Raw genomic sequence first — 57,671 nt, 5'->3', positions numbered from 1 at the left:
GGTGTCGTCCCCGCCGACCTGCGTGACCGGCTCGACGTCGAGCCCGAACGCCTCGAGCGTCGCGGGGGTCGTCGACACGAGGACGACGTGGTCCGCCTGCCGAGCGATCCGCCGCGCGACGCCTCGGTCGAGGACGCCCTGCTCGTCGTCGACGAACACGGTGCCGTCCCCGATCCGGTCGGCGCGGTCGACGATCCGGACGTCGGTGCCCTGCTGCTCGAGGACACGCACGAGTGCCTTCGCGCCGCTCGCCGTCGCGGAGGTCGGGTCGAGCGGCGCCTGCCCGGGACCGGTCCGCCCGACGACGGCCGTGAGCACGGCGAGCACGGTGCCGACCAGGACGATGGCGACCCAGAAGCCGACGCGGAGCCCACGGCCCGCACGGCGCGGCGACGTCGAGGTCGGGGCTGCTCCCGACGGTGCGGACGGGGTGGCGGTCGCGGTCACGCGGGGACCGCCGGGGTCGTCGTCCGTGCGGGGCGCGCCATTCGGACGGCGTGCTCGGTGTCCAGGACGTCGCGGGCGGTCCGCTCGGTCGCGTCGGCGCCGAGGTACCGCACCTCGTCGAAGGTGGCCGCGGCGCGCTCGAGCCGCGCGGCCTCGGCCGGGAAGACCACGGCCGCCCGGCCGGCGATGGCACGCGCGGTGGCACCGGGGACGTCGGGGACGAGGTCGCGCTCCCCGAGCCCACGGGCGAGGGCACGGTACCCGTCGAGCACGGCGCGGGACCAGTCACCCGCGCGCAGGGCCGCCCGGGCGTCCTCGGCGATGGCACCGGCGGGACGCAGGTCGTCGTCGTCGAACACCCCGCCGACCTGCCCGTCCGCGAGCCGAGCGCGACGCCGGGGGAGTCCGCGGGCGACGACCACGAGGACGACCACCGCGACGAGCACGACGACGGCCGTCCAGAGCAGGGTGTGCGCGACCGCGGGGGAGCCGAGGCCGTCCGCGCGGAGCGAGCCGAGCCAGTCGAGGACCGCGCGCGAGGCACGGTCCCACCACGTCACGTGGGCACCGTCGTACTCCGACCGCTCGAGCTCGCGTTCGAGGAGCCGTCGTGCGTCGTCGGGGTCGATCGTCATGCGCGGCCGTCCGGCGGGTACCGTCCGGGTTCGCCGCCCCACTGCGGCGGCGTCGGGCCGCCCGGCTGCTGGCCGCCCGCGCCCGGCTGCCCCGGCCACTGCTGGCCAGGCCACGGCTGCTGCGGACCCGGACCGGCCCCGGGCCAGGGCTGCCCCGGCCACGGCTGCTGCGGTCCCGGACCGGCCCCCGGCCACCCCTGCCCCGGCCACGCTGGCCGGTCCACCCGCGGCGACGGCGCGAACGGGTCACCCGGCTGCCCTGTCTCGAGGTGCGACGCGATCCGCTGGTCGAGCGCCTCGGTCCGGATGCGGCGGTCGATCGCCAGGAAGGTCACGACGGACGCGGACAGCACGTCGGTGATGCACTGCACCGCGATCCCGAGCAGGCTCCCCACGACGATCGCCACGAGCCCGCCGACCCCGGCTCCCGACCCCGCATCGGTCTGCCCGAGCGGGTCGAACGTGCCGCCGACGAGCGTCGCACCGATCGTGAGCGGGACCGAGGCGATCGACACCGCGAAGGCGAACATGACCTGCACGAGCAGGATGATGCCGAAGGTGCGCCAGAAGGCTCCGCGGGTGAGCCGCCACGACTGCGCCGCGGCCTGGAAGACGGGGCGTCCCTCGAGCGCGATGGTCGGGACGGTGAACGCGAACTTCGTCCCGAGCCAGACGAGCACGACCGTGAAACCGAGGCCGAGCACGAAGAAGGTGAGCAGGAAGCCGCCGATGCCCGACCCGTTGCCGGAGAGCCCGGCGGCGGCGCCGACCAGCACGAGCACGAAGACGATCCCGATGACGGCACCGGCTGCGAGCTGCAGGAGGATCCAGGCGACCACCGACCAGCGTCGTCCGGCGAGGAGCGCCCAGAGCCCGCGGAAGGTGGCGCGCCGTCCGAGGATGCGTTGTCCGGTGTCCGCGGCGACCGGGGCGACGAGGAAGCCGCGCCCGAGGTAGGCGAGGAACGGGAGCCCGATCGACAGCACCAGCCAGAGCGTCACCGATCCGGCGAGGATCGACGTCTGGCCGTCCACGTCGCCGTCGACCGCCGAGAGCATGCGGGACTGGATCGCACGCTGGCCGAACGCACTCGCGATGGTGGAGAGCAGCCCGAGGACCCCGCTGAGGAGCACGCTCCAGAGCAGGAGCACCCGCGCGTTGCGGCGGAACACGGTGAAGGCCCCGCTCAGGACGTCACCGAGCCCGAGCGGTCGCAGCGGGATGACCGGCCGCGACCCGGCCGGCGGCGGCCCCGGCGGCCGACCCGGCCCACCGGCCAAAGGCCCGCTGCCGTACGGTCCACCGGCGGACGGACCACCGGACCGGCCCGGCCACGGGGCGGACGGCTGCTGCCCCGGGGGCCGCGCCGCGCCTCCTGGGCCGTTCCCCCGACCGTCCTGCGGACCGCCGGGCGCCCCCGGTACCTGCCAATCGGACATCGCCGCCCCCTCGTGGTCCCGACCGAGCACGCGGAAGGCGCGGTCGACACCCATCCTGTCGGAAAACGCCGTCGCACGGGGCCTCGGCTATCGTGAGTGGTCAGGTGCCGACCGGGTACCGCTGCACGTCACACGGAGTCCCCATCACATGACACCGCGCATCCTCGTCGTCGACGACGACCAGGCCCTCGCCGAGATGATCGGCATCGTCCTCCGCTCCGAGGGCTACGAACCCGAGTTCAGCGCCGACGGCAACGACGCCATCGACGCGTTCCACGGGACGAAGCCCGACCTGGTGCTGCTCGACGTGATGCTCCCGGGCATCGACGGCATCGAGGTCTGCAAGCGCATCCGCGCCGAGAGCGGCACGCCGATCATCATGCTCACGGCCAAGGGCGACACGTCCGACGTCGTCGCCGGGCTCGAGAACGGCGCCGACGACTACGTCGTGAAGCCCTTCAACCCGAAGGAGCTCGTCGCCCGCATCCGCACCCGGCTCCGTCCGACGGCCGCCGACGCGACGGTGCTGCACGTCGGCGACCTCACCGTCGACGTCGCCGGGCACGAGGTCCGTCGGGGCGACGCCGTCATCGCGCTGACCCCGCTCGAGTTCGACCTGCTGCGGGCGCTGTCCGAGAAGCCGAACCAGGTGTTCACCCGCGAGATGCTGCTCGAACAGGTCTGGGGCTACCACTACAAGGCGGACACCCGCCTGGTGAACGTCCACGTGCAGCGCCTCCGCGCGAAGATCGAGCACGACCCCGACAACCCGAAGATCGTCACCACGGTGCGCGGCGTCGGGTACCGGGCCGGAGGAGCCTGAGCACCGTGCCGTCCGCAGCGTCGACCGGCGGCGTCGCCGTGCAGGGCAGGCTCGCCCGTGCCGGCCGTCGCCTTCGACGGTGGGTCCGGCGTGGCTGGCGGGCCGCGGCGTACCTGTGGCGTCGGTCCCTGATGTTCCGGTCGGTGGCGATCACGGTGATGACCACCGGCCTCGCGGTCGCGATCATCGGCACGGCCGTCATGATCAGCATCTCGAACAACGTCTACTCGCAGCGCCGCGACCAGATCGAGGCCGAGTCGGCACGCGCGACGATCGTCGCGCAGGGCATCTTCGACGCGGCCACCGCGGGCGAGGACAACAACCAGAGCGAGCTCGAGACCCTGCAGAGCGAGGCGCAGCAGGCGATCCTGTCGAACACCACGAGCCCCGGCGGCACGAGCATCGCCATCGAGCGGAGTCCCGACCAGCCCGGGCCGCAGACGGTGCAGAACGTCGCGAGTCAGGGCTTCCCGGACGCCGTGATCACCGACGCCCTCCGGAAGCAGGTCGGCAAGAACACCGGCACGCTCAGCCTGCAGCCCGTGCGCCTCGACGACGACGGCCGCCACCAGCCCGGCCTCGCCGTCGGGTCGACGCTGCAGATCCCGAGTGCCGGTCAGTACGAGCTGTACCTCGTCTACGACCTGTCGGACGCCCAGCAGACCCTCGACTTCGTCTCGCAGACGCTCTCGATCGGCGGTGTCGCGCTCATGGTGCTCATCGCCCTCGTGACCTCGCTCGTCGTCCGGCTCGTGGTCGTGCCGATCCGGGGCGCGGCCGAGACGAGCCGGAAGATCGCCGCCGGCCGGCTCGACGAACGCATCCCGGTACGGGGCAACGACGACATCGCCACCCTCGCCCGCAGCTTCAACGGCATGGCCGACGCGGTGAGCCGGCAGATCACCCAGCTCGCCGAGCTCTCCCGCGTGCAGCAGCGGTTCGTCTCCGACGTCTCTCACGAGCTCCGGACCCCGCTGACGACCATCCGGCTCGCCGGAGACATGCTGTTCGACTCCCGTCACGCCTTCGAGCCGTCGGTCGGTCGGTCCGCCGAGCTCCTGCACGCCCAGGTGGAGCGGTTCGAGCTCCTGCTCGCCGACCTCCTCGAGATCTCGCGGTTCGACGCGCAGGCGGTGCACCTCGATCCCGAGCCCGTCATCCCCGCGGCCCTGGCGACCGACATCGTCGACGAGTTCCGGCCGCTCGCCGAACGCGCCGGCATCGACCTGCAGCTCGCCACACCCGGCGGGCACACCACCATGCAGCTCGACGCGAAGCGCATCCGCCGCGTGCTCCGCAACCTCGTCGGCAACGCGATCGAGCACGGCGACGCGAAGCCCGTGCAGGTCGTCGTCGACAGCGATGCCCGCTCGGTCGCGATCGCCGTGCGCGACCAGGGCGTCGGCATGCCGCCGGAGGACGCCGCCCGCGTGTTCGACCGGTTCTGGCGCGCCGACCCGAGCCGCAAGCGGACGATCGGCGGGACCGGCCTCGGACTCGCGATCTCGCTCGGCGACGCGAACCTGCACGGCGGCCGCATCGACGTGTGGTCCCGCCCCGGCGAGGGCTCCACCTTCGTGCTCACGCTGCCGCGCAACGACCGCGTCACCGTGACGACCTCGGCCATCCCGCTGCCGGACCTCGACGAGTCGTACGACGGCCCCCGCGCCGTCAGGGAGGACGACTGATGCGCACCCGCTTCCGCACCCTGGTCGCCACGGCGCTCGCCGCGGTGACGATCGTCGCCGTGTCCGCCTGCGCCGCGATCCCCACCGACGGCGCGGTGCGCTCCGGCGGCGTGATCAAGGACCAGTCGGTGTCCGGCGTCGACTACCGGCCCGGCAAGCCCGTGCCCGGCGCCGACCAGACGACGATCCTCCGCGGCTTCATCGCGGCCGGCACCGGTGCGGCGGACGACTACGCCGTCGCCCGGGAGTTCCTCGCCTCGAACTTCTCGACGAAGTGGAACCCCCGGCGCTCGGTGACGATCCAGCCCGGCAACCCGGCGATCGAGCGGGTCGGCGAACGCGAGCTGACCTACACCCTCACCGCCAGCGCCTCGGTGGACGCCGACGGCGAGTACACGCAGGCGGTCCGACCGACCTCGTCCACGCTGACGTTCCAGTTCACCCGCGAGGACGGCGAGTGGCGCATCGCCTACGCCCCCGACGGCATCATCCTGTCGCCGGTGAACTTCGAGTCGGTGTTCCAGCAGCACGCGCTCTACTTCTACGACCCGACGTACAAGTTCCTCGTGCCCGACGAGCGCTGGTTCCTCGCCCGGTCGTCGACGAGCACCCGCATCGCGAGCGCGCTGCTCGCCGGACCCGCGAGCTGGCTCAAGGGGGCCGTGGTCACCGCCTTCCCCGAGGGCACGCAGCTCTCCCTGAACGCGGTCACGATCCAGAGCGGGACCGCCCTCGTCGACCTGTCGAGCGACGCCCTGCGCGCCAGCAGTCAGGACCGGATCCGGATGCGCGAGCAGCTGAGCAAGTCGCTCGCCTCGGTCGCCACGGTGTCCTCCGTCGACATCACGGCCGAGGGCACGACCTTCGCCGTCCCCGACGGCAGCGGGTCCGACGCGCAGCAGAACCCGGACGTCGATGCTCGCCCGCTCGTCGACCAGGACGGCACCGTGGGCTACTCGGCCCTCGGCGGCGGGAAGATCGCACCGCTCGGCAACGGCATGGGCGCGGAGATCGGCGACCTCGGGCCGTCCTCGTTCGCGTTGTCCGCGTCCGGTACCGCTGCGGTGGTCGGGAACGGCGACGGCGTGACGGTCGTGCGCGGACGCTCCCACCTGCGCATCGACGCGACCGACGGCCTGGTCCCGCCGTCCATCGACGACCTCGGCTTCGTCTGGGTCGCGTCCGAGAAGAACACCCGCCGGGTCACGGCCTACGGTCTCGGCGGCGATCCGCACGCGGTGAACACGACGCTCCCGGCCGGCGACCTCGTGTCGTTCCAGGTCTCGCGCGACTCGACCAGGGCCCTCGCGCTCATCCAGACGAACGACGGACCGAGCCTGTACGTGATGGCCATCGTCCGCGGCGCCGACCGCACACCGACCGCGCTCGGCTCCCCGGTGCGCGTGCAGGCCGCCACGGGCAACGCCGTCGGGGCCGCGTGGATCAGCGACTCCGACGTCGCTTCGGTCGGGCAGACGTCCTCCGGCCCGGACGTCGTCCGCTCCACGATCGGTGGGCAGTCGAGCACCCTGCCGAAGCCCGACGGGCGGGCGACCGAGATCGTCGGCGGGAGCGGCGGTTCGATGCTCCTGCGGATGTCCGACGGGTCGGTCCTGCAGTCGACCGGCGGTGGCTGGGTCACGACCGGGATCAGCGCGGACGTGCTCGGCGTCCAGCGCTGAGGCCGCTCCTCCACAGGGCGGCGGTCCAGGAGGCGCGTCCCCAGCCCCACGGATCGGCGCGCGCCCGGCGGTGGGTGGCGGTCAGGATCGTCGGCATGACGACACGGGACAGGCTGCGGCCGTGGCTCGACGCGGCCGTCGCGGTGCTCGGGCTCTTCCTGCCGGTGGACTGCGTCGGGTGCGGCCGGCCCGACCGGGCACTCTGCGCCGCGTGCCGACACGCGCTCGACGCGATGCCCCGCCGGGTGCGTCTCGTCGCCGGGGTCCGGCTGGACGCGGCGTTCGAGTACACGGGACTCGTGCGGACGATGCTCCTCGAGCTCAAGCTGCGCGGGCGCGTGGACCTCGCTCGGCCCCTCGGCGCCCGGTTCGGTGGGCTCGTGCGGGCGGCGCTCGCCGACGCCGGTCCCGGGGCCGTGCTGCTGCGGGTGCCGCCCTCGCGGCAGGGTGCTCGGCGGCGGGGGTTCGACCCGGTCGTGCTGCTGGCGGCGCGCGGGGGAGTGCGGCGGTCGCGGGCGATGTCGCGGGTGCGGGCAGGAGGGCTGGCGCGGGCGCGGGAGCGTCGCCGCGGTGCCGGTGCCGGTGCCGGTGCCGGTGACGGCGTCGGCGTCGGTGCCGGTGCCGGTGCGGGTGCAGGTGCAGGCGTCGGTTTCGGTGCCGGCGCGCTGCACGGCGGGCAGAAGGAACGCAGCGCGGTGGAACGGGTGGCCGCGACGGTCGGCACCCTCTCGGTGACGGGCGTTGCCGGTCGAGCCGTCGTCGTGGTGGACGACGTCGTCACCACCGGCGTCACGATGGCCGAGGCCGTCCGCGCCGTGCGTGCCGCCGGTGGTCGGGTCGTGCGGTGCGTCGCCGTCGCGAGCGTCGACGACTGACGCGCGCCCATCCGGAGCCCTCGGCGCATCGGTGAACGCTCGGTGGCCACTGTGTGTCCGGTGGGTGTCCTGACGACTCACCGACATCGCGTGACGCCGGAGCGCCACCGGGTCTAGCCTCGCGGCAAGGCGTTCAGGATCGCCGGATGGAGGCGACGCGCTGAGTCTGGATGGGAGCCGCCACATGGACGTGACGATCACGGGCCGGAACATCGGGGTCACCGACCGATTCCGCACCTACGTCGAACAGAAGTCCGAGAAGATCGACGTGCTCGCCGACCGCGCCCTCGCCTTCGAGGTGCGCATCAGCCGCCACAACGAGAAATCGGGCGGTTCCCAGGGCGAGGACCGCGTCGAGCTGACATTGATCGGCCCCGGCCCCCTCGTGCGGGCGGAGTCCGCCGCGTCGGACAAGTACGCCGCCTTCGATCTGGCCTTCGCCCGGATCATGGAACGACTCCGCCGAGCGCGCGACCGCCGCAAGGTGCACCGCGGCCGCCACCGTCCGACCTCCGTGTCCGAGGCGTCCGGCACCGCGTTCGAGCGCATGGGTGTCGTCCCGGCCGACGGCAAGCTCATCGAGGACGTCGCGACGGGTGCCGTCCCGGTGGTCGACGCGAACGCCGAGGACGACGAGAACGAGGTCTACAGCCCCGTCGTGATCCGGCACAAGGTCTTCGAAGCCGGTCCCATGACGGTCGACGACGCCCTGTACTTCATGGAGCTCGTCGGGCACGACTTCTACCTGTTCGTCGACGCGGAGACGCACCGGCCGAGCGTGGTCTACCGCCGCAAGGGCTGGGACTACGGCGTGATCGGCATCGACGACCCGTCCGCCGAGCACGCTCCGGCAGCGGCGTCGGAGTCCGAGCCGGCGGTCGCGATCGCCTGACGATCGCTCAGTACGGCAGACCGAACCCGGGTGTGCGCGGACCGTTCGCGGGCCGCGCACACCCGCGCCGTTCACAGCGGCCGGAGTCGACGGGTTGCTAGCATGACTGGCTGTTCGCATCGCGCAGGTCGCGCGTGACGATCTCGTAAGGAGCTCACGTGGCAAACGTGCTGGAGAAGGTCCTCCGCATCGGCGAAGGACGCACCCTCCGACGGCTGAAGGCGTACGCCTCGGCCATCAACGACCTCGAGGACGACTTCGCGAGCCTCACCGACGAGGAACTCCAGGACGAGACCAAGGAGCTCCGCGAGCGCTACGCGAACGGCGAGACCCTCGACGACCTGCTGCCCGAGGCGTTCGCCGCCGTGCGAGAAGCCGCGAAGCGCACCCTCGGCATGCGGCACTTCGACGTGCAGCTCATGGGCGGTGCCGCGCTGCACCTCGGCAACATCGCCGAGATGAAGACCGGTGAAGGCAAGACCCTCGTCGCCACGACGGCCGCGTACCTCAACGCCATCCCTTCGCGAGGTGTGCACGTCATCACCGTCAACGACTTCCTCGCGTCGTACCAGTCCGAGCTCATGGGCCGCGTGTTCCGTGCGCTCGGCATGACGACCGGCTGCATCATCGCGAACCAGTCCCCGGCCGAGCGTCGCGAGCAGTACGCCGCCGACATCACCTACGGCACGAACAACGAGTTCGGCTTCGACTACCTCCGCGACAACATGGCGTGGCAGGCATCCGACATGGTGCAGCGCGGCCACTTCTTCGCCATCGTGGACGAGGTCGACTCGATCCTCATCGACGAGGCCCGCACGCCGCTCATCATCTCCGGTCCGTCCTCGGGCGAGGCCAACCGCTGGTTCACCGAGTTCGCGTCCATCGCGACCCGCCTCACCCCGGGCGAGGACTACGAGGTCGACGAGAAGAAGCGCACCGTCGGCGTGCTCGAGCCCGGCATCGAGAAGGTCGAGGACTACCTCGGCATCGACAACCTGTACGAGTCGGCGAACACCCCGCTCATCTCGTTCCTGAACAACTCGATCAAGGCCGTCGCCCTCTTCAAGCGTGACAAGGACTACGTCGTGATGAACGGCGAGGTGCTCATCGTCGACGAGCACACCGGCCGCATCCTGATGGGCCGCCGCTACAACGAGGGCATCCACCAGGCGATCGAGGCGAAGGAGAAGGTCGAGGTCAAGGCCGAGAACCAGACCCTCGCCACGGTCACGCTGCAGAACTACTTCCGCCTCTACCAGAAGCTGTCCGGCATGACGGGTACGGCCGAGACCGAAGCTGCCGAGTTCATGTCGACGTACAAGCTCGGCGTGGTCCCCATCCCGACGAACAAGCCGATGCAGCGCATCGACCAGACCGACCTCGTCTACAAGAACGAGAAGGCGAAGTTCGAGCAGGTCGCCGAGGACATCGCCGAGCGCCACGAGAAGGGCCAGCCGGTCCTCGTCGGCACCACGAGCGTCGAGAAGTCCGAGTACCTGTCGAAGCTCCTCGCGAAGAAGGGCGTCAAGCACGAGGTCCTCAACGCGAAGAACCACGCGCGTGAGGCCGCGATCGTCGCCCAGGCCGGTCGACTCGGCGCCGTGACGGTCGCGACCAACATGGCCGGTCGTGGTACCGACATCATGCTCGGCGGCAACTCGGAGTTCCTCGCCGTGCAGGAGATGCACGCCAAGGGTCTGTCCCCGACGGAGACCCCGGAAGAGTACGAGGCCGCGTGGGACGACGTGTTCGACCGCGTCAAGGCCGAGATCAAGGACGAGGCCGACAGGGTGCGCGAGGTCGGCGGCCTCTACGTCCTCGGCACCGAGCGCCACGAGTCCCGTCGCATCGACAACCAGCTGCGCGGTCGTTCCGGCCGCCAGGGCGACCCCGGCGAGAGCCGCTTCTACCTGTCGCTCACCGACGACCTCATGCGCCTGTTCAACTCCGGTGCCGCCGAGAGCCTGATGGGCCGCTCGAACGTCCCGGACGACCTCGCGATCGAGAACAAGCTCGTCGGCCGTGCGATCCGGTCGGCCCAGGCGCAGGTCGAGGGCCGCAACGCCGAGATCCGCAAGAACGTCCTGAAGTACGACGACGTCCTCAACCGCCAGCGCGAAGCGATCTACAGCGACCGCCGCCACATCCTCGAGGGCGACGACATCCACGACCGTGCGCAGTCGTTCCTCAAGAGCGTCGTCGACGACGTGATCGACTCCCACACCGCCGAGGGCAACGCGGACGACTGGGACCTCGACGCCATGTGGACCGAGCTCGGGACCCTGTACCCGATCTCGATCTCCATCGACGAGGTCATCACCGAGGCCGGCTCGAAGGGCAAGGCTTCGCGCGAGTTCCTCGGCCGCGAGATCCTCTCCGACGCCAAGCTCGCCTACCAGCAGCGCGAGGAACTCCTCGGCGACGAGGCCATGCGTGAGCTCGAGCGCCGCGTCGTCCTCTCCGTGATCGACCGCCGCTGGCGCGACCACCTCTACGAGATGGACTACCTCAAGGACGGCATCGGCCTCCGGGCGATGGCACAGCGCGACCCGCTGGTCGAGTACCAGCGCGAGGGCTACGCGCTCTTCCAGAGCATGATGGGCCAGATCCGCGAAGAGTCGGTCGGCTACCTCTTCAACCTCGAGGTGCAGGTCCAGTCCGACGGCGAGAACGCCGTGATCGAGGCCAAGGGCCTCGGCGAGGACGAGGTCTCCGGTCTCGAGTACTCCGCTCCGTCGATCGACGGCGAGGTCGAGGTCCGCGACGAGCGCGGTCGCCTCGAGCAGGCCGCGACCGCGCGGGCGCAGAAGGCGCAGGCCGAGGCCGAGGCGGCTGCCGGGCCGGAGCAGGGCTCCGCGTTCGGCAACGCCGCGACCGCGTCCGGCCAGGCTGCCGCGGGCAACCGTGCCGAGCGTCGTCAGGCCGCCAAGAAGGGCTGACGCGACCACGTCCGGACAGGAGGCGCGGTGCCGGCTGGCACCGCGCCTCCTGTCCGTCTCCCCGTCACGTCACGGGCGTCACAGGACGCCGACGGCCGTCGCGCGCCAGCGTCCCTGCCGTTCCTCCAGGCGCATCGCGACCGCACGGGCGTGACTGCGCGTGTGCACGACGACCGTCGCCTCGGCGACCCCGTCGGCCGGGCGGCACACGATCACACTGCCGACCCGGAGCAGCGCCCGTCCGCGCGACCGGCTGCCGAGCTGCCGGGCCCGCGCCGCCACCGCCGCCCGCTGTTGCAGGTGCCGGTGCACCTCGTCGGTGATCCACCGGGCGATGCTGTCGACCTCGCGTGACCCGTCAGGATCTCGGCGACGCAGAGGCCGAGCGCGCGAGCGGTGTCCTCGACGTCGGTCGGTGGCGGTACCGCGCTGAGTCGCGGGACGTCCCCCATCGGCTCTGCGTCATCGATCCGGCGTGCTTCCTCGGCCACCCCTGCCCCTTTCGTCGGGGCTGAGCGTAGAGCGAGTACAACATGAGAAATATGACTGTCATCGAGCCTGTGGAGAGAGCGGAGTTGTCCACAGTGGTGCGCACCTAGACTGGGCGGGTGTCGACCCTCAGTGACCTCGTCCTCGCACAAGGCCGTTCCTCCGAAGCCGACGTGGAGTGGCTCCACCTGCTCGTCGGGGACTGGCAGTTGCTCGCCGACCTGTCCTTCGCGGACATGGTCCTCTGGGTCCCGACCGCCGAGGACGGCTCGTTCGTGGCGGTGGCGCACGCTCGCCCGAGTTCCGCGGCGACGCTCTTCTACCGCGACATCGTCGGGCAGGAGATCCGCGAGGAGTGGCGCGAACAGGTCACCGAGAGCTTCGTCGGCGCGAAGGTCGTCGACTCCGCCGAGCCGGACTGGTACGAGGACACCCCGACGCGCGTCCGGGCGATCCCGGTGCTCCGGCGGCTGAGCGCGAACAGCGCCGAGACGACCGAGCGCCCGATCGCGGTCGTGACGCGGCACTCGAACCAGGACGAGATGCGCACCCCGAGCCGCCAGGAGCTCAACTTCACCGCGAGCGCGAACGACCTGTTCGGCATGATCGCCACGGGTGACTTCCCCGACATCGGTGCGCCGGCCGGACCCCGACGCGGTGCACCGCGCGCCAGCGACGGCCTGCTCCGCCTCGACACGAACGGGATCGTCACGTTCGCCAGCCCGAACGGCCTCAGCGCCTTCAACCGGATGGGCTTCGAGGGCGAGCTCGAGCGGAAGTCCCTCGCCGAGGTCACGACCGAGCTCATCGGTGCGCAGCTCGACGTCGACGAGTCGCTGCCCCTGGTCGTCACCGGCCGTGCCCCGTGGCGCGCCGACGTCGAGTCGAAGGGCGTCACGGTCTCGCTGCGGTCGATCCCGCTCCGCGACCACGGCGAGCGGATCGGTGCGATCGTCCTCTGCCGCGACGTCACCGAACTGCGGCACCAGGAGCGCGAGCTCATCACCAAGGACGCGACGATCCGCGAGATCCACCACCGCGTGAAGAACAACCTGCAGACCGTGGCGTCGCTCCTGCGCATCCAGGCGCGCCGCACCCACTCGGACGAGGCCCGGACGTCGCTGCAGAACGCGATGCGCCGCGTGGCCGCGATCGCCGTCGTGCATGACACCCTGTCGACCGGCCTCAGCCAGAACGTCGACTTCGACGAGGTCTTCGACTCCGTGCTGAAGCTCGTGACCGAGGTCGCGGCGTCGCACAACACGACCGTCCGCCCGAAGAAGACCGGTGAGTTCGGGGTGTTGCCCTCCGAGGCCGCGACCCCGCTCGCGCTCGGGCTCACCGAGCTCGTCACGAACGCCGTCGAGCACGGGCTGGACGGCCGCGACGGCGAGGTCGAGATCGTGGCGGAGCGCTTCGACGACCACCTCGACATCCAGGTCCGCGACAACGGGCGGGGCCTGCCCGAGGGCAAGGTCGGGTCGGGCCTCGGGACGCAGATCGTCCGGACGCTGATCCAGGGCGAGCTCGGCGGCACCATCGACTGGCACACCCTGACCGGCAGCGGCACCGAGGTGACCATCACGATCCCGTTCCGCTGGCTGACGGCGACGCCGGGCGCCGCGTAGCGCGCTCCGCGCCCGCGCCGCGGGCTGCGCGTCGCCTGGAGGCGCGGCGTACGCCCGCCAGGGCCGCGTCGAACCACGTTCCCGACGTCGAACCACCGTCCGACCCTGGTTCGACGTCGGTTCCGTGGTTCGTCGCGCGGCGCGCGCAGGCGCTCACGCCGCGGCGCGCGGCCGCACAACGGAAGTGCGTCCCAACCGCGCGATGCCGCGGCGTCGCCTGCCTTCCATTGTGCGGAAGCACGCGCAGCCGCCTGGAGGCGCGGCGTGCGCCCGCCAGTGCCGTATCGAACCACGTTCCCGACGTCGAACCACCGTCCGGCCCTGGTTCGACGTCGGTTCCGTGGTTCGCCGCGCGGCGCGCGCAGGCGCGCACGCCGCGGCGCGCGGCCGCACAACGGAAGTGCGTCCGAACCGCGCGATGCCGCGGCGTCGCCTGCTTTCCGTTGTGCGGAAGCACGCGCAGCCGCCTGGAGGCGCGGCGTGCGCCCGCCAGTGCCGTATCGAACCACGTTCCCGACGTCGAACCACCGTCCGGCCCTGGTTCGACGTCGGTTCCGTGGTTCGTCGCGCGGCGCGTCGGGCGGCCGCACAACGGAATTGCGTCCGAACCGCGCGATGCCGCGGCGTCGCCTGCTTTCCGTTGTGCGCAGGCACGTGCAACCGCCTGGAGGCGCGGCGTGCGCCCGCCAGGGCCGCATCGAACCACGTTCCCGACGTCGAACCACCGTCCGGCCCTGGTTCGACGTCGGTTCCGTGGTTCGCCGCGCGGCAGCGCAACGAAAGTGCGTCCGAACCGCGCGATGGCGCGGCGTCGCGTGCTTTCCGTGGTGCGGAGGCACGTGCAGCGGCCTGGAGGCGCCGCGTGCGCCCGCCAGGGCTGCGTCGAGCCACGTTCCCGACGTCGAACCGCCGTCCAGCCCTGGTTCGACGTCGGTTCCGTGCTTCGCCGCGCGGCGCGTCGGGCGGCCGCACAACGGAAGTGCGTCCGAACCGCGCGATGGCGCGGCGTCGCGTGCTTTCCGTTGTGCGCAGGCATACGCAACCGCCTGAAGGCGCGCGGCGCGGCGCGGCGCAGCCGCCCCCGCGCGCGGCGCGGCGCGGCGCGGCGCAGCCGCCCCGCGCACGACGACGCCCGCCGGCCCCGAAGGGGCCGACGGGCGTCAGGCGCGCAGCAGGCGCCGGGTCAGGAAGCGCGGCGAGCGCGGGCGGCGCGACGCTTCAGCGCGCGGCGCTCGTCCTCGCTCAGGCCACCCCAGACACCGGAGTCCTGGTTGTTCTCGAGGGCGTACTGCAGGCACATCTCGGTGACCGTGCAGCGAGCGCAGACCGACTTGGCCTTCTCGATCTGATCGACGGCCGGTCCGGTGTTCCCGACGGGGAAGAAGAGCTCGGGGTCCGCGGTGAGGCAGGCTGCCTGGTCACGCCAGTCCATGTGTGGTGCTCCTTGAAATCGATGCTCGAACGGCAGGCCGGGGCCGTGGTTCGGGGATCGGAACGCTGAGCATGCGCGAGGCACGAGGGGACACCCGTGGGGGAGGAGTCCGCTGGAAGCGAGTCTGACGCCCGCAGAACGCTCGGGGGAGGAGCGTCGAACCACGGGAGACGCACACCACATCGTGCCGTCCAAACGACCTCGAATATCGTTCCATACTGGTAGGGCCAAATCAAGGGTTCCGACGCTGGAGGAATGCTGTGCCCGACACCACCCCGACCGAGCCCGACCACGTCGAGCGGCGGTCGCCTGCCCTCCTGGCGCTCCTCGTCGTCGTCGGACTCGAGTTCGCCGCCCTCGTCGTCGTGACGATCGTCCTCATCGTCGAACTCATCGTCGCGCCGGCCACGAGCATCGCGTCGGGGATCGCGCTGACGGTCCTCGCGGCCATCGCGGCGCTCTGGCTCGGCTCCCTGTTCATCGGCCTCCGCAACCGTCGTCCGTGGGTGCGGTCCGGGATCATCGTCTGGCAGGTACTGCAGGGTGCGCTCGCGATCGGGGCGTTCCAGGGCGTCTTCCGCGTGCCCGCCGTCGGCTGGTTCCTGCTCATCCCCGCGCTGTTGGGCATCACGCTGGTGCTGTCGCGACCGGTGACGGACGCGCTCGCCCGACCGGTCGAGTAGACGGTCCCGATCCACGGACTGGAGGCGCGGTGCCAGCTGGCACCGCGCCTCCAGTCCGTCGATCAGTCGGGTCTCAGACCAGGCCGAGCTTCTTCCGCAGGCTCGCCACGTGCCCCGTCGCCTTGACGTTGTAGAGCGGCAGCTGCACGGTGCCGTCCTCGTCGACCACGATCGTGGAGCGGATCGTGCCGGTGACGATCTTCCCGTAGTTGTTCTTCTCGCCCCAGGCACCGTACGCCTTGTGCACGGCGAGGTCCGGGTCGCTCAGCAGCGGGAAGGTCAGGGCCTGCTCGTGCTGGAAGGTCTTGAGCGCCGGCAGGTCGTCCTTCGAGACCCCGAGCACCTCGTACCCGGCGGCCTGCAGCGAGGACATGTTGTCGCGGAAGTCGCACGCCTCGGTGGTGCACCCCGGCGTCGACGCTGCCGGGTAGAAGTACACGATGACCTTCTTCCCACGCAGGGCCGAGAGGGAGTGCTCGGTGCCGTCCTGGTCCGGCAGGGTGAAGTCGGGGGCGGTGTCGCCGGCGGCGAGACGGTCGGTCATGGGGCTCCTGTTCGTGGTCCGTGCCCTGAGTGGTCAAGAGCACGCGAAACCCATGCTATTGTTGTTTCCCGTTGCAGCACGGAAGCGCAACATGCACCTCTAGCTCAATTGGCAGAGCAACTGACTCTTAATCAGTGGGTTCTCGGTTCAAGTCCGAGGGGGTGCACCAGCAAGGCCCCGACTCATCGAGTCGGGGCCTTCGTCGTTCCCGGCATGCGGTGCCGCACGGGGAGACACGCCCGGAGTGCGATTCGGCCGCGACTCCGCGTGCGGATCACTCGGCGGGGACGTCGACCACGCGCTCCTCGCCGACCACCGGGTCGAGCGCTCCCGCCGAGGTCGCGGCGAGGTCGGCACGCAGCGGTTCGATGCCGTCGCCCGGCACCCAGAGCTCGAACGTCGCGGCGGCGCCGTACGCGGGGTCGCCGAGCGTGGCTCCGTGGTGCCGGACCCAGTCGCGCAGCACGTTGTCGATCCGGCCGGCGTCGGCGTGCGGGACGTCCACCGTCACCCGGGTCAGTGCACGCCGGTGCACGAGCGTCGCGCGGTCGAGTGCCTCGGACACCGAGGTCGAGTAGGCACGGACGAGGCCGCCGGCGCCGAGCTTCACGCCCCCGAAGTACCGCGTGACGACCGCGACGACGTCGGTCAGCCCGCGGCGTCGGAGCACCTCGAGCATCGGGACGCCGGCGGTCCCGGAGGGTTCACCATCGTCGCTCGACCGCGCCTGGTCCCCGAGCACGCCGGTGACCATCGCGGTGCAGTTGTGCCGGGCGTCCCACCGCCGGCGGCGGACCTCGGCGATCACCCGGTCCGCGTCCGCGACCCCGGACACCGGCGCCACGGTCGTGATGAAGCGCGACTTCGTGATGACGATCTCGTGCTCGACCGAGGCGGCGACCGTGGACGGGTACGGCGTGCTCACACCGTCGAGGCTAGCGAGGTCCTCGTCGGCGGCTCGCGCTACCATGTCCTGCACGACGTGCGGCTGGGGAGGAGTCCGATCGACATGGCGACAGCAGATCCGAGGGGTGGCGTGCTCGACGCCGCGGAACTCGCGCGCCGGCTGAACCTCCTCCTCGACTTCGAGGAAGCGCAGCGCGGCGCCCCCGTCCCGTTCGCGGCGATCGAGGAGTACGTGGCGGCCCAGGGTGGCTCGCTGTCCCGGGCGAAGTGGACGTACATGCTCTCCGGCGACGGCCGTCGCAACCGTGACACCGGGCTGCTCCGCCTGCTCGCGGGCTTCTTCGAGGTCGACGAGCGCTTCCTGCTCGAGGACAGCGACGTCCCCGAGCGCATCGGCGCCCAGCTCGCCCTCGTCCGCTCCCTCCGATCGGCACGTGTCAGCGGCTTCGCCGCCCGGACCTTCCCCGGTGAGCTCTCGCCCGAGGCGCTCCGTCGCATCGCCGAGGTGCTCGAGGAGGAGTCCGCCCGGGGGAGCGTCGCATGAGCGCACCGACCGACCTCGTCGAGGCGTTCTGGGCGCGTGGTGCGGCCGAGGGGTGGTCCGACGTCGACCAGGCCGTCGCCGCCGCGGCCGAGGTGGTCGGCAAGCCGATCGTCGTCCGTGAAGAGGCGTTCCTCGCCGCCGAGCCCGTGTGCGGCTTCGTGGCGACGCTCGAGCGGCAGCACCTCGTGATGATCTCCCCGACGGCCTCGCGGACGTTCCGGTCGTTCGTCATCGGCCACGAACTCGGCCACATCCTGCACCGCCACCAGGACCACGCCCCGCAGGCGGCCTACATCCGCGACGTCATCCCGGACCTGCCGGAGTACAAGGTCGAGCGGGCACTCGCCCGCGGGCTGTTCTCGAACGAGTACGAGCACGAGGCCGAGGTCTTCGCCGACCGGCTCGCCGGGCTCATCCGCGGCCACCGCGACCGTCCGAGCGCGTTCCGCGGGGTGTTCGGGTGATCGTCTCCCTCGTCCAGGCGCTGCTCCTGATCGCGGGCACGGTCACGCTGTTCGTCCTGCAGCGCGGGCAGGACCGCACGCTCGCGGTCACCTTCCTGTTGTTCGCCGCGACGATCGTCACGAACGTCGACCCGCTGTACCGGTGGCTCGATCCGCTGTTCGGCGGGTTCAACGTGGTCACGGTCGTCAGCGACTGCCTGATGGTCGCGGGGACGAGCACCCTGCTCTGGGGTGTGTCGAAGGCCGTCGGTGCCGCGCGGCCGTGGCTCCGGAACGCGATCGTCGTGACGTGCGCGGTCGTCGTCGTGGTGGTCATCGTGGCGTTCACCGTGCTCGACAAGCCCGCGACGACGACGACCTTCATGCTCGACGCCGGATCGCACCCGGCAGCGACGGTCTACTCGATCGCGCAGACGGTCTACCTCGGGGTGGCGCTCGGCGCGACCGGACTCATCTGCGTCCTGCACCTGCGCGAGGCCCGCACCACCACCGACCTCGTCGGCCTGTGGGTCCTCGTGCTCGGTGGGGTCCTCGGTGTCGTGCGGATGGTCGTCGTCGTGGCGATGGACCTCGCGCACGTCCTGGGCGACCTCGGCCTCACCCGGGCCCTCGCGCTGCCCTACGACGTCACGACCCCGGGTGCGGTGATCTGCGTGTCGTCCGGGATGCTCCTGCTCGTCATCGGCCACCAGGTCTCGCGCCGTCGGCGCTCCCGTCGGGTGGAGACGGCCCTGCGCGCCCTCACGCCGTTGCACGCGCGGATCGGCACCGACAACGCCTACCCCGACTCCGGCGACCCGGCGACGCGGCTCAGTCGGCTCATCGTCGAGATCAACGACGGCGCCCGTCGCGCCCGGCAGTCGCTGAGCGAGTCGGAGCAGCGGGCCCTGGCCGACGCCGAAGCGGCCCTCGACGCGGCGTAGCGCCAGTCGTTACCAGAACGGGACATCGATCCCACTGGATGGGTCGACGTCGTCCGGGCCGCCGTGTAGGGTCTGTAGCAGGTGCTACACGCGATGTGGCAGCACGGGGTGGGACTCGGCCGCGTTGGGGGCGGCCGAGCACCACCGGCCCCGTGCCCGCGGTGTCTAGGATCGTCGGGTGACCGTCTTCGCAGCCCTCGTCCTGTTCATCGGTGCCGTCTTCAACGTCGTCACCTGGCCCCGCTTCTTCCAGCGGGTCGCGAAGGACTCCCGGGCGCGTGACGCCGCCGGCAAGCCGACGACGTTCTACACGGTGCACCTCGTGCTGCTGCTCATCGCGCTGGCGATCGCCGTCGCGGCCGTCGTCGCGGGCATCCTGCTGCTCGTCTGAGCGCGTCCGTCGCCGAGGGAGCAGGATCGGCGCTGGTACCGTCGCCGCCGGAGGCCGGGCCAGAACCCGAATCCGTCCCGGGACCCGGCGACGACGGGGCTGTGGACGCGACCCGGTGCCGGCCAGGATGCTTCAGGCCTGCTTCAGCGGCGCACGGCAGGATCGGGGCATGCGTGTCCTGGTGGTCGACGACGAGGTTCGGCTCGCCGACGGCGTCCGTCGCGGGCTGGAAGCCGAGGGGTGGGCGGTCGACGTCGCCCACGACGGCGTCGACGGACTGTGGCACGCCCGCGAGTTCGTGTACGACGCGATCGTGCTCGACCTGATGATGCCCGGGCTCAGCGGCTGGGCCGTGTGCGCGCAGCTCCGTGCCGACGGCGACTGGACGCCCGTCCTCATGCTGACGGCGAAGGACGGCGAGTGGGACCAGGTCGAGGCGCTCGACGCCGGGGCCGACGACTACGTGACGAAGCCGTTCTCGCACCCCGTCCTCGTGGCGAGGCTGCGTGCCCTGGTCCGCCGTGGTGCGCGCGAGCGCCCGGCGGTCCTGACGCTCGGTGACCTCGTCGTCGACCCGGCCGCCCGGACGGTGTCCCGGGCGTCGACGCCCGTCGAGCTGACGAGTCGGGAGTTCGCCGTCCTCGAGTTCTTGGCGCGCCGCGCCGGCGAGGTCTGCTCGAAGCGCGACGTCATCGAGAACGTGTGGGACGTCGACTTCGACGGCGACCCGAACATCGTCGAGGTGTACGTCGGACACCTGCGTCGCAAGGTCGACCGGCCGTTCGGTCGCACCGCGATCGAGACGGTGCGCGGCGCCGGCTACCGGTTGGCGGCGGACGGTGGCTGACGGCGGCCGCCGGCGCTTCCGGTCCGTCCGGGCGCGAACCACCCTCGGGGCGGTCGTCGTCGTGCTCGCGGCGCTGCTCGTCGGCGCGGCGGCGTTCGTCGTCGTGCTCCGCCTCGTCCTCCTCGACGGGGTGCGGACCACGGCGGAGTCGGGGCTCGAGCAGGCCTCGGCTCGTGTCGAGGCCGACGGCGCCGCGGTCGTGAGCGGCTACGAGGACGTCCTCGTGCAGGTCGTGGGGGACGACGGGTCCGTCCTCGCCCACGGGGACGACGCCGATCCACCGGCGCTCCCGACGGCCGACGAGTCCCGCTGGACCCATGACGGCGAGCGGTGGCTGCTCGTCGCCGACGACGTCGACCTGCCCGGCGGCGGGGACGCGACGCTCGTCTACGGGGTCTCCCTCGACCAGACCGACGCCGCCGTCGGTGCCGCGGTCGCGCTGCTGGCCGTGGGCGTCCCGGTGCTCGTGCTCGTGATGGGGGCCGTCACCTGGGTGGTCACCGGCCGGTCGCTCCGCCCGGTCGAACGCATGCGCACCGAGGTCGAGACGATCCGCGCGGCACGACCGGACGCCCGGGTCGCCGTCCCGGACACCGGCGACGAGATCGCCCGGCTCGCCACGACCATGAACACCATGCTCGACCGGCTCGACCGTTCCGCCGCGGGGCAGCGGCGGTTCGTCTCCGACGCCTCCCACGAGCTGCGGTCGCCGATCGCGACCATCCGCCAGCACGCCGAGGTCGCCGCGGCGCACCCCGACCGCGCCGACGTCGTCGAGCTGTCCGAGGTGGTGCGCTCGGAGGCGCTCCGGCTGCAGGACCTCGTGACGGGCCTCCTCGAGCTCTCGCGGCTCGACGAGGGCGACGTGGGCGTCCGGCGTCCGGTGGACCTCGACGACCTGGCGCTCGACGCCGTGGCCCGGGCGCGCGGACGGCTCGGCGGGAACGCCGACGGGTCGATCCGGGTCGAGGGGTCCGGGATCGGGCCTGCCCGTGTCCTCGGGGACGAACGGCTCCTCGCCGCCGTGGTCCGCAACCTCGTCGACAACGCCGTCCGGCACGCCGAGGGTCGGGTCGTCGTCGCGCTCGCCGAGCAGGACGGACGCGCCGTCCTGACGGTGGACGACGACGGCGCGGGCATCGCCCCGGCAGACCGTGATCGCGTGTTCGAACGCCTCGTCCGGCTCGACGAGGCGCGCAGCCGGGACGCGGGCGGCGCGGGGCTCGGCCTCGCGATCGTCCAGGACGCCGTCCGGGCACACGGCGGGGACGTCGTCGTGACGGACTCGCCGCTCGGTGGCGCCCGGTTCGCGGTCCGCATCGCACTCGGCGGCTGACCAGGGGGCTTCAGCCGTGCTTCAGCACCCGCCCGGCACCCTGGTCGCATGAACGCACTCCGCACCACCACAGCCCGCTCCACCCGTCGTGTCGCCGGCATCGCCGCCCTGCCGCTCGTGGCGTCCCTCGCCCTCGTCGGGTGCTCCACCGCGCAGTCCGACGGGGCCTCGTCCACGACGTCGTCATCGTCCTCGTCCGGATCGGCGTCCGGCGGCGCGACCGCTGCGTCCGCCACGTCGAACGACGCCCTGCGTGCCGCCGTCGCCACCGCCCGCGACGCCGTGGGGTCGGGAACCGTGGTCTCGGTCGAGCAGGAGCAGAACGGCACCGCCTACGAAGTGCTGGTCGTCACCGACGACGGCACCGAGCACGAGGTGCACACGAACGAGGCCGGCACGGCGGTGTCCGGATCGCCGCGCACCGAGACCTCGGACGCCGACGACCGGGCCGAGAACGAGCGCTTCACGGCCGCGGCCGACCTGACCGTGGACGACGCGGTCGGCCGGTTCGAGGACCTGCACGCCGGCACGATCACCGAGCTCGGGCTCGACGACCACCTCGGGAAGGTCGTCTGGGAGGGCGACGTGCGCGACGCCTCGGGCACGAAGCACAGCGTCCGCCTCGACGCGGGCACCGGCAAGGTCGTGACGGACGAGGTCGACACCGACGACTGAGGCGCGGGCGCCGGCGCGAGCGCGAGCGCGGGCGCGAGGGCGTCGGTGGTCCGCGGTAGACCTGGGACATCCGGCCACGCGCCGGCTCACCCGGGAGCGCCGATGACCGACCAGACCCCGCGCACGTACCCCCAGGGCGTCCCCAGCTGGATCGACGCCCGACAGCCGGACCCGGACGCAGCCCAGGCCTTCTACGGCAGGCTGTTCGGCTGGGACTTCGAGGAGCGACTCCCGCCGGGGACGCCGGGGTCCTACCGCATCGTGTCGATCGACGGGCACGAGGTCGGTGCCGTCGCGTCGAGTGACGAGCCGGCCACGTGGCTCACGTACATCGCGGTCGACGACGCCGACGCCGTGGCCCGTCGCGTCACGGAGCTCGGCGGCGCCGCTGGTCCCGCCGAGGACGCCGGACCCGGGGGAGCGGCCGGCCGCAGTGTCGACTGCGTCGATCCCCGTGGTGCCGCGTTCGGGCTCTGGCAGGCGCGCGCCCGACTCGGCGCGCAGCACATCAACGCCCCCGGTGGGTGGGTGTTCAGCGACCTCCGCTCGACCGATCCGGAGCAGGCGATCGGGTTCTACGAGCAGCTCTTCGGCTGGCAGGTCTCCGGCATCGAGGAAGGCCCGAGCGCGATGGTCCGCCTGCCCGGGTACGGCGACCACCTCGCGGCGACCTCGGACCCGGACATCCGCGAACGCCAGGTCGGCGCGCCCGAGGGGTTCGCCGACGTCATCGGCGCGCTCGCCCGGCTCGACGCCGGTGCCGACGACTGGCACGTGTCGTTCAGCGTGGCGGACCGCGACGGTGCCGCGGCGCTCGCCGAACAGCTCGGTGGCCGAGTGCTGGGCTCGTGGGACGGCTTCTGGACCCGGGCTGCGGAGCTGCAGGACCCGCAGGGTGCGACGTTCCGCGTCACGCAGTTCGCGCCGCAGGACGGCTGAGTCCCGCCACGAGGATGTCGAGCAGCCGGCCCGTCTGCGCGGCGTCGACCGCGTCGCGGGTGGAGAGCAGGATGCCCACCAGTGCGGCCGTGACGTCGTCGGCGAGCAGTTCGGCACGGAGCGAGCCGTCGGCGGCCCCGGCGTCCAGGAACCGCTGCACCGCCGCGTTCACCCGCTCTCGGGTCCCCGCGGCCTCGGCTGTCCCGCGCAACGCCCCCGCCCGCACGGTCTCGGCGAGCCCCCGCTTCGTGACGACGAACTCGGCGTACCGGCCGGCGAAGGCCCGGAAGGCGTCCGCGGCGCTCCCGGAGCCGGTACCGGGGGTGAGGAGCTCGTCGACGGTCGCGAGCGTCGCATCGAGCTCGGCGCGGTAGACCGCGGCGATGAGGTCCTCGCGCGTCGGGAAGTTCCGGTACAGCGTCCCGATCCCGACGCCCGCGGCCCGTGCCACGGCCTCGAGCGACGTGTCCTCGCCCTGCGCGGTGAAGGTCGCACGCGCGGCGTCCACCACCCGCTGGCGGTTACGCGCGGCGTCCGCGCGAGGTCGCCGAGTGCTCGTGACGGGATCGCTGGCCAAAGCGGAGGCTCCTCCGGTTATGCTGATCGAAGCGGAGGTTCCTCCGTTTCGATCGACACTACCGGAGATGACATGCACGAGGAACAGTCACGGCGCCCGGGTGGCGCCTCCACGCTCGGCGGTCGGACCGTCGGACGGATCGGCTACGGGGCGATGGCACTCGAACGGTTCACCGACGACCGGCAGGCGGGCGTGGCCCTGCTGCACCGCGCGAGGGAGCTCGGCGTCGACCACGTGGACACCGCCGACTTCTACGGAGACGGCGTCGCGAACGACGTGATCCGGCGAGCCTTCGGGGCCGATGACAACGTGGTCGTCGTGAGCAAGGTCGGTGCCGTCCGGGTCGCCGCACCGGTGCCACTCGCCCTCGCGCAGCGTCCGGAGCAGTTGCGCGCTCAGGTGCACGCCAACCTGCGCAGTCTCGGCCGTGAGCGCATCGACGTCGTGAACCTCCGCCGAGCGGACACCGGCCCCGGTCTGCTGGCCGAGGGGGACCAGCTCGTGGACGTCGAGGACCAGCTGGCGGAGATGACCGCGATGCGCGACGAGGGGTTGATCGGGGGGATCGGTCTGAGCGCCGTGTCCGGCGAGGTGCTCGAGCGGGGGCTCGCGGCCGGGATCGTGTGCCTGCAGAACGCCTACTCGCTCGTGGCCCGTGAGCACGAGGCGCTGCTCGACCAGTGCATCCGGGAAGGGATCGCGTGGGTGCCGTACTTCCCCCTCGGCGGGGCGTTCCCAGGGCTCCCGAAGGTCGTGGACGAACCGGTGGCCGTGCGGATCGCGGACGAGCTCGGCGTCACCCCGGCGCAGCTCGGACTCGCGTGGCTGCTGCAGCACGCGCCGGACGTCCTGCTCATCCCCGGGACGTCGGACGCCGGGCACCTGGCCGAGAACCTCGCCGCGGGTGCGGTCCGGTTGGGCGAGTCACAGGTCGCCGACCTCGACGCGGTGTGGGGACGTCGGCTCGCGGACGGTACAGCCCACCCGTCCTGGCCGTGAGCGCCCGCCGGTCGGCGGTGGGCGTCAGGACGCGGACGGCAACGGCGCGCCGAGGGCTCGGCGCAGCGCCAGCCCGGCGACCTGCTCGTCCGTGGTGTCGAGCAGCACCCGGTAGGTCTCCCTGGGCGTGACGAACTCGACGCACACCGCGTCGAAGTCGCACGGTTCGATCCGCCACCCGCGCACGGACTCCATCGGCACCGGCGTCAGGGCGTCCCGCTCGTAGCTGGTCTCGGCAGCGACGCGGTCGTCGAACACCCGGACGCGGCCGAAGGTGCCGCGCCAGGTGAGCTGGAGGTCGAGCGTGGGGGAGACAGATGGGTCCGGCACCCGCCGATCGTACCGACGGGTGCCGGACCCTCCTGCACGCCCAGGGCGCGCTGTTTCGCTATCCGGACACTCCGCCCGTCGTCGGTCGAGCCGACGGACGGGGGAGCTGCCGGTGATCAGGCCCGGTGGTCGTCCGACCCGGCGTCCGGACCAGCGGACGCATCCGTGGACCCGTTCGACGAACCGTCCGTCGCTGCGGTCGAGGAGCCGTCCGTGCCGCCGCCGCTCCGACGCACCTGGTTCGCCGGGTCCCGACCGGTCACCGGGTACGGACCCGTGATGCCCGAGCGGAGCGAGGCGATCCGGAGGATGCGGTCGCGCTGCAGGAACCAGCCGAGGATGAGCAGCGGGATCACGATGATGAGCGACGCGATCGTGTACGTGCCGATCGGGTAGTCGATCGCCATGAGCACGATGACGGTCGCGAGGAACACCAGCGTCAGCCAGGACGTGTACGGCGCGCCCGGCAGCTTGAACGACGGCTCCTTCGCGAGCCCCTGCTTCGCCCACGACCGCAGCTTCATCTGGCAGAGGATGATCGTGCCCCAGGCGGTGATGATGCCGAGGCTCGCGATGTTCAGGGCGATCTCGAACGCCTGCCCGGGGACGAACAGGTTGAGAATGACGCCGACCAGCGTGAACGCCGAGGTGAGCAGGATGCCGGCGAACGGCACGCCGCCCTTCGTCATCTTCGTGGTCCACTTCGGCGCGGAGCCGTTCATGCCCATCGAGTGGAGTGCACGTCCGGTCGAGTAGAGCCCGGCGTTCAGCGACGACAGCGCCGCGGTGAGGACGACGAAGTTCATGATCGAGCCGACGACCTGGCCGACCTGCGGGTTGCCGATCGACGAGAAGAAGGTCACGAAGGGGCTGACGCCGTCCTTGTACGAGGTGTACGGCAGGAGCAGCGAGAGCAGGACGACCGACCCGACGTAGAACACCGCGATGCGGAAGACGACCGAGTTGATCGCGCGGGGGATGACCTTCTCGGTGTCCTGCGTCTCGCCGGACGCGGTGCCGACGAGCTCGATCGCGGCGTAGGCGAACACGACGCCCTGCACGACGAGGACCGCCGGGAGCAGGCCGGTCGGGAAGAGGCCGCCGTTGTCCGCCCAGATGCCGAAGCCGGTGCGGACCGCTTCGCCGCCCGCCTCCACCGGGAACGCGAACACGAGCCACACGAGCGCGACGATGAGGAAGGCCACCAGGGCGGCGACCTTGATGATCGCGAACCAGAACTCCAGCTCGCCGAACACCTTCACGGCGACGAGGTTCGCGGCCAGCACGACGACGAGCGCCGCGAGGGCCAGCGCCCACTGCGGGATCGCGCGCGGTCCGGCCCAGTAGTGCAGGTAGAGCGCGACCGCGGTGGTGTCCACGATCGAGGTCATCGCCCAGTTGAGGAAGTACATCCACCCGGCGGCGTACGCGAACTTCTCCCCGAAGAACTCGCGGGCGTACGAGATGAACGACCCGGACGACGGACGGTGCAGCACGAGCTCACCGAGTGCCCGGAGGATGAAGAACGCGAAGATGCCCGCGATGAGGTAGACGACCGCCAGGGCCGGCCCCGCGGTGTGCAGGCGACCGCCCGCGCCGAGGAAGAGCCCCGTGCCGATCGCGCCGCCGATGGCGATCATCTGCAGTTGCCGGGGCTTCAGCCCGTGCTGGTAGCCCTCCTGCTCGTGCGAGAAGTCGTTCGCGGGCGCGCGGTCCACCCCGGTGTCGTTCTGCGCTGTCATGCGCGACACGCTACAGGTGCGTCGAACCGGGGTGGCACACAACCATGCGAGTCTCCTGAAAAGTAACGAGCCGGTCACGATCGCGATCCCCGCACCGATGGGCGACACGCCGTGAACGGGGTACACCGGTGCCGGGATTCCGGCGGACCCGGATTCGCGACGGGGGACAAGCGCCGATAGCCTTGAACGTCCCTTCAGGGGACACCGACGATCAGGACGCGTCCACCGCAGCAGCACAGCGGGGGCCGTACGGTCGGCTGGACCGGGGTCGTCCCGAGTACGACCCCCGCGTGCGTGATCGCTCGCCCTGCGCCGTTGCGCGGGCTCGATGCGATGCCGCCGAACACGGTGCCGGGCGACCCGTCCGCAACCACCGGTACCGCCGTGCGCCGTTCCGCGCCGCGGTCCCGCGAGGAGCACCGTTGACCATCGCACCACCCCAGGACCGGCGTGCCGTCACGCCGGACCACCCCACCGACGTCCCGGCCGTGCGCGTGCACGGCGCCTACAAGGTCTTCGGCCGCCGACCCGGTGAAGCGGTCCGCCGTCTGGCCGACGGCGCCACCCGTGACGAGGTCCGTGACCTCGGCTCGGCAGCCGTCATCGACGCGTCCTTCGACGTGCGTCCCGGCGAGATCTTCGTCGTCATGGGCCTGTCCGGCTCGGGCAAGTCGACGCTCATCCGCATGCTGAACGGCCTGCTGGAGCCGACCGCGGGCAGCGTCGAGATCGGTGGCCGGACGGTCACCAAGGCGACGCCGAAGGAGATCCGCGAGATCCGCCGCACCAGCGTGTCGATGGTCTTCCAGCACTTCGCGCTGCTGCCGCACCGCACGGTGCTCGAGAACGTCGCGTACGGCCTCGAGGTCAACGGCGTCGACAAGGCCACCCGGCTGGCCAAGGCCCGCGAGGTCATCGGCCTGGTCGGACTCGACGTCTGGGCGGACGCCAAGCCCGACGAGCTCTCCGGCGGCATGCAGCAGCGCGTCGGCATCGCCCGCGCCCTCGCCGCCGAGACCGACGTCCTGCTGATGGACGAGGCCTTCAGCGCCCTCGACCCGCTCATCCGCCGCGAGATGCAGGAGCAACTCGTCGACCTGCAGCAGCGCCTCGGCAAGACGATCGTCTTCATCACGCACGACCTCAACGAGGCCATGTTCCTCGGCGACCGGATCGCCGTGATGCGCGACGGCCGGATCGTGCAGATCGGTTCGCCGGAGGACATCCTCACGGACCCCGCGAACGACTACGTCGCCCAGTTCGTGCAGGACGTCGACCGTGCCCGCGTGCTCACCGCGTCGAGCGTCATGGAGCCCGCACGTGCCGCGGTCCCGCTGACCGTCGGCCCGCGTGGCGCGCTCCGGACCATGCGCGACCTGCAGACGGCCGCGGTCTTCGTGACCGGACGCGGCCGGAAGCTCGAGGGCTGGGTCCGCGACCGGCACGTCATGCGCCAGGTCAAGGCCGGCGACACGAACCTCGACGCCATCGTCAACACCGAGTACGCCCGGGTCGCGCCGGAGACCGCGCTGACCGACCTGTTCGAGCTCGCGGTGGAATCGCCGCTGCCGATCGCGGTCGTCGACGACGAGGGGCGCCTGCTCGGCGTCGTCCCGCGCGTCACCCTGCTCGCCGCCCTCGGCAACGTGCCGACGGCGACGATGCCCATCCCGGTGCTCGAGCCGGTCACCCGCATCTCCGACTCCGACATGGACTCGACCCTCGCCGAAGGAGACCACGCATGATCACCCCCGGTACCAACTCCTTCGGCGACTTCCACCTGCCCCTCGGCACCTGGGTCGCAGCGATCGTCGACTGGATCACCACCTACCTCTCCGGCTTCTTCGACGTCGTCCGCTACGTGTTCACGTGGATGGACGCGTGGATGGAGTACTTCCTCTCCACGCCGCCGTTCTGGGTGGTCGTCGCGATCCTCGTGGTCCTGGCGTTCGTCGCCAAGGGCTGGAAGCTCGCGCTCGGCGCCGCCGTCGGTCTGCTCTTCATCGTGAGCGTCGGCCAGTGGACGAACGCGATGGACACCCTCGCCCTCGTGATCGTCGCCGCGGGGCTCGCTGTCGTGTTCAGCATCCCGCTCGGCATCTGGGCCGCCCGCTCGGACACCGCCAGCCGGATCATCCGCCCGGTGCTCGACTTCATGCAGACCACCCCGGCCTTCGTCTACCTGATCCCGGCGCTGCTGCTCTTCCGCGTCGGCGTCGTCCCCGGCATCGTCGCGACGATCGTGTTCGCGATGGCTCCGGGCGTCCGGCTCACCGAGCTCGGCATCCGCGGGGTCCCGAGCGAGGTCGTCGAGGCCGGCGCCGCGTTCGGGTCGAGCCCGTGGCGCATCCTCCGCCAGATCCAGCTGCCGCTCGCGAAGGCCAGCATCATGGCGGGCGTCAACCAGGTCATCATGCTGTCGCTCTCGATGGTCGTCATCGCCGGCATGGTCGGCGCCGGGGGACTCGGCGAGCAGATCGTCGCCTCGCTGAACCGCATCGACGTCGGTCTCGGTGCGGAAGCCGGCCTGTCGGTGGTGGTGCTGGCGATCCTGCTGGACCGCCTGACCGCAGCGCTCGGCGGTGACTCGGGCCGCGCCTCCAGGCTCTTCGGACGCGGAAAGCGGAAGCCCACCGCGACCGCGACGCCGAACGCGGTGACCGCCCAGACCGCCGCCACCACCGAAGCGGTCACCGACCGCCAGACCGTCGACGCGTGAGGAAGGACCACACCATGAAGCGCACCAGCACCCCGCGCACCCGCACCCCGCGCACCCGTCGCACCCTCGCGGCCGCCGCGCTCGCCGCCGCCACCGCCCTCGGCCTGTCCGCGTGCATGCCGCCCGGGTACTACGGCGCCTCCGGCACGCTCGACAACGGCGACCAGAAGTCGATGCACGTCGTCGTCTTCAACGGCTGGGACGAGGACACCGCCGCGAGCTACCTCTGGAAGCACGTCCTCGAGCAGAAGGGCTACGACGTCCAGCTCACGAACTCCGACGTCGCGCCCGCCTACACGGGCCTCGCATCCGGCGACTACGACGTCGTGTTCGACACCTGGCTGCCGAACACGCACAAGGAGTACATGGACACGTACGGCAAGGACCTCACGGACCTCGGCGCGTGGAACGAGCAGGCGTCGCTCGAGCTCGCCGTGCCGGAGTACTCGGACATCGACTCGATCGACGAACTGCAGGCGAAGGCCTCGGACTTCGGCAACAAGATCGTCGGCATCGAGCCCGCGGCCGGCGAGACGAAGGTCGTGCAGGACCAGGTGATCCCGAAGTACGGCCTCGACGGGATGGACTTCATCACGAGTTCGACGCCGGCGATGCTCGCCGACCTCAAGGCCGCGATCGCGAAGAAGGAGGACGTCGTCGTGACGCTGTGGCGTCCGCACTGGGCGTACGACGCCTTCCCGATCAAGGACCTGGAGGACCCGAAGGGCGCCCTCGGCAAGAACGAGGAGATCCACACCATCGCCAAGAAGGACTTCGCCGACGAGTTCCCGCAGGCGTCGAAGTGGATGGAGAACTTCGCGATGGACTCCGACACGCTCTACTCACTCGAGAACGCGCTCGTGAACAGCGGCGCGAAGACGAGCGAGTACCCGGCGATCACCGCGAAGTGGGCGTCCGAGCACCAGGACTACGTGGACTCGCTCACCTCGACGAAGTAGCAGCAGCCCCTGCCAGGAGGCGCGGTGCCGGTCCGGCGCCGCGCCTCCTGTCGTGCGGGTGGTCGCGTTCCTGAACGACGTCCGTCGTCCACCGCTTCGATGGAGGGATGGACATCCTCCTCCGGCTCCTCGTCGCGATCGGCGTCGCGCTGCTCGTCACCGCCGCCGCCGCGCTCGTCCTGCACCTCGTCTTCCGCGCACTCGCGCGGCGGGAACGCTGGGCGGCCGTGCTCTCCCGACGCATGAAGCACCCGTTCCGCACCGAACTGCTCGTCGTGCTCCTCTGGGTCGCGTTCGTCACGAGCGTCCCGAACCGGCCGGACGCCTTCCCGTGGCGCGCGCCGGTGTCGCACGGCTTCCTCATCGCCACGATCGCCGCGGGTACCTGGCTGGCGTGCCAGATCGCGATCTTCCTCGAGGACCTCGGCCTGCACCGCTTCCGCATCGACGTCCCGGACAACCGGCAGGCCCGCCGCATCCGCACGCAGGTCCTCGTGATCCGCCGGCTGACCGTCGCGGTGCTCGTGATCATCGGCATCGGCGCGATCCTGCTGACCTTCCCGGGGGTCGAGGCAGCCGGGGCGAGCGTGCTCGCGTCGGCGGGGCTCATCTCCGTCATCGCGGGCCTCGCGGCGCAGTCGACGCTGGGCAACGTCTTCGCCGGCATGCAGCTCGCGTTCTCCGGGTCGATCCGTGTCGACGACGTCGTCGTGGTCGAGCAGCAGTGGGGGCGGATCGAGGAGATCACCCTCACCTACGTCGTCGTGCACCTGTGGGACGACCGGCGGTTCGTGCTGCCGTCGACGTACTTCACGAGCACGCCGTTCGAGAACTGGACCCGGACCAACAGCGAGCTGCTCGGTGCCGTCGAGCTCGACCTCGACTGGCGGGTCCGGCCGGGGGAGATGCGGGCCGAGCTCGACCGGATCCTCGACCGCACCGAGCTCTGGGACCGCCGGGTGAAGGTCCTGCAGGTCACCGACGCCGTGCAGGGGTCCGTGCGTGTCCGGGTCCTCGCGACCTCGCACGACGCGCCGTCCCTGTTCGACCTGCGCTGCTACATCCGCGAGGAGCTCGTCGACTGGATCAAGCGGACCCATCCCGACGCGCTGCCGGTCCAGCGGGTGCTCATGGTGGACGAGGTCGCGGCGCCGCGACGGCGCGCGGCGTCGACCGCGTCGGAGTCCGCGCTGTTCACGCCGGACCAGGACGACCGTGCGGCGCTCTTCACGGGGCCGATCCAGACCTCGGACATCCCGCGGTCGGAGCGCTGACCGGCCGGCCCCGGAACAGACGGACGGGAGGGACGGTGCCAGCTGGCACCGTCCCTCCCGTCCGTCACCGGGTCGCGTCCCGTCACCGGGTCGCGTCGCGGTCTACGGCTGCTTGGCCTTGACGGCGCGGTCGTCCTCGACGACCGTGCCGATCGCCACGAGCGTCGTCGCGATCCACGCCACCCACGTCAGCGCGAGGCGCCAGTCACGCGGGCCCTGCCGCGTGGTCTGCACCACGCTGTAGCCGCTGATGATCGAACTCCACACCGCACCGCTGAACATGAACTTCCGCACGGGTTCCTCCTGTCGTCGTCCCGTCAACGCTACCGGCCAGTACATTGGAGCGCCGCCGGACGCCCTGCCCGGCGCACTCGTGGAGGAGTCGTCGTGCGCCAGGCCGTCATCGGGGGAGTCCTGCTCGTGGTGGGCGCGGTGTGCGTCGCCCTCGGGCTGCTCCCACTGTCCGACCTCGCCGAGCTCGCCGACCGGGTCGTCCCGGTGCTGGCCTTCGTGCTCGGACTCACCGTCGTCGCCGAACTCGCGGCGGACGCCGGGGTGTTCGACCGGCTCGCCGACGTCGCGGCACGGGTCGGGGGCGGTCGGACGATCGGGCTCTGGGGCGCCGTGGTCGTGCTCGCGGTCCTCTGCACCGTGTTCCTGTCGATCGACACCACGGCCGTGCTCCTCACCCCGATCGTCATCACGCTCGCCCGGCGGGTCGGACTGCCGCCGATGCCGTTCGCGCTGACGACCGTGTGGCTCGCCAACACGGCGTCGCTGCTGCTGCCGGTGTCGAACCTGACGAACCTGCTCGCCGTCGACCGCATCGGGCTGGACGGGCCGATCCCGTTCGCCGGGCTCATGGTGTGGGCCGCCCTCGCCGGCGTGGTGGTCCCGTGCGCCGTGCTCCTCGTGGTGTTCCGCGGCAAGCTCTTCGGTCGGTACACGCCGGTCTCGGTCCGGGCGGCGACCGACCCGGTGTTCTTCTGGTCGGCGTCGGCGGTGCTCGTCACGCTGGTGATCGCCCTGACCGCCGGCGTCACGGTGTGGATCGCCGCGATCGCCGCGGCGGTCGTGCTGGTGGTCGTCGCGGCCTTCCGGGCGCCGTCGGAGCTCAAGCCGTCGCGCGTGCCGTGGTCGACGCTCGTCTTCGCGGCCGGGTTGTTCGTGGTCGTCGAGACGCTGCACACGACCGGCATCACCGACCCGATCGTGGCTGCGCTCTCCGGTGGCACCGGGACGGGGTCGCTCCTGGTGCTCGGCGGTGCCGGCGCGCTGGCGGCGAACGCGATCGACAACCTGCCCGCCTACCTGGTGCTCGAGCCGGCCGCCGGGCACGAGGCCCTGCGCTACGCGGCGCTCCTCGTCGGGGTGAACGCCGGCTGCCTCATCACGCCGTGGGCCTCGCTCGCGACGCTGCTGTGGCACGCACGACTGTCGTCCGAGGGCGTCCACCTGTCGTGGGGGCGGTACATGGCGCTCGGGTGCATCGTGGCGCCGCTCACGGTCGTCGCCGGGATCCTCGCGCTGCGGCTCTAGAGCCAGTCCTTCGCCTTGAAGACCCGGTACAGCGTCAGCGATGAGGCGATGATGAGCCCGAGGGAGAAGTAGAGCCCGCTCCACTCGCCCATTCCCGGGAACTTCAGGTTCTGGCCGAAGAACCCCGTGATCGCCGTCGGGATCGCGATGATCGCCGCCCAGCTCGTCACCTTCTTCATGACCGTGTTCTGCCGGTTCGACGCCAGGTTGAGGTTCGTGTCGAGGACGCTCGACACCGCGTCGCGGAGCTGGTCGACGGAGTCGGTGATCGACACGAGGTGGTCCTCGACGTCGCGGAAGTAGGGGCGGATGCCGTCCGAGATCGTCTCGGCGTCCCCGTGCAGCAACGAGGCGACGCTGTCCCGCGTGGGGACCACCTGACGGCGCAGGACGCCCAGGGCCTTGCGGAGGCGGAACGATCGCCGCTGGATCTGCTTCTCACGCGGGGTGCCGTGTTCGAAGAGGTCCTCCTCGAGCGCGTCGATCCGGCGCTCGATGTCCTCGACCGTGTTCGTGGCGTGGTCCGTGACGGCGTCGAGCAGGCCCCACATCAACCACGGGACGCCGTGGTCGGCGATGTCCGTGGTCGCGTCGAGCCGGCGCTCCATGGCCCCGGTGTCGACGTCGCTGCCGTGGATCGTGACGAGGGCGTGCTCGGTCACGAAGGCCTTCACCTCGTGCGTGGTGAGGTCCCCGGCGTGGTCGAGGCCGCCCACGTCGTAGACGACCAGGAAGAGGCTGTCGCGGTACCGGTCGAGCTTCGGGCGCTGGCCGCGCTCGACGGCGTCCTCGACCGCGAGCGCGTGGATGCCGAGCTCGGTCTCGACGTGCTCGAGGTCGGACGGCTCGGGGTCGGTGTAGTCGACCCACACGAAGGTGCCGTCCTCGGCGATGAGCTCGGAGATCCGGTCGACCGGGAAGTCCCGTTCCGCCGCGGTGCCGTTCCGCCACGCCCGTGTCATGACCATGGGGTCGAGCCTAGTGAGACGGCCGACCCCGGGACTCCAGGGTCGGCCGTGCAGGCGGTACGGGCTCTCAGTACGCCGAGACGAGCTTCCCGTCCTCGACCTTCAGGTAGACGTCCACGTCGAACGTGTCCTCGCTCTTCTGCGCGTCGCCGAAGTAGTCCGTGTACGAGTACCCGATCCTGCCGTCCGCGGTGCTCGTCACCTCGACGAGTCCGCCCCCGGAGGACTGCACCTCGAGATCCGGCTTCGACCGGACGTCGTACTGCACCGCGCCGTCCGCGTCGTACGGGCCGTACCAGGGGCAGCCGTCCGCGTAGCTGATGTCGGTCTTCGCCGCGCAGTCGTCGATGAGGTCCGACACGTACTGCTCGGCGTCGGTCTCGAGCTCCTTCGTGGGCTTCGCCTCGAAGTCGGCGTACGGCGAGCTCGACGAGCCCACGCGGAGCGTCTCGGTGCCGCCGGTGAAGTACTCCGTGCCGCCGACCTCGACCTGGTAGCTGCCGGGGTAGGCGAGCGACGTGAAGGCGCCGTTCTCGATCTCGCCCACCTTCTTGCCGCCGATCGTCACGTCGGCGCCCTCGAGGACCGTTCCGGCCGTGATGGTCACGCGGTCCGTGAGCGGCTCCGTGACGCGCCACTCGTCCTTCACGAGGAACGACGTGCCGGTCCGCTCGAGGACGATCTGGCCGGAGCGCTGCGCGTCGCCCTGCCGGAAGGTGACGTTCGCGTACGCGGTGTCCCCGCTGGTCGACACCCGGCCGACGCGGACGTCGGTGGGACGGTCCTTCGCGCTCTGCAGCACGGCGGAGTCGAGCATCGAGGCGTCACCGGTCACCTCGCTCAGGCTCGCCGCGGTGTCCGCGTCGCCCTGCGCGATGGCGTCGACGTACGACCGGGCCGTCGGTCCGGGGCCCCAGACGGTGGTGCGGAGCACGCCCGTGGTGATCGCTCCCGCGACGACGACCACGACGACCGCGCCGCCCGCGACGAGGGAGCGCACGAGGACCTTCTTCGCGCGCGGGGACATCGGCGCGGGGGCGGGGGCGCCCTGGCCGACGAAGGGCTGGCTCGGGTGCGGCTGGCCGACCGGCGCACCGGGCTGGACGGACTGGACGGGCTGGTCCGGCTGCGACGGGTCTGCCGTGGCCGCCGGGGCCGCCGGGGCCGCCGCATCGTCGGGCACCGCCCACACCGGAGCGGCACCGTCGGCCGGAGCGGTCGGCCGGGCCGGCACCGGCACCGGCGCCGGCACCGGCACCACCGGCACCGGGTCGGTCCCGACCACGCGCGCCGTCCGCAGCAGCACGCCGCCGCCGAGGCGGGGGAGCAGCACGGGCGCGACGTACCGGGCGACGACCTCGATGACCCCGCCCCAGAGCGCGAAGACGACGGGCGTCCACGGGGTCACACCGACCGAGCCGGACCCGCCGACCGCACTCGAACCGGTCACCTGGTAGGACACCACGCCGGTGCCGAGCACGAACAGCACGAGTCCGGCGACGAACCAGACCACGGGCGTCGCGACCCAGTCGAGCGTCGTGCGGACCCGGTCGTTCCGGCGCACCGCCAGCGCCAGACCGGCCGTGAACGAGCTCACGACGACGAGCAGGACGACGAGCCAGGTCCAGCCACCGGCGCCCGCGAACACCGATGCGTCGCTCCCGGCGGCACCGAGTCCGGAGGTGCCGACCCCGCCGAGGAAGCCGAGCGCGGTCAGGGCGACGGCCGCGTTGCCGAGCAGCAGCGGCAGGGCGGCGCCCCACGACGGCTGCGCGACGAGCGCCACGACGACGAGCACGAGGGCGAGCAGGACCAGGAGCCCGCCGAGCTGCCACGCGGCGACCCGCAGGGCACCGAGTGCCCGGGCGACGGAGGTGCTCCGACCGACGAGCAGCGACGGACGGGCGAGCAGCACCGCGAGGGTGCCGATCACGAACGACCCGAGCACGCTGCCGATCCCCACGGCGTGCACGGGGTCGATATGCACCCCGGAGACGGCGGGGAACCGGATGGCGAGCACGAGGCCGGCGAGCGTGGTGACCGCGGTGGTCACGAGCCCGGCGACGCCCGCCGTGACGACGAGCTGCGGGAGCGCGAGGACCCGGCTCCGGATGCGGCGCGTGAGCACGACCGCGAGAACGACCTGCGCCGCGAGCACCAGCACGGGCACGACGCCGACCGACCCCGACCCGGAACCGAGCAGCAGGATCGAACCGGAGCCGTGCAGCCGCCCGAGGTCCGCGAGGGCGACGAGCTGTGCCGGGGACCCCAGCAGCACGCTCACCCCCGACAGGAGCGACTGGACGTCGGGTGCCCCGGCCGACCCGAGGTCGGAGCCGCCGGTGCCGGAGCCGGACGACGAGCCCGTGGACACCGGACCGGAACCGGCGGCGGCCACGGCGACCGTCAGGAACAGCGAGATCGCCGCGACGACGTACGCGGCGACCCACCCGCCGACGGCCGCGACGACGGCGGCGACCCAGTCGCGACCGGGGACGGCGCGGAGCAGACGCCCGAGCGGGTCGGACGCGGCCGGCGCGGCTGACGGGGGCCCGGGCGGAACGGGCGGGACGGGCGACTGATCGCTCACGACGGTTGGGTCCTCTCTCGTCGAGAGGGCGGTGACGACCCCGTGCGTCACCTGCGTGTCCCCCCGACACGATGGACGCAGCGTACCGGAAGCCGTCGATCCGCCGTGAATCCGCTGTCGGCACGCTGGTAACTTCGGCACCGAACCCGGCGTTCGTGCCGGGCGGAACGGAGACCCCAGCACCCCATGGCAGCACCCCGCACCGAACAGACCCGCTACGCCTTCGTCGTCGCCTCGAACCGCCTGCCGGTCGACCGCATCGTCGACGAGGACGGCAACGAGGGCTGGCGGCACTCGCCCGGCGGCCTCGTCACCGCACTCGAGCCGGTGATGCGCGCGAACGACGGTGCCTGGGTCGGCTGGGTCGGCCAGCCCGACGTCGAGGTCGCCCCGTTCGACAACGAGGGCATCCACATCGTGCCCGTCCCGCTGAGCAACGACGACGTCGAGGAGTACTACGAGGGGTTCAGCAACGACACCCTCTGGCCGCTCTACCACGACGTCATCGAGCACCCGAGCTACCACCGCGACTGGTGGAACGCGTACAAGCGCGTGAACCAGCGCTTCGCCGAGCAGATCGCCGAGATCGTCGAGCAGGACGGCATCGTCTGGGTGCAGGACTACCAGCTGCAGCTCGTCCCCGCGCTCCTCCGCGAGCTCCGCCCGGACCTGACGATCGGCTTCTTCAACCACATCCCGTTCCCGCCCGTCGGCATCTACGCCCAGCTCCCGTGGCGCGCACAGATCCTCGACGGCCTGCTCGGGGCGGACGTGATCGGCTTCCAGCGGCACGACGACGCGAGCGACTTCCTCCGGGCGGTCCGGCACATCAAGGGCTACACGACCAAGGGGCAGACGATCGACGTCCCCGTCGACGACCCGGACGCACCGCGCAGCCGCAAGGGCATCACGGTGCGGCACGTCGAGGCCCGGCACTTCCCGATCTCCATCGACGCCGCCGGCTTCGAGGAGATCGCGCACCGACCCGAGGTGCAGGAGCGTGCCCGTGAGATCCGTGCGAGCCTCGGCAACCCGAAGACCGTGCTGCTCGGTGTCGACCGCCTCGACTACACGAAGGGCATCCGCCACCGGATCAAGGCCTTCGGCGAACTCGTCGAGGACGGCCGCATCGCGGTCGAGGACGCCACCCTCGTGCAGGTCGCCAGCCCGAGCCGCGAGCGCGTCGACACGTACGCCACGCTCCGCGACGAGATCGAGCTCACGGTCGGCCGCATCAACGGCGACCTCGGCGTGATCGGACACCAGCCGATCGCCTACCTGCACCACGGCTACCCGCGCGAGGAGATGGTGGCGCTCTACCTCGCCGCCGACATCATGCTCGTCACGGCCCTCCGCGACGGCATGAACCTCGTCGCGAAGGAGTACGTCGCGGCCCGGTTCGACAACGACGGCGTCCTCATCCTGTCCGAGTTCGCCGGTGCCGCCGACGAACTGAAGCAGGCCGTCATCGTCAACCCGCACGACATCGGCGCGCTGAAGGACTCGATCCAGCGCGCGATCGAGATGCCCCGACGCGAACGCTCGACCCGCATGCGGGCCCTCCGCAAGCGCGTCCGCGACAACGACGTGGCGCGCTGGTCGCGCTCGTTCCTCGAGGCGCTCGACCGCCACGCCCCGAAGAACGCGCAGATCGACCCCTCCGCGGCGGACCCGAAGGACCAGCACCGCGAGGCGCAGACGGACAACATGTCGATCTTCGACCAGGACGCCCAGACGGCGCGTGCTGCCGAGGACACCCGGGAGGCGCGTGATGCCTGAGACGACCACCGACCAGACCGCCATCGACCGGGCCCTCGAGACGCTCGCGGCTGCGCCGCGACTCATCGTCGCCCTCGACTTCGACGGCACGCTCGCGCCGTTCGCCGACGACCCGTCGCAGGTCGGCGCGCTGCCCGGCTCGTGGGCGGCCGTCCTCACCCTGCACCGGGCGAAGGACACCGAGGTCGTCCTGGTCTCCGGGCGCCCGCTGGACAGCCTCGCCGCGGTGACGCACGCCCCCGCCGAGATGGCCCTCGTCGGGTCGCACGGCGTGGAGTGGCGCGTCGACGGGCACGACGAAGCGGCCCTCACCGACGACGAGCAGACCCGGGTGGCCCGGATCGGCACGGCGCTCGACGCGGTCGGGGAGCGGTTCCCGGGTGTCGTCATCGAGCACAAGCCGGCCGGCCACGGCGTGCACACCCGCCGGGTGAGCGCCGAGGTCGCGGCCGAGGCGAACGCCGCCGCGAGTGCCGCCGCGCACGAGGCCGACCCGGACGTCCTCGAACGCGGGGGCAAGGACATCCTCGAGTTCGCCGTCCGGCACGTCACCAAGGGCGACGCGATCGCCAGGCTGCGCGACCTGCACGGCGCCGACGCGGTGTTCTTCGCCGGCGACGACGTCACCGACGAGGACGCCTTCCGGGTGCTCCGCGACGGCGACGTCGGCGTGAAGGTGGGGGAGGGCGACACGCTCGCCGGCTTCCGCGTCGCCGACCCGGCGGCGCTCACCGACGTGCTGAAGCAGCTCGCCCGGATCCGCGCCACGCGCTGACCCGCAGCGACCCGGCGGACCCGCGCCGCGCCTCCTGGACCGCCCGTCACCCATGCGGATGCATGGAGTTGTCGGCTTGGTATCCCAACTGCGCCTAGACTCACCCCATGCCTGATATCGACGTCAAGCCGCGCAGCCGGGTCGTCACCGACGGGATCGAAGCAACCACCTCGCGTGGCATGCTGCGTGCCGTCGGGATGGGGGACGAGGACTGGGAGAAGCCGCAGATCGGCATCGCCTCCTCGTGGAACGAGATCACCCCGTGCAACCTCTCCCTCGACCGCCTCGCGCAGGGGGCGAAGGAGGGCGTCCACTCCGGCGGCGGGTACCCGCTCCAGTTCGGCACCATCTCCGTCTCCGACGGCATCTCGATGGGCCACGAGGGCATGCACTTCTCCCTCGTCTCGCGTGAGGTCATCGCCGACAGCGTCGAGACCGTCGTGAACGCCGAGCGGCTGGACGGCACCGTCCTGCTCGCCGGCTGCGACAAGTCCCTGCCCGGCATGCTCATGGCGGCCGCGCGCCTCGACCTCGCGAGCGTCTTCCTCTACGCGGGCTCGGTCATGCCGGGCTACGTGAAGCAGGCCGACGGCTCCTTCAAGGAGGTCACGATCATCGACTCCTTCGAGGGCGTCGGCGCGTGCAAGGCCGGCACCATGTCGGAAGAGGAACTCAAGAAGATCGAGTGTGCGATCGTCCCGGGCGAGGGCGCCTGCGGCGGCATGTACACCGCGAACACCATGGCGTCGGTCGCCGAGGCCCTCGGCATGTCGCTCCCCGGCTCGGCAGCGCCGCCCAGCGCCGACCGTCGTCGTGACTACTACGCGCACCGCTCCGGCGAGGCCGTGGTCAACATGCTCCGCCTGGGCCTCACCGCGCGCCAGATCCTCACGAAGGAGGCGTTCGAGAACGCCATCGCCGTCGCCATGGCACTCGGAGGCTCCACGAACGTCGTCCTCCACCTCCTCGCGATCGCGCACGAGGCCGAGGTCGAGCTCTCCCTCAACGACTTCAACCGCATCGGCTCGAAGGTCCCGCACCTCGCCGACATGAAGCCGTTCGGCAAGTACGTCATGGTCGACGTGGACCGCAACGGCGGCATCCCGGTGATCATGAAGGCGCTGCTCGACGCCGGCCTGCTGCACGGCGACGTCATGACCGTCACCGGCAAGACCCTCGCCGAGAACCTGGCCGAGATCGACCCGCCGGAGCTCGACGGCGAGGTGTTCCGGACGCTCGACAACCCGATCCACGCCACCGGCGGCCTGACGATCCTGCAGGGCTCCTTCGCGCCGGAGGGCGCCGTGGTGAAGACGGCCGGCTTCGACGCCGAGGTCTTCGAGGGCCCCGCGCGGGTGTTCGACCGCGAGCGCGCCGCCATGGACGCCCTCACCGAGGGGAAGATCCAGAAGGGCGACGTCGTCGTCATCCGGTACGAGGGGCCCAAGGGCGGCCCGGGCATGCGCGAGATGCTCGCCATCACGGCGGCCATCAAGGGCGCTGGACTCGGCAAGGATGTACTACTGTTGACGGACGGACGATTCTCAGGCGGCACAACCGGCCTGTGCATCGGCCACATCGCACCGGAAGCGGTGGACGCAGGTCCAGTCGCATTCGTGCGCGATGGCGACCGCATCCGTGTCGACATCGCGGCTCGCTCGCTCGACCTACTGGTCGACGAAGCCGAGCTGGAAGCCCGCCGAGAAGGCTGGGCCCCGCTGCCCCCGCGCTACACCCGCGGAGTCCTCGCGAAGTTCGCGAAGCTCGTCCAGTCCGCCGCCAAGGGCGCGGTCACGGGCTAGCGTCGACACACGCACCATCGCCATCACTCCAGGCAAGGAACACCTCATGCCCACGGAAGCCACTCCGCTGTCCGCGGCCGCCGGTGCACGCCGGACGCCGGAGATCCTGACCGGCTCGGGAGCCGTCCTCCGGACGCTCGAGCACCTCGGGATCACCGACGTCTTCGGCCTGCCGGGCGGTGCGATCATCCCGTTCTACGACGAGCTCATGGCGTCGCAGACGATCCGCCACGTCCTCGTCCGGCACGAGCAGGGCGCCGGCCACGCCGCCGAGGGCTACGCCTCGGCGTCCGGCAAGGTCGGCGTCGCCATCGCGACCTCGGGCCCCGGTGCGACGAACCTCGTCACCGCGATCGCTGACGCCTACATGGACTCGGTGCCGTTCATCGCGATCACCGGCCAGGTCTTCTCGACCCTGATGGGGACGGACGCCTTCCAAGAAGCCGACATCGTCGGCATCACCATGCCGATCACGAAGCACTCGTTCCTCGTGACCGACCCGGCCGACGTGCCGGCGACCCTCGCCGCGGCGCACCTCATCGCGACGACCGGACGCCCCGGCCCCGTGCTGGTCGACATCACGAAGGACGCCCAGCAGAAGTCGGCGCCGTACGTCTGGCCGCCGAAGATCGACCTGCCCGGCTACCGTCCGGTCACCAAGGCGCACGGCAAGCAGATCACCGCGGCCGCGCAGCTCCTCGCCGAGTCCGAGCGCCCGGTGCTCTACGTCGGCGGCGGCGTGATCCGCTCCCGGGCGACCGCCGAGCTGCTCCGCTTCGCCGAGGCCACCGGTGCGCCGGTGGTCACGACGCTGATGGCACGGGGCGCCTTCCCCGACTCGCACCCGCAGCACCTCGGCATGCCCGGCATGCACGGCACCGTCCCGGCGGTGCTCGGCCTGCAGGACAGCGACCTCATCATCGCGCTCGGTGCCCGCTTCGACGACCGCGTGACCGGCAAGGCCGACGAGTTCGCGCCGAACGCCAAGGTCGTGCACGTCGACATCGACCCGGCCGAGATCTCGAAGATCCGCTTCGCCGACGTCCCGATCGTGGGCGACGCGAAAGAGGTCCTGGTCGACCTGCTCGACGCGTGGGGCGGCATCCCGACCGACCAGCGTGCGAGCACCGCCGAGTGGTGGGCGAAGCTCGAGCAGCTCAAGGTCGACTTCCCGCTCGGCTACGCGGAGCCGACGGACGGACTGCTCGCGCCGCAGGCCATCATCAAGCGCATCGGCGAGCTGAGCGGCCCCGAGGCGATCTACGCCTCCGGCGTCGGGCAGCACCAGATGTGGTCGGCGCAGTTCATCAAGTACGAGCGTCCGAACGCCTGGCTGAACTCCGGCGGTGCGGGCACGATGGGGTACTCCGTCCCCGCTGCGATGGGCGCGAAGGTCGCCGAGCCGGACCGCGTGGTCTGGGCGATCGACGGCGACGGCTGCTTCCAGATGACCAACCAGGAGCTCGCGACCTGCGTCATCAACGACATCCCGATCAAGGTCGCGATCATCAACAACTCGTCGCTCGGCATGGTGCGGCAGTGGCAGACGCTGTTCTACGACGGCCGCCACTCGTTCACCGACCTCGAGACCGGCCACGACTCGCGCCGCGTGCCCGACTTCGTGAAGCTGGCGGACGCGTACGGTGCCCTCGGCATCCGCGTCGAGAAGGCGGACGAGGTCGACGCCGCCATCCAGCTCGCCCTCGAGACCAACGACCGCCCCGTGGTGATCGACTTCGTCGTGAGCCGCGACTCGATGGTCTGGCCGATGGTCCCGCAGGGAGTCAGCAACTCGTCCATCGAGTACGCCCAGGCCCTCGCCCCCACCTGGGACGACGAGGACGCCGACATGACGGGGGAAACCGCATGAGCCACGTCCTCTCCCTCCTCGTCGAGGACAAGCCGGGTCTGCTGACCCGCGTCGCCGGGCTGTTCGCGCGCCGCGGGTTCAACATCGAGTCCCTCGCGGTCGGCAACACCGAGGTCGACGGCCTCAGCCGGATCACCGTCGTCGTCGACGTCGAGGACCTCCCGCTCGAGCAGGTGACGAAGCAGCTCAACAAGCTGGTCAACGTCATCAAGATCGTCGAGCTGGACTTCTCCCAGTCCGTCCAGCGCGAGCACATGCTCGTGAAGGTGCGGGTCGACAACCAGACGCGCTCGGCCGTGCTCGAGGCAGTGAACCTGTTCCGTGCGCAGGTCGTCGACGTCGCGAACGACTCGCTCATCGTCGAGGTGACCGGCGACCCCGGCAAGATCCAGGCGATCCTCCGCGTGCTCGAGCCCTACGGCATCAAGGAGCTCGCCCGTGCGGGCCTCCTCGGCATGGGCCGTGGGCCCAAGAGCATCACCGACCGGGTGCGCTGACCGCGACCCGTGACGGACTGGAGGCGCGGGTCGCCACCCGCACCGCGCCTCCAGGCCGTCTCCTCCCGACTCACCGCAACCAACGCTTCCCGAACCGACCACAGGAGAACCACCACCGTGACTGACATCGTGTACGACGCCGACGCCGACCTGACGCTCATCCAGGGCAAGAAGGTCGCCGTCATCGGGTACGGCTCGCAGGGCCACGCCCACGCCCTCAACCTCCGCGACAGCGGCGTCGAGGTCAAGATCGGCCTGCAGGAGGGCTCGAAGAGCCGCCAGAAGGCGGAAGAGGCCGGCTTCGAGGTCCTCACCCCGGCCGACGCCACGGCCTGGGCGGACGTCGTCGTCATCCTCGCGCCGGACCAGGTCCAGCGCATCGTCTACAAGGACGACATCGAGCCCAACCTCAAGCCGGGCGCCACGCTCGTCTTCGGCCACGGCTTCAACATCCGCTTCGGCTACATCCAGGCGCCGGAGGGCGTCGACGTGTCGCTCGTCGCCCCCAAGGGCCCGGGGCACACCGTGCGCCGCGAGTACGAGGCCGGCCGCGGCGTCCCCGTGATCGTCGCCGTCGAGGTCGACGCGTCCGGCTCCGCCTGGGACCTCGCGTGGTCGTACTCGAAGGCCATCGGCGGCCTCCGCTCCGGCGGCATCAAGACGACCTTCACCGAGGAGACCGAGACCGACTTGTTCGGCGAGCAGGCCGTCCTGTGCGGTGGCACCTCGCAGCTCATCCAGTACGGCTTCGAGACCCTGGTCGAGGCCGGCTACCAGCCGCAGATCGCCTACTTCGAGGTCCTGCACGAGCTCAAGCTCATCGTCGACCTCATCTGGGAGGGCGGCCTCACGAAGCAGCGCTGGTCGATCTCCGACACGGCCGAGTTCGGTGACTACGTCTCCGGCCCGCGCGTGATCTCGCCCGAGGTCAAGGAGAACATGAAGGCCGTCCTCGCGGACATCCAGAACGGTGCCTTCGCGAAGCGCTTCATCGACGACCAGGACGCCGGTGCGCCGGAGTTCAAGGCGCTCCGCGCGAAGGGCGAGGGCCACCCGATCGAGGCGACCGGTCGCGAGCTGCGCGCCCTCTTCGCGTGGAAGTCGAACGACGCCGACTACGTGGACGGTTCCGCCGCGCGGTAGTCTTCGCAACACCACTCGACGACGAGGCGGCGGTGCACCCGCACCGCCGCCTCGCGATGTGACCCGAACGTTATGCAGCACTTCACCACCAGCCCCGACGCCGCCCACCGGCGTCCCCTCGGCGTTCCCGGGGACGTTTCGCGACGACCGTCGTCCGGCCCGGACATGGGCGGTCCTCAGGTCGTCGTCCAGCATGGGAGGATCGTCGGATGGCGGTGACGAAGCGAGCGGTCCACATCGGCGCCGGCAAGATCGGACGCGGGTTCGTGGGGCAGTTCCTGGTCGCGAGCGGCTACGAGCTCACCTTCGTGGACGTCGACGACCGCGTCGTCTCGGCACTGAACGAAGCCGGCCGGTTCGTCGTGCACGAGGTCGGCGAGATGCCGGTCGAGCACCTCGTCTACGGGTTCACGGCACTCAGCAGCAAGACCGACCGCGAGCAGGTCGTCCGGGCCATCGCCGAGGCCGACGTCGTCACGACCGCGGTCGGCGCCCGGACCCTCCCGCTCGTCGCCCCCGTCATCGCCGAGGGGCTGGCGGCCCGGCCGCTCGACCGGGGCGACGTCACGATCGTGGCGTGCGAGAACGCCTTCAACGCGACGGACTCCCTGCACGCCAGCATCCGTCGTGCCCCCATCCTCGAGGACCGCGACATCGCCGCCGTCTTCGCGAACTGCGCCATCGACCGCATCGTCCCCGACCAGTCCGGGGTGCTCGGCCAGTCCGGCGGCCTCGACGTCGTGCTCGAGCCGTTCTACGAGTGGGTCATCGAGCGCACGCCCTTCGCCGACTCCGACGCCGAGCCGCCCGCGATCGACGGCGTGACCTGGGTCGACGACCTGCAGCCGTTCGTCGAGCGCAAGCTCTACACGGTGAACACCGCGCACGCGACGGCCGCCTACCACGGCTACGTCCGGGGCATCCGCCTCATCCGCGAGGCACTCGAGGACGAGGCCGTCCGCGCCGAGGTCGACGGCGTCCTCGCCGAGACCACCGCGCTCCTCGTCGCCAAGCACGGCTTCGACCCGGAGGAGCACGCGCGCTACGTCGCCGCGAACCTCTCCCGCATCGCGAACCCGCACCTCCCGGACACGACCGTCCGCGTCGGACGCAACCCGCTCCGGAAGCTCGGCCGCCGCGAGCGCTTCGTCGGCCCGGCCGCGCAGCTCGCCGAACGCGGGCTCCCCGTCGACCACCTGCTCGGCGCCGTGCGCGTCGCGCTCGACTTCGACGACGAGAACGACCCCGAGTCGATCGAGCTGCACGCGCTGCTCCGCTCGGGTGCGACGGCACACGCCCTCACCGAGATCCTCACCGGCCTGATGGAGAGCCACCCGCTGTTCCCCGCGGTGCGCGAGGTCGTCGCCGAGGTCCTCGAGACCCAGCCCGCCGACGTCTGACCGGCGGCCGCACCGGTCGTCCGTGGTCGAGCCGGAGCGGCACGCCTCGTAGAATCGAGGCATGACCACGGCAGCATCCCCGCCCGACGGCTCGGTCGACCACGACGACGACGCCCTCAGCTGGGGCGACGCCGACGACGCGACCCACGTCGACGCGGCGCACAACCCGGTCACCGTCAAGGAACGCTCCGGCCGTGACCCCGAGGCCCCCGAGACCTCCGGCGCGCTCATCGGGTTCGGCGTCTTCGGTGGCCTGTACCTGCTCTACACGGTGGCCTGGCTGCTCACGGCCTCGACCTCGTACGTCTCGGACGTCGACACCGTGCTGACCGTCTTCGTCGAGGTCCTCCGGTTCCTGTCGATCGTCGCACCGGCGCTGTGGTTCACCGTCGTGCTCTGGGCCGGCCGTGGACAGCGCACGCGGAGCCGTCTGCTGTGGATGCTGCTCGGCGCCCTCGTCCTCTTCCCGTGGCCGTTCCTCATGACGCGGAGCTTCGGGTGACCGCCGCGACGCCGACCGTCCGTCGGTCGTCCCGGGCGTTCGTCGGCAAGGTCGTCGTCTGGCTCGTGTTCGCCCTGCTGTTCGCGTACATGACCGTGCAGAGCGTCGGCAACCTCGTGACCGTCTCGCAGTCCGTCCGCGCGTTCAACGCGTTCCTCGGCACGACGTCCGGCGGCGACTCGCTGGCCCGCAGCACCCCGTGGGTGTGGCTCGTGCTGGACATCGCGATCGCGCCGATCGCGTTCGTCGTCGCGCTGTGGGTGAGCCGTCGCGCGCGGCTCGCGGTGACGATCGGCGTCTTCGTCCTCGCGTTCGCCGCCGCCGGCGCGCTGTGGCTCGATCTGCAGCTCTTCGTGCCGCGGCTGCTGGATTTCTGACGTTCCGTCCGACGGCCAGGAGGCGCGGTGCCGGCTGGCACCGCGCCTCCCGTCCGTCGTGTGGTCGCCCACCGGACCGCCCCTGCGGTCGTAACCACGTGCGCACGTCGATACGATGGTGGGATACCGCCCGTCTCGTGTGAGGAAACTGCAGCTGTGCCGAAGCCGGTCGTCCTGATCGCCGAAGAACTCTCGCCCGCCACAGTCGACGCCCTCGGGCCCGACTTCGAGATCCGGAACGTGGACGGTACCGACCGCCCCGCCCTCCTGGCCTCCCTCGCCGACGCGCACGCCATCCTGGTGCGCTCCGCCACCAAGGTCGACGCCGAGGCGATCGCCGCGGCCCCGAACCTCAAGGTCGTCGCCCGTGCCGGTGTCGGCCTCGACAACGTCGACATCAAGGCGGCCACCACCGCCGGGGTGATGGTCGTCAACGCGCCGACGTCGAACATCATCTCCGCCGCCGAGCTCACGGTCGGCCACATCCTGTCGCTCGCGCGCCACATCCCGGCCGCGCACGCGTCGCTCGCCGCCGGCACCTGGAAGCGCTCCGCGTACACCGGTGTCGAGCTGTACGAGAAGACCGTCGGCATCATCGGCCTCGGCCGCATCGGTGCGCTCATCACCCAGCGCCTGCAGGCGTTCGGCGTCCAGGTGATCGCGTACGACCCGTACGTCACCACGGCCCGTGCCCAGCAGCTCGGGGTCGAGCTCGTCTCGCTCGAGGACCTGCTCAAGCGTGCCGACTTCACCACGATCCACATGCCGAAGACGCCGGAGACGGTCGGCATGATCTCGGACGACCAGTTCGCGCTCATGAAGCCGACCGCGTTCGTCGTGAACGTCGCCCGTGGCGGACTGATCGACGAGGACGCGCTGCACCGTGCGCTCACCTCGAACACGATCGCCGGCGCCGGTCTCGACGTCTTCGTGTCCGAGCCCCCGAAGGACTCGCCGCTCGTCGCGCTCCCGAACGTCGTCGTCACGCCGCACCTCGGTGCCTCGACGGACGAAGCGCAGGAGAAGGCGGGCGTCTCGGTCGCCAAGTCCGTGCGGCTCGCCCTCGGCGGCGAACTCGTCCCCGACGCGGTCAACGTCGCCGGTGGCGTCATCGACCCGTACGTGCGCCCGGGCATCCCGCTCGTCGAGAAGCTCGGTCAGGTGTTCACCGGCCTCGCGACGTCGCCCGTCACCAGCATCGACGTCGAGGTGCACGGCGAGCTCGCCGAGTTCGACGTCAGCGTGCTGAAGCTCGCGGCGCTCAAGGGCGTCTTCACCGACGTCGTCAGCGACCAGGTGTCCTACGTCAACGCACCGTTGATCGCCGAGCAGCGCGGGGTCACCGTGCGGCTCATCACCGACTCGGACAGCCCCGAGTACCGGAACGTGCTCACGATCCGCGGGGCCCAGTCCGACGGCCCGGCGATCAGCGTGTCCGGTACGCTCACCGGCCCGAAGCAGGTCGCGAAGCTCGTCGAGATCAACGGTCACGACGTCGAGGTCGCCCTCGCCGAGCACCACGTGGTGATGGAGTACACCGACCGGCCCGGCATCGTCGCGGTCTACGGCAAGGAGTTCGGCGACGCCGGCATCAACATCGCGGCGATGCAGATCTCGCGGGAAGCCGCCGGCGGCCAGGCGCTGAGCGTCCTCACCGTCGACTCGCCGGTCCCGGCCGAGATCCTCGAGCACGTCCGGTCCACGATCGACGCGGCCTCGCTCCGCGAGATCGACATCACGCTGTAGGGGAGTGGCGGACATGACGCAGACCGTGAAGCTCGCGGTGATCCGCGGGGACGGCATCGGACCCGAGGTGGTCGACGAGGCACTGAAGGTCCTGCACGCCGTGCTGCCGGACGACCTCGTGGTGGAGGAGACCCCGTTCTCCCTCGGTGCCGACCGGTTCCTCGAGACCGGTGACATCCTCACCGAGGACGACATGTCCGCCATCGCCACCCACGACGCGATCCTGCTCGGCGCGGTCGGTGGCGACCCCCGCGACCCCCGGCTCGCCGGCGGGATCATCGAGCGCGGGCTGCTGCTGAAGCTGCGGTTCGCCTTCGACCACTACGTGAACCTGCGCCCGACCGTCGTCTACCCGTCGGTCACGACGCCGCTGACGTCCCCCGGTGACGTCGACTTCGTGGTCGTGCGCGAGGGCACCGAGGGACCGTACGTCGGCAACGGCGGCGCCATCCGCGTCGGGACCCCGCAGGAGATCGCGACCGAGGTCTCGTTGAACACCGCGTACGGCGTCGAGCGCGTCGTCCGGTACGCGTTCGAGCTGGCGGACCGGCGGCCGCGCCGGCACCTCACGCTCGTGCACAAGAGCAACGTCCTGGTGCACGCCGGAGCCCTCTGGCAGCGCACCGTCGCGGCCGTCGGGCAGGAGTACCCGGACGTCACGGTGGACTACCAGCACGTCGACGCCGTCACCATCCACATGGTGCGCGAACCTGCTAGGTTCGACGTCATCGTCACCGACAACCTCTTCGGGGACATCATCACCGACCTGGCCGGCGCGATCAGCGGCGGCATCGGTCTGGCGGCCTCGGGCAACATCAACCCGGACGGCACCTTCCCCAGCATGTTCGAGCCGGTCCACGGCTCCGCGCCGGACATCGCGGGTCAGCAGAAGGCCGATCCCACGGCCGCCATCCTGTCCGTCGCACTGCTGCTCGACCACATCGGTCGCAGCGACCTCGCGGCGGCGGTCACGCGGGCGGTCGAGGCCGACCTCGCCGACCGGGGCACCTCGCAGCGTCGCACGGCCGAGATCGGCGACGCCATCGCCGCCGCGGCCACGGCACGCACCACCACCGCCTGACAGGAGTCTCCCCGTATGAGCACCGACACCGACTTCGGACTCGCGTTCGCCACCACCCCCTCACCCGAGCGCCGTGCCGCCGCCGAGCGCGAGGAGATCCTCGCCGACCCGGGCTTCGGCAAGCACTTCACGGACCACATGGCCACCGTGCAGTGGACGCTGGACGCCGGGTGGCACGATGCCTCGGTCCACCCGTACGGGCCGATCAGCCTCGACCCCAGCGCGAGCGTCCTGCACTACGCGCAGGAGATCTTCGAGGGGCTGAAGGCCTACCGGCACGCCGACGGCTCGGTCTGGACGTTCCGCCCGGACGCCAACGCCAAGCGCTTCCAGCGGTCCGCGCGGCGTCTCGCGCTGCCGGAGCTGCCGGTGGAGACCTTCGTCGACTCCATCCGCGAGCTGGTCCGGACCGACGTCGACTGGGTGCCCTCGGCGGCCGAGACGAGCCTGTACCTGCGGCCGTTCATGATCGCGACCGAGTCGTTCCTGGGGGTGCGTGCGGCACAGGCGGTGGCGTACCACTGCATCGCGAGCCCGGCGGGGGCGTACTTCACCTCCGGACCGAAGCCGGTGTCGATCTGGCTGTCCACGAACTACGCCCGGGCCGGCAAGGGCGGCACGGGTGCGGCGAAGACCGGCGGCAACTACGCCTCGTCGCTCCTGCCCCAGCAAGAGGCGTACGAGCACGGCTGCCAGCAGGTCATGTTCCTCGACTCGGTCGAGGGCAAGTACCTCGAAGAACTCGGGGGCATGAACGTCGTGCTGGTGAAGGCGGACGGCACGCTCGTCACACCGGACTCCGACTCCATCCTCGAGGGCATCACGCGCGACTCGATCCTGCAGCTGGCGGAGGACCGCGGGCTGCGCGTCGAACGCCGTCGGGTGACCCTCGACGAGTGGCGTGACGGCGTCGAGGACGGCTCCATCACCGAGGCCTTCGCGTGCGGGACCGCCGCCGTCGTGACCCCGATCGCGGAACTCCGCGGCGAGGGCTTCACGATCGGGTCGCCGACCGTCGGGGCCGGCGAGCTGACGATGTCCCTGCGCGACGAACTCACCGACATCCAGTACGGCCGCCGTCCCGACCCGCACGGGTGGATGACGCGCCTGACCGACCCGGCCTGAACGCACACCACACGTCGATAGGCTCCAACGGTGAAGATCGCACGGTTCAGCAGCAAGGGCGAAGACCCCCGGTACGGCATCCTCGACGAGCGCGACCTGGTCGTGCTGGCGGGTGACCCGATGTACCAGGGGTTCGAGACCACGGGGGAGCGGGTGCCCCTGGCGGACGCCAAGCTCCTCGCCCCCGTCATCCCGCGGTCGAAGGTGATCGGCGTGGGGCTCAACTACGCCGAGCACGCGTCCGAGATGGACGAGCGCTCCGGGGACGACCCGGTGGTGTTCCTCAAGCCCAACACGTCGGTGATCGGCCCCGAGGACCCGATCCGTCTCCCCGCCGGGGTCGGACGCGTCGACCACGAGGGCGAGCTCGCCATCGTGATCGGCTCGCTCGCGAAGAACGTCACGCGCGAGGACTTCGCGAGCGTGATCCTCGGCTACACGATCGCCAACGACGTGACCGCCCGTGACCTGCAGGCGCGCGACGGCCAGTGGACCCGGTCCAAGGGCTTCGACACCTTCTGCCCGCTCGGGCCGGCGATCGAGACCGAGATCGACCCGTCGGACATCCGCATCGAGACCCGCGTGGACGGCGACCTGCGCCAGGTGGGCTCGACGAGCGAGATGGTGCACGACATCCCGTCCCTCATCGAGTTCGTCTCGTCGATCTGGACGCTCCTGCCCGGCGACGTCATCCTGACCGGCACCCCTGCCGGCGTCGGCGAGATCCGCGACGGCGAGGTCGTCGAGGTGACGATCGAGGGGATCGGCACACTCAAGAACCCGGTCATCGCCAAGCACTGACACGCGTCACCGAACGGCCCGCTCCCACCGTGGGGGCGGGCCGTTCCGCGTCTCCGCGCGGATCGGCCCGTGCGACACGCCCGGGGTGCGGGACGGTTGGCGGGGCCCCCGGGGCCTGTGTAGAGTAATCACTCGTTGCCGCTGAGGCGGAGAACGGAACGGCCGAGACGGTCACCGGAGCGAACGCCCCGGAGATGCAGTCCGGACGGGGTCCCGCTCAGGCAACGAATCCCGATGACGATCTACTCTCGAAGTGGTCTGTTCGGGGTGAGACGAAATGCCTCTCTGACGACGCTCGTGTTCCACGGGTCGAGTGGGGAGTGCGTCTGGTCCTTGAGAACTCAACAGCGTGCACATTGTCAATGCCAATTTATTGACCCCGTGACTCATCAGCTTGCTGGTGGGTTCGGAGACAATTCCTTTTGGATTGAAGATTGTCAGTAGACAGTCAACAGTCAGAATCAACTCGCTGACGCTTTCGGGTGTTGGTTGTAATTTTTTACGGAGAGTTTGATCCTGGCTCAGGACGAACGCTGGCGGCGTGCTTAACACATGCAAGTCGAACGATGATGCCCAGCTTGCTGGGTGGATTAGTGGCGAACGGGTGAGTAACACGTGAGTAACCTGCCCCTGACTCTGGGATAAGCGTTGGAAACGACGTCTAATACTGGATATGATCACTGGCCGCATGGTCTGGTGGTGGAAAGATTTTTTGGTTGGGGATGGACTCGCGGCCTATCAGCTTGTTGGTGAGGTAATGGCTCACCAAGGCGACGACGGGTAGCCGGCCTGAGAGGGTGACCGGCCACACTGGGACTGAGACACGGCCCAGACTCCTACGGGAGGCAGCAGTGGGGAATATTGCACAATGGGCGAAAGCCTGATGCAGCAACGCCGCGTGAGGGATGACGGCCTTCGGGTTGTAAACCTCTTTTAGTAGGGAAGAAGCGAAAGTGACGGTACCTGCAGAAAAAGCACCGGCTAACTACGTGCCAGCAGCCGCGGTAATACGTAGGGTGCAAGCGTTGTCCGGAATTATTGGGCGTAAAGAGCTCGTAGGCGGTTTGTCGCGTCTGCTGTGAAATCCCGAGGCTCAACCTCGGGCTTGCAGTGGGTACGGGCAGACTAGAGTGCGGTAGGGGAGATTGGAATTCCTGGTGTAGCGGTGGAATGCGCAGATATCAGGAGGAACACCGATGGCGAAGGCAGATCTCTGGGCCGTAACTGACGCTGAGGAGCGAAAGCGTGGGGAGCGAACAGGATTAGATACCCTGGTAGTCCACGCCGTAAACGTTGGGCGCTAGATGTAGGGACCTTTCCACGGTTTCTGTGTCGTAGCTAACGCATTAAGCGCCCCGCCTGGGGAGTACGGCCGCAAGGCTAAAACTCAAAGGAATTGACGGGGGCCCGCACAAGCGGCGGAGCATGCGGATTAATTCGATGCAACGCGAAGAACCTTACCAAGGCTTGACATACACCGGAAACGGCCAGAGATGGTCGCCCCCTTGTGGTCGGTGTACAGGTGGTGCATGGTTGTCGTCAGCTCGTGTCGTGAGATGTTGGGTTAAGTCCCGCAACGAGCGCAACCCTCGTTCTATGTTGCCAGCGCGTTATGGCGGGGACTCATAGGAGACTGCCGGGGTCAACTCGGAGGAAGGTGGGGATGACGTCAAATCATCATGCCCCTTATGTCTTGGGCTTCACGCATGCTACAATGGCCGGTACAAAGGGCTGCGATACCGTAAGGTGGAGCGAATCCCAAAAAGCCGGTCTCAGTTCGGATTGAGGTCTGCAACTCGACCTCATGAAGTCGGAGTCGCTAGTAATCGCAGATCAGCAACGCTGCGGTGAATACGTTCCCGGGCCTTGTACACACCGCCCGTCAAGTCATGAAAGTCGGTAACACCCGAAGCCGGTGGCCTAACCCTTGTGGAAGGAGCCGTCGAAGGTGGGATCGGTGATTAGGACTAAGTCGTAACAAGGTAGCCGTACCGGAAGGTGCGGCTGGATCACCTCCTTTCTAAGGAGCATCTGGCTCGTCGTGTCCTTCGGGGGACGGTGGGTCCAGGCGCCGGATCGAGACGAACGTTCTCGCCGGTAGCTCATGGGTGGAACATTGACAGTGCAGTCGGGAGCGCAGCTTTCGACCTCAGTACGCCGGGGCCTTCGTGGTTCGGGTTGGAACGGGTTGGGGGTGAGCGGGTCGGCTGGTGCACGTTGTTGGGTCCTGAGGGACCAGGCTTCTCGGCCGAGTGTGGTCGGGGGTTGAGCCGTGACTGGGGCCTTTGGGTTCTGGTTGGGTTCTTCGGTGGGCCGCATGAAGCTGGGAGCGTTGCTCCTGGGGGAGTGTGGTGCCGATCGTATGTTGAGAACTACACAGTGGACGCGAGCATCTTAGATCGCTCGTGACGATGATCAGGCCCTCGGGTGTGGTGATTGTTCGAGTCGATCGCAATTTTAATCTTTGTGGTCAAGTTTCTAAGAGCAAACGGTGGATGCCTTGGCATCTGGAGCCGAAGAAGGACGTAGAAATCTGCGATAAGCCTCGGGGAGCTGATAATCGAGCTGTGAGCCGAGGATTTCCGAATGGGGAAACCCCGCTGGGCGCTTTTGTGACCTGGTGACTCCCGCCTGAATATATAGGGCGGGTAGAGGGAACGTGGGGAAGTGAAACATCTCAGTACCCACAGGAAGAGAAAACAACATGTGATTCCGTGAGTAGTGGCGAGCGAAAGCGGATGAGGCTAAACCGATCATGTGTGATAGCCGGCGGGCGTTGCATGGTCGGGGTTGTGGGACACGTCGCTCAGTTCTGCCGGACTGGGGCGGTTACAGCGCATCATAGTCGAACCGGTTTGAAAGCCGGGCCGTAGTGGGTGCCAGCCCCGTAGACGAAATGGTGTTATGGCCGGATGTGTATCCCAAGTAGCACGGGGCCCGAGAAATCCCGTGTGAATCTGTCAGGACCACCTGATAAGCCTAAATACTCCCAGATGACCGATAGCGGACAAGTACCGTGAGGGAAAGGTGAAAAGTACCCCGGGAGGGGAGTGAAATAGTACCTGAAACCGTTTGCTTACAAACCGTCGGAGCCTCCTTGTAGGGGTGACGGCGTGCCTTTTGAAGAATGAGCCTGCGAGTTAGTGATATGTGGCGAGGTTAACCCGTGTGGGGCAGCCGTAGCGAAAGCGAGTCTGAATAGGGCGATTCAGTCGCATGTCCTAGACCCGAAGCGAAGTGATCTATCCATGGCCAGGTTGAAGCGACGGTAAGACGTCGTGGAGGACCGAACCCACTTCAGTTGAAAATGGAGGGGATGAGCTGTGGATAGGGGTGAAAGGCCAATCAAACTTCGTGATAGCTGGTTCTCTCCGAAATGCATTTAGGTGCAGCGTTGCGTGTTTCTCGCCGGAGGTAGAGCTACTGGATGGCCGATGGGCCTCAACAGGTTACTGACGTCAGCCAAACTCCGAATGCCGGTGAGTGAGAGCGCAGCAGTGAGACGGTGGGGGATAAGCTTCATCGTCGAGAGGGAAACAACCCAGACTACCAACTAAGGCCCCTAAGCGTGTGCTAAGTGGGAAAGGATGTGGAGTTGCATAGACAACCAGGAGGTTGGCTTAGAAGCAGCCACCCTTGAAAGAGTGCGTAATAGCTCACTGGTCAAGTGATTCCGCGCCGACAATGTAACGGGGCTCAAGCACACCGCCGAAGTTGTAGATTTCGCACAGTCGATAAGCCTTCGTGGTTCAGTCGTGCGGAGTGGTAGGAGAGCGTCGTGTGGCGAGTGAAGCGGCGGAGTGATCCAGCCGTGGACGCTACACGAGTGAGAATGCAGGCATGAGTAGCGAAAGACGGGTGAGAAACCCGTCCTCCGAAAGACCAAGGGTTCCAGGGCCAGGTTAATCCGCCCTGGGTAAGTCGGGACCTAAGGCGAGGCCGACAGGCGTAGTCGATGGACAACGGGTTGATATTCCCGTACCGGCGAACAACCGCCCAAGCTAATCCAGTGGTGCTAAGAGTCCTAACCCGTGTTGACCGGATCCCTTCGGGGTGATGGCGTGCGGTCTAACGCTCGACCCCATGCTGGTGCGGTTAGCGTATGAACAGGTGTGACGCAGGAAGGTAGCTGAGCCAGGCGATGGTATCCGTAAGGTGATCCTGGTGTAAGGATGTAGGGCTGACGATAGGCAAATCCGTCGTCTAGATGCCTGAGATCCGACGCGTACCCGTAAGGGGAAATCAGTGATCCTATGCTGCCGAGAAAAGCATCGACGCGAGGTTGCAGCCGCCCGTACCCGAAACCGACTCAGGTGGTCAGGTAGAGAATACCAAGGAGATCGAGAGAATCGTGGTTAAGGAACTCGGCAAAATGCCCCCGTAACTTCGGGAGAAGGGGGGCCGGACACGTGATGCGGACTTGCTCCGCTGAGCGTTGAAGGCCGCAGAGACCAGTGGGAAGCGACTGTTTACTAAAAACACAGGTCCGTGCGAAGTCGCAAGACGATGTATACGGACTGACGCCTGCCCGGTGCTGGAAGGTTAAGAGGAAGGGTTAGCCTTTGGGCGAAGCTCTGAATTTAAGCCCCAGTAAACGGCGGTGGTAACTATAACCATCCTAAGGTAGCGAAATTCCTTGTCGGGTAAGTTCCGACCTGCACGAATGGCGTAACGACTTCCCAGCTGTCTCAACCGCGAACTCGGCGAAATTGCACTACGAGTAAAGATGCTCGTTACGCGCAGCAGGACGGAAAGACCCCGTGACCTTTACTACAGCTTGGTATTGGTGTTCGGTGTGGCTTGTGTAGGATAGGTGGGAGACTGTGAAGCGGGCACGCTAGTGTTCGTGGAGTCATTGTTGAAATACCACTCTGGTCACTCTGGATGTCTAACGTAGGACCCTGATCGGGTTCATGGACAGTGCCTGGTGGGTAGTTTAACTGGGGCGGTTGCCTCCCAAAGAGTAACGGAGGCGCCCAAAGGTTCCCTCAACCTGGTTGGCAATCAGGTGGCGAGTGTAAGTGCACAAGGGAGCTTGACTGTGAGACTGACAGGTCGAGCAGGGACGAAAGTCGGGACTAGTGATCCGGCAGTGGCTTGTGGAAGCGCTGTCGCTCAACGGATAAAAGGTACCTCGGGGATAACAGGCTGATCTTGCCCAAGAGTCCATATCGACGGCATGGTTTGGCACCTCGATGTCGGCTCGTCGCATCCTGGGGCTGGAGTAGGTCCCAAGGGTTGGGCTGTTCGCCCATTAAAGCGGTACGCGAGCTGGGTTTAGAACGTCGTGAGACAGTTCGGTCCCTATCCGCTGCGCGCGTTGGAAATTTGAGAAGATCTATCCCTAGTACGAGAGGACCGGGATGGACGAACCTCTGGTGTGTCAGTTGTTCTGCCAAGGGCACCGCTGATTAGCTACGTTCGGACCGGATAACCGCTGAAAGCATCTAAGCGGGAAGCCGTCTTCGAGATGAGATTTCCATGCACCTTGAGTGTGAGAGGCTCCCAGCAGACTACTGGGTTGATAGGCCGGATGTGGAAGCGGGGACTAACGACCCGTGGAGCTGACCGGTACTAATAAGCCGAAGACTTGACAACACAACTATTTCCCACACCTTTGGTGTGGGGCTCGCGTCCACTTTGTGGTTCCCGACAGACGATCGGGAACAAGAAACTGAACACCGCGCATGCGCGGAACAGCTTTCGAACTTCCAAGCGATTGGGTCGAAGGTGTTCCGGTGGTCATAGCGAGAGGGAAACGCCCGGTCACATTCCGAACCCGGAAGCTAAGCCTCTCAGCGCCGATGGTACTGCAAGGGGGACCTTGTGGGAGAGTAGGACGCCGCCGGACTCAA

At 69.8% G+C, this 57,671-nt stretch carries 48 protein-coding genes, 1 tRNA gene and 3 rRNA genes (1 of these 52 running past the window's edge); 39 read left to right on the top strand and 13 right to left on the bottom strand.

From position 1 onward, the window contains the following. The 3 genes in view from JSX79_RS11105 to JSX79_RS11095 are tightly spaced (each overlapping or abutting the next) and all read right to left on the bottom strand, a layout consistent with a single transcriptional unit that may run on beyond the window. Positions 1-447, bottom strand: the 5' end (the start) of a protein-coding gene (locus JSX79_RS11105; protein ID WP_229086252.1) for a DUF4350 domain-containing protein. 798 nt of this gene lie to the left of the window's left edge; the window shows 447 of its 1,245 coding nt (coding positions 1-447); the start codon lies at positions 445-447; its stop codon lies beyond the left edge, outside the window. Further along, entirely contained in the window at positions 444-1,082 is a 639-nt protein-coding gene (locus tag JSX79_RS11100; RefSeq protein WP_229086250.1) for a DUF4129 domain-containing protein, read from the bottom strand. The genes JSX79_RS11105 and JSX79_RS11100 overlap by 4 nt, the downstream gene beginning before the upstream one ends. Next, positions 1,079-2,521: a glycerophosphoryl diester phosphodiesterase membrane domain-containing protein gene (locus JSX79_RS11095; RefSeq protein ID WP_229086249.1), complete on the bottom strand. Its 1,443-nt coding sequence runs from the start codon at positions 2,519-2,521 to the stop codon at positions 1,079-1,081. The genes JSX79_RS11100 and JSX79_RS11095 overlap by 4 nt, the downstream gene beginning before the upstream one ends. Positions 2,522-2,669: 148 nt before the next feature. Here JSX79_RS11095 and mtrA point away from each other — a divergent pair, with 148 nt between their 5' ends. The 6 genes from mtrA to secA all read left to right on the top strand — a co-directional run bounded on the left by mtrA (position 2,670) and on the right by secA (position 11,420). Beyond that, the gene (gene mtrA, locus JSX79_RS11090; RefSeq protein WP_070418502.1) at positions 2,670-3,344 is read left to right on the top strand and encodes an MtrAB system response regulator MtrA; all 675 of its coding nucleotides are present in this window, start codon (positions 2,670-2,672) and stop codon (positions 3,342-3,344) included. Positions 3,345-3,349: 5 nt separating this feature from the next. Beyond that, complete coding sequence (gene mtrB / locus JSX79_RS11085; RefSeq protein WP_229086247.1) at positions 3,350-5,032, top strand: MtrAB system histidine kinase MtrB; 1,683 nt, start codon at positions 3,350-3,352, stop codon at positions 5,030-5,032. Continuing rightward, on the top strand, positions 5,032-6,714 hold the full coding sequence (locus tag JSX79_RS11080; protein WP_071294916.1) for an LpqB family beta-propeller domain-containing protein: 1,683 nt from the start codon (positions 5,032-5,034) through the stop codon (positions 6,712-6,714). Before mtrB ends, JSX79_RS11080 begins: the two co-directional genes overlap by 1 nt. Positions 6,715-6,809: 95 nt before the next feature. After that, positions 6,810-7,589 carry a ComF family protein gene (locus JSX79_RS11075; protein ID WP_229086245.1) on the top strand — a complete coding sequence of 260 codons (780 nt, stop codon included), beginning with the start codon at positions 6,810-6,812 and terminating at the stop codon, positions 7,587-7,589. A 184-nt stretch (positions 7,590-7,773) separates the two neighbouring features. Next, positions 7,774-8,481, top strand: coding sequence for a ribosome hibernation-promoting factor, HPF/YfiA family (gene hpf, locus JSX79_RS11070; protein ID WP_092386538.1), 708 nt, complete (start codon positions 7,774-7,776; stop codon positions 8,479-8,481). 158 nt (positions 8,482-8,639) lie between these two features. Continuing rightward, the gene (secA, locus tag JSX79_RS11065; protein ID WP_229086243.1) at positions 8,640-11,420 is read left to right on the top strand and encodes a preprotein translocase subunit SecA; all 2,781 of its coding nucleotides are present in this window, start codon (positions 8,640-8,642) and stop codon (positions 11,418-11,420) included. Positions 11,421-11,498: 78 nt separating this feature from the next. On the opposite strand, the gene JSX79_RS11060 is transcribed toward secA, so the two are convergent. Further along, positions 11,499-11,798 carry an Rv3235 family protein gene (locus tag JSX79_RS11060; RefSeq protein ID WP_267484339.1) on the bottom strand — a complete coding sequence of 100 codons (300 nt, stop codon included), beginning with the start codon at positions 11,796-11,798 and terminating at the stop codon, positions 11,499-11,501. Between the two features lie 230 nt (positions 11,799-12,028). On the opposite strand from JSX79_RS11060, the gene JSX79_RS11055 reads away from it, so the two are divergent. Next, a complete protein-coding gene (locus JSX79_RS11055) occupies positions 12,029-13,537 on the top strand; it encodes a sensor histidine kinase (protein WP_070418508.1) in 1,509 nt (502 codons plus the stop codon). A gap of 1,183 nt (positions 13,538-14,720) precedes the next feature. Here the strand turns inward: JSX79_RS11055 and JSX79_RS11050 are convergent. Then, entirely contained in the window at positions 14,721-14,969 is a 249-nt protein-coding gene (locus tag JSX79_RS11050; protein WP_022904217.1) for a WhiB family transcriptional regulator, read from the bottom strand. Positions 14,970-15,229: 260 nt separating this feature from the next. On the opposite strand from JSX79_RS11050, the gene JSX79_RS11045 reads away from it, so the two are divergent. Further along, on the top strand, positions 15,230-15,652 hold the full coding sequence (locus JSX79_RS11045) for a hypothetical protein (protein WP_071294920.1): 423 nt from the start codon (positions 15,230-15,232) through the stop codon (positions 15,650-15,652). Between the two features lie 73 nt (positions 15,653-15,725). Here JSX79_RS11045 and bcp read toward each other — a convergent pair whose 3' ends face one another. Next, positions 15,726-16,196: a thioredoxin-dependent thiol peroxidase gene (gene bcp, locus JSX79_RS11040; RefSeq protein ID WP_071294921.1), complete on the bottom strand. Its 471-nt coding sequence runs from the start codon at positions 16,194-16,196 to the stop codon at positions 15,726-15,728. A 93-nt stretch (positions 16,197-16,289) separates the two neighbouring features. Between bcp and JSX79_RS11035 the strand changes: the two genes are divergently transcribed. Then, positions 16,290-16,365, top strand: a tRNA-Lys gene (locus JSX79_RS11035). Between the two features lie 105 nt (positions 16,366-16,470). Here JSX79_RS11035 and JSX79_RS11030 read toward each other — a convergent pair. Beyond that, complete coding sequence (locus tag JSX79_RS11030; RefSeq protein ID WP_374475311.1) at positions 16,471-17,166, bottom strand: YigZ family protein; 696 nt, start codon at positions 17,164-17,166, stop codon at positions 16,471-16,473. 39 nt (positions 17,167-17,205) lie between these two features. Between JSX79_RS11030 and JSX79_RS11025 the strand changes: the two genes are divergently transcribed. The 8 genes from JSX79_RS11025 (at position 17,206) to JSX79_RS10990 (ending at position 23,221) form a co-directional block, all read left to right on the top strand. Continuing rightward, positions 17,206-17,646: a hypothetical protein gene (locus JSX79_RS11025; RefSeq protein ID WP_070419521.1), complete on the top strand. Its 441-nt coding sequence runs from the start codon at positions 17,206-17,208 to the stop codon at positions 17,644-17,646. Then, positions 17,643-18,110 (top strand): ImmA/IrrE family metallo-endopeptidase, encoded by a 468-nt coding sequence (locus JSX79_RS11020; protein ID WP_022905932.1) that lies wholly within the window; start codon positions 17,643-17,645, stop codon positions 18,108-18,110. The genes JSX79_RS11025 and JSX79_RS11020 overlap by 4 nt, the downstream gene beginning before the upstream one ends. Next, complete coding sequence (locus tag JSX79_RS11015) at positions 18,107-19,033, top strand: hypothetical protein (RefSeq protein ID WP_229086239.1); 927 nt, start codon at positions 18,107-18,109, stop codon at positions 19,031-19,033. The genes JSX79_RS11020 and JSX79_RS11015 overlap by 4 nt, the downstream gene beginning before the upstream one ends. A 178-nt stretch (positions 19,034-19,211) precedes the next feature. After that, positions 19,212-19,424, top strand: coding sequence for an SCO4848 family membrane protein (locus JSX79_RS11010; RefSeq protein ID WP_070418512.1), 213 nt, complete (start codon positions 19,212-19,214; stop codon positions 19,422-19,424). A 169-nt stretch (positions 19,425-19,593) separates the two neighbouring features. After that, positions 19,594-20,271: a response regulator transcription factor gene (locus JSX79_RS11005; protein ID WP_229086237.1), complete on the top strand. Its 678-nt coding sequence runs from the start codon at positions 19,594-19,596 to the stop codon at positions 20,269-20,271. After that, positions 20,264-21,607: a cell wall metabolism sensor histidine kinase WalK gene (locus JSX79_RS11000; RefSeq protein ID WP_229086236.1), complete on the top strand. Its 1,344-nt coding sequence runs from the start codon at positions 20,264-20,266 to the stop codon at positions 21,605-21,607. Before JSX79_RS11005 ends, JSX79_RS11000 begins: the two co-directional genes overlap by 8 nt. A 48-nt stretch (positions 21,608-21,655) precedes the next feature. Then, complete coding sequence (locus tag JSX79_RS10995) at positions 21,656-22,282, top strand: PepSY domain-containing protein (protein ID WP_229086234.1); 627 nt, start codon at positions 21,656-21,658, stop codon at positions 22,280-22,282. 102 nt (positions 22,283-22,384) lie between these two features. Then, positions 22,385-23,221 carry a VOC family protein gene (locus JSX79_RS10990; RefSeq protein ID WP_229086233.1) on the top strand — a complete coding sequence of 279 codons (837 nt, stop codon included), beginning with the start codon at positions 22,385-22,387 and terminating at the stop codon, positions 23,219-23,221. Here the strand turns inward: JSX79_RS10990 and JSX79_RS10985 are convergent. Beyond that, positions 23,193-23,732, bottom strand: coding sequence for a TetR/AcrR family transcriptional regulator (locus tag JSX79_RS10985; protein ID WP_229086231.1), 540 nt, complete (start codon positions 23,730-23,732; stop codon positions 23,193-23,195). The two genes, JSX79_RS10990 and JSX79_RS10985, sit on opposite strands and share 29 nt — an antisense overlap. Before the next feature lie 138 nt (positions 23,733-23,870). Between JSX79_RS10985 and JSX79_RS10980 the strand changes: the two genes are divergently transcribed. After that, positions 23,871-24,797, top strand: a complete 927-nt coding sequence (locus JSX79_RS10980) for an aldo/keto reductase (RefSeq protein ID WP_229086230.1) — start codon at positions 23,871-23,873, stop codon at positions 24,795-24,797. Between the two features lie 24 nt (positions 24,798-24,821). Here the strand turns inward: JSX79_RS10980 and JSX79_RS10975 are convergent, their stop codons facing one another. Together JSX79_RS10975 and JSX79_RS10970 are read right to left on the bottom strand one after the other, a co-directional pair. Continuing rightward, entirely contained in the window at positions 24,822-25,127 is a 306-nt protein-coding gene (locus tag JSX79_RS10975; RefSeq protein WP_229086229.1) for a hypothetical protein, read from the bottom strand. Positions 25,128-25,243: 116 nt separating this feature from the next. Next, on the bottom strand, positions 25,244-26,869 hold the full coding sequence (locus JSX79_RS10970; RefSeq protein WP_229086227.1) for an amino acid permease: 1,626 nt from the start codon (positions 26,867-26,869) through the stop codon (positions 25,244-25,246). Between the two features lie 428 nt (positions 26,870-27,297). Between JSX79_RS10970 and JSX79_RS10965 the strand changes: the two genes are divergently transcribed. The 4 genes from JSX79_RS10965 (at position 27,298) to JSX79_RS10950 (ending at position 31,821) form a co-directional block, all read left to right on the top strand. Beyond that, positions 27,298-28,614, top strand: a complete 1,317-nt coding sequence (locus JSX79_RS10965) for a glycine betaine/L-proline ABC transporter ATP-binding protein (RefSeq protein WP_374475309.1) — start codon at positions 27,298-27,300, stop codon at positions 28,612-28,614. Beyond that, positions 28,611-29,588 carry a proline/glycine betaine ABC transporter permease gene (locus JSX79_RS10960; protein WP_229086225.1) on the top strand — a complete coding sequence of 326 codons (978 nt, stop codon included), beginning with the start codon at positions 28,611-28,613 and terminating at the stop codon, positions 29,586-29,588. Before JSX79_RS10965 ends, JSX79_RS10960 begins: the two co-directional genes overlap by 4 nt. Before the next feature lie 14 nt (positions 29,589-29,602). Next, positions 29,603-30,547 (top strand): glycine betaine ABC transporter substrate-binding protein, encoded by a 945-nt coding sequence (locus JSX79_RS10955; RefSeq protein ID WP_229086223.1) that lies wholly within the window; start codon positions 29,603-29,605, stop codon positions 30,545-30,547. A 107-nt stretch (positions 30,548-30,654) separates the two neighbouring features. Beyond that, a complete protein-coding gene (locus JSX79_RS10950) occupies positions 30,655-31,821 on the top strand; it encodes a mechanosensitive ion channel family protein (RefSeq protein WP_229086218.1) in 1,167 nt (388 codons plus the stop codon). Between the two features lie 102 nt (positions 31,822-31,923). On the opposite strand, the gene JSX79_RS10945 is transcribed toward JSX79_RS10950, so the two are convergent. Then, on the bottom strand, positions 31,924-32,115 hold the full coding sequence (locus JSX79_RS10945; RefSeq protein WP_070418521.1) for a hypothetical protein: 192 nt from the start codon (positions 32,113-32,115) through the stop codon (positions 31,924-31,926). Between the two features lie 93 nt (positions 32,116-32,208). Here JSX79_RS10945 and JSX79_RS10940 point away from each other — a divergent pair, with 93 nt between their 5' ends. Further along, positions 32,209-33,360, top strand: a complete 1,152-nt coding sequence (locus JSX79_RS10940) for an SLC13 family permease (RefSeq protein WP_229086216.1) — start codon at positions 32,209-32,211, stop codon at positions 33,358-33,360. On the opposite strand, the gene JSX79_RS10935 is transcribed toward JSX79_RS10940, so the two are convergent. Together JSX79_RS10935 and JSX79_RS10930 are read right to left on the bottom strand one after the other, a co-directional pair. Beyond that, positions 33,357-34,328: a magnesium transporter CorA family protein gene (locus tag JSX79_RS10935; protein WP_229086214.1), complete on the bottom strand. Its 972-nt coding sequence runs from the start codon at positions 34,326-34,328 to the stop codon at positions 33,357-33,359. The two genes, JSX79_RS10940 and JSX79_RS10935, sit on opposite strands and share 4 nt — an antisense overlap. Positions 34,329-34,395: 67 nt before the next feature. Beyond that, positions 34,396-36,918 (bottom strand): hypothetical protein, encoded by a 2,523-nt coding sequence (locus JSX79_RS10930; RefSeq protein ID WP_229086212.1) that lies wholly within the window; start codon positions 36,916-36,918, stop codon positions 34,396-34,398. Between the two features lie 186 nt (positions 36,919-37,104). On the opposite strand from JSX79_RS10930, the gene otsA reads away from it, so the two are divergent. From otsA to rrf, 16 genes are all read left to right on the top strand, one after another. Continuing rightward, positions 37,105-38,697 carry an alpha,alpha-trehalose-phosphate synthase (UDP-forming) gene (gene otsA / locus JSX79_RS10925; RefSeq protein WP_070418525.1) on the top strand — a complete coding sequence of 531 codons (1,593 nt, stop codon included), beginning with the start codon at positions 37,105-37,107 and terminating at the stop codon, positions 38,695-38,697. Further along, positions 38,690-39,472, top strand: coding sequence for a trehalose-phosphatase (gene otsB / locus JSX79_RS10920; protein ID WP_229086210.1), 783 nt, complete (start codon positions 38,690-38,692; stop codon positions 39,470-39,472). Before otsA ends, otsB begins: the two co-directional genes overlap by 8 nt. A 107-nt stretch (positions 39,473-39,579) precedes the next feature. Continuing rightward, on the top strand, positions 39,580-41,274 hold the full coding sequence (gene ilvD, locus JSX79_RS10915; RefSeq protein ID WP_229086208.1) for a dihydroxy-acid dehydratase: 1,695 nt from the start codon (positions 39,580-39,582) through the stop codon (positions 41,272-41,274). 46 nt (positions 41,275-41,320) lie between these two features. Beyond that, complete coding sequence (locus JSX79_RS10910; protein WP_070418528.1) at positions 41,321-43,144, top strand: acetolactate synthase large subunit; 1,824 nt, start codon at positions 41,321-41,323, stop codon at positions 43,142-43,144. After that, positions 43,141-43,641: an acetolactate synthase small subunit gene (gene ilvN / locus JSX79_RS10905; RefSeq protein ID WP_022907763.1), complete on the top strand. Its 501-nt coding sequence runs from the start codon at positions 43,141-43,143 to the stop codon at positions 43,639-43,641. The genes JSX79_RS10910 and ilvN overlap by 4 nt, the downstream gene beginning before the upstream one ends. A 117-nt stretch (positions 43,642-43,758) precedes the next feature. Next, positions 43,759-44,784 (top strand): ketol-acid reductoisomerase, encoded by a 1,026-nt coding sequence (ilvC, locus tag JSX79_RS10900; RefSeq protein ID WP_070418529.1) that lies wholly within the window; start codon positions 43,759-43,761, stop codon positions 44,782-44,784. A gap of 209 nt (positions 44,785-44,993) precedes the next feature. After that, complete coding sequence (locus JSX79_RS10895) at positions 44,994-46,184, top strand: mannitol-1-phosphate 5-dehydrogenase (protein ID WP_070418530.1); 1,191 nt, start codon at positions 44,994-44,996, stop codon at positions 46,182-46,184. Between the two features lie 61 nt (positions 46,185-46,245). Beyond that, positions 46,246-46,686 (top strand): hypothetical protein, encoded by a 441-nt coding sequence (locus JSX79_RS10890; RefSeq protein WP_070418531.1) that lies wholly within the window; start codon positions 46,246-46,248, stop codon positions 46,684-46,686. Further along, positions 46,683-47,063, top strand: coding sequence for a hypothetical protein (locus tag JSX79_RS10885; protein ID WP_070418532.1), 381 nt, complete (start codon positions 46,683-46,685; stop codon positions 47,061-47,063). Before JSX79_RS10890 ends, JSX79_RS10885 begins: the two co-directional genes overlap by 4 nt. Positions 47,064-47,219: 156 nt before the next feature. Beyond that, complete coding sequence (serA, locus tag JSX79_RS10880; protein WP_071294936.1) at positions 47,220-48,809, top strand: phosphoglycerate dehydrogenase; 1,590 nt, start codon at positions 47,220-47,222, stop codon at positions 48,807-48,809. A 13-nt stretch (positions 48,810-48,822) separates the two neighbouring features. Continuing rightward, positions 48,823-49,890: a 3-isopropylmalate dehydrogenase gene (locus JSX79_RS10875; protein WP_229086206.1), complete on the top strand. Its 1,068-nt coding sequence runs from the start codon at positions 48,823-48,825 to the stop codon at positions 49,888-49,890. A gap of 15 nt (positions 49,891-49,905) precedes the next feature. Then, a complete protein-coding gene (locus tag JSX79_RS10870; protein WP_092386564.1) occupies positions 49,906-51,015 on the top strand; it encodes a branched-chain amino acid aminotransferase in 1,110 nt (369 codons plus the stop codon). Between the two features lie 30 nt (positions 51,016-51,045). Further along, complete coding sequence (locus JSX79_RS10865; RefSeq protein WP_070418535.1) at positions 51,046-51,816, top strand: fumarylacetoacetate hydrolase family protein; 771 nt, start codon at positions 51,046-51,048, stop codon at positions 51,814-51,816. Positions 51,817-52,314: 498 nt separating this feature from the next. Beyond that, a 16S ribosomal RNA gene (locus JSX79_RS10860) occupies positions 52,315-53,836 on the top strand. A gap of 448 nt (positions 53,837-54,284) precedes the next feature. Beyond that, positions 54,285-57,414 (top strand): 23S ribosomal RNA (locus JSX79_RS10855). A 136-nt stretch (positions 57,415-57,550) separates the two neighbouring features. Next, positions 57,551-57,667, top strand: a 5S ribosomal RNA gene (gene rrf, locus JSX79_RS10850). Together the 16S, 23S and 5S rRNA genes form the textbook arrangement of a ribosomal RNA operon. Positions 57,668-57,671 lie beyond the last annotated feature (4 nt).

It is taken from the genome of Curtobacterium sp. GD1 (genome assembly GCF_020882855.1).
Classification (GTDB): Bacteria; Actinomycetota; Actinomycetes; order Actinomycetales; family Microbacteriaceae; genus Curtobacterium.
This window is presented reverse-complemented; position numbering and strand designations above follow the sequence as displayed.

Excerpts from the sequence above, each read along its gene's own strand:
- JSX79_RS10955 (WP_229086223.1), top strand. The coding sequence starts at position 29,603 with ATGAAGCGCACCAGCACCCCGCGCACCCGCACCCCGCGCACCCGTCGC.
- JSX79_RS10960 (WP_229086225.1), top strand. The coding sequence starts at position 28,611 with ATGATCACCCCCGGTACCAACTCCTTCGGCGACTTCCACCTGCCCCTC.
- JSX79_RS10875 (WP_229086206.1), top strand. The coding sequence starts at position 48,823 with ATGACGCAGACCGTGAAGCTCGCGGTGATCCGCGGGGACGGCATCGGA.
- hpf (WP_092386538.1), top strand. The coding sequence starts at position 7,774 with ATGGACGTGACGATCACGGGCCGGAACATCGGGGTCACCGACCGATTC.
- mtrA (WP_070418502.1), top strand. The coding sequence starts at position 2,670 with ATGACACCGCGCATCCTCGTCGTCGACGACGACCAGGCCCTCGCCGAG.
- JSX79_RS10910 (WP_070418528.1), top strand. The coding sequence starts at position 41,321 with ATGCCCACGGAAGCCACTCCGCTGTCCGCGGCCGCCGGTGCACGCCGG.
- JSX79_RS10890 (WP_070418531.1), top strand. The coding sequence starts at position 46,246 with ATGACCACGGCAGCATCCCCGCCCGACGGCTCGGTCGACCACGACGAC.
- JSX79_RS11100 (WP_229086250.1), bottom strand. The coding sequence starts at position 1,082 with ATGACGATCGACCCCGACGACGCACGACGGCTCCTCGAACGCGAGCTC.
- JSX79_RS10935 (WP_229086214.1), bottom strand. The coding sequence starts at position 34,328 with ATGGTCATGACACGGGCGTGGCGGAACGGCACCGCGGCGGAACGGGAC.
- JSX79_RS10950 (WP_229086218.1), top strand. The coding sequence starts at position 30,655 with ATGGACATCCTCCTCCGGCTCCTCGTCGCGATCGGCGTCGCGCTGCTC.
- JSX79_RS11080 (WP_071294916.1), top strand. The coding sequence starts at position 5,032 with ATGCGCACCCGCTTCCGCACCCTGGTCGCCACGGCGCTCGCCGCGGTG.
- bcp (WP_071294921.1), bottom strand. The coding sequence starts at position 16,196 with ATGACCGACCGTCTCGCCGCCGGCGACACCGCCCCCGACTTCACCCTG.
- ilvN (WP_022907763.1), top strand. The coding sequence starts at position 43,141 with ATGAGCCACGTCCTCTCCCTCCTCGTCGAGGACAAGCCGGGTCTGCTG.
- JSX79_RS10990 (WP_229086233.1), top strand. The coding sequence starts at position 22,385 with ATGACCGACCAGACCCCGCGCACGTACCCCCAGGGCGTCCCCAGCTGG.
- JSX79_RS10895 (WP_070418530.1), top strand. The coding sequence starts at position 44,994 with ATGGCGGTGACGAAGCGAGCGGTCCACATCGGCGCCGGCAAGATCGGA.
- otsB (WP_229086210.1), top strand. The coding sequence starts at position 38,690 with ATGCCTGAGACGACCACCGACCAGACCGCCATCGACCGGGCCCTCGAG.
- JSX79_RS11030 (WP_374475311.1), bottom strand. The coding sequence starts at position 17,166 with ATGGTAGCGCGAGCCGCCGACGAGGACCTCGCTAGCCTCGACGGTGTG.
- JSX79_RS11095 (WP_229086249.1), bottom strand. The coding sequence starts at position 2,521 with ATGTCCGATTGGCAGGTACCGGGGGCGCCCGGCGGTCCGCAGGACGGT.
- JSX79_RS11020 (WP_022905932.1), top strand. The coding sequence starts at position 17,643 with ATGAGCGCACCGACCGACCTCGTCGAGGCGTTCTGGGCGCGTGGTGCG.
- JSX79_RS10970 (WP_229086227.1), bottom strand. The coding sequence starts at position 26,869 with ATGACAGCGCAGAACGACACCGGGGTGGACCGCGCGCCCGCGAACGAC.
- JSX79_RS11075 (WP_229086245.1), top strand. The coding sequence starts at position 6,810 with ATGACGACACGGGACAGGCTGCGGCCGTGGCTCGACGCGGCCGTCGCG.
- JSX79_RS11025 (WP_070419521.1), top strand. The coding sequence starts at position 17,206 with ATGGCGACAGCAGATCCGAGGGGTGGCGTGCTCGACGCCGCGGAACTC.
- JSX79_RS10995 (WP_229086234.1), top strand. The coding sequence starts at position 21,656 with ATGAACGCACTCCGCACCACCACAGCCCGCTCCACCCGTCGTGTCGCC.
- otsA (WP_070418525.1), top strand. The coding sequence starts at position 37,105 with ATGGCAGCACCCCGCACCGAACAGACCCGCTACGCCTTCGTCGTCGCC.
- JSX79_RS11005 (WP_229086237.1), top strand. The coding sequence starts at position 19,594 with ATGCGTGTCCTGGTGGTCGACGACGAGGTTCGGCTCGCCGACGGCGTC.
- JSX79_RS10870 (WP_092386564.1), top strand. The coding sequence starts at position 49,906 with ATGAGCACCGACACCGACTTCGGACTCGCGTTCGCCACCACCCCCTCA.
- ilvD (WP_229086208.1), top strand. The coding sequence starts at position 39,580 with ATGCCTGATATCGACGTCAAGCCGCGCAGCCGGGTCGTCACCGACGGG.
- JSX79_RS10980 (WP_229086230.1), top strand. The coding sequence starts at position 23,871 with ATGCACGAGGAACAGTCACGGCGCCCGGGTGGCGCCTCCACGCTCGGC.
- JSX79_RS11050 (WP_022904217.1), bottom strand. The coding sequence starts at position 14,969 with ATGGACTGGCGTGACCAGGCAGCCTGCCTCACCGCGGACCCCGAGCTC.